At 44.8% G+C, this 57,671-nt stretch carries 44 protein-coding genes and 4 tRNA genes (1 of these 48 only partly in view); 17 read left to right on the top strand and 31 right to left on the bottom strand.

Features of this window, described 5'->3' with window-relative positions; genetic code table 11:
• The 10 genes from HMPREF9420_RS11895 to fabG form a co-directional block, all read right to left on the bottom strand.
• Window positions 1-810, bottom strand: partial view of a beta-ketoacyl-[acyl-carrier-protein] synthase family protein gene (locus HMPREF9420_RS11895; RefSeq protein ID WP_044079274.1) — the 5' end (the start) only. It extends 969 nt beyond the left edge of the window; only the first 810 of its 1,779 coding nucleotides appear in the window; it begins with the start codon at window positions 808-810; its stop codon lies off the left edge, out of view.
• 32 nt (window positions 811-842) lie between these two features.
• The gene (locus HMPREF9420_RS11890; protein WP_007135963.1) at window positions 843-1,103 is read right to left on the bottom strand and encodes a phosphopantetheine-binding protein; all 261 of its coding nucleotides are present in this window, start codon (window positions 1,101-1,103) and stop codon (window positions 843-845) included.
• A 53-nt stretch (window positions 1,104-1,156) separates the two neighbouring features.
• The gene (locus HMPREF9420_RS11885; protein WP_044079273.1) at window positions 1,157-2,866 is read right to left on the bottom strand and encodes a beta-ketoacyl synthase N-terminal-like domain-containing protein; all 1,710 of its coding nucleotides are present in this window, start codon (window positions 2,864-2,866) and stop codon (window positions 1,157-1,159) included.
• A 23-nt stretch (window positions 2,867-2,889) separates the two neighbouring features.
• Window positions 2,890-3,321, bottom strand: a complete 432-nt coding sequence (locus HMPREF9420_RS11880) for an acyl-CoA thioesterase (protein WP_007135961.1) — start codon at window positions 3,319-3,321, stop codon at window positions 2,890-2,892.
• A 37-nt stretch (window positions 3,322-3,358) separates the two neighbouring features.
• A complete protein-coding gene (locus HMPREF9420_RS11875) occupies window positions 3,359-3,823 on the bottom strand; it encodes a pseudouridylate synthase (RefSeq protein WP_044079272.1) in 465 nt (154 codons plus the stop codon).
• Window positions 3,824-3,840: 17 nt separating this feature from the next.
• On the bottom strand, window positions 3,841-4,680 hold the full coding sequence (locus HMPREF9420_RS11870) for an LpxL/LpxP family acyltransferase (RefSeq protein WP_044079271.1): 840 nt from the start codon (window positions 4,678-4,680) through the stop codon (window positions 3,841-3,843).
• A gap of 22 nt (window positions 4,681-4,702) precedes the next feature.
• Entirely contained in the window at window positions 4,703-4,945 is a 243-nt protein-coding gene (locus tag HMPREF9420_RS11865) for an acyl carrier protein (protein ID WP_044079269.1), read from the bottom strand.
• A 16-nt stretch (window positions 4,946-4,961) separates the two neighbouring features.
• Complete coding sequence (locus HMPREF9420_RS11860) at window positions 4,962-6,056, bottom strand: methyltransferase (RefSeq protein ID WP_007135957.1); 1,095 nt, start codon at window positions 6,054-6,056, stop codon at window positions 4,962-4,964.
• Between the two features lie 175 nt (window positions 6,057-6,231).
• Complete coding sequence (locus HMPREF9420_RS11855) at window positions 6,232-7,461, bottom strand: beta-ketoacyl-[acyl-carrier-protein] synthase family protein (RefSeq protein WP_007135956.1); 1,230 nt, start codon at window positions 7,459-7,461, stop codon at window positions 6,232-6,234.
• Window positions 7,462-7,517: 56 nt separating this feature from the next.
• Window positions 7,518-8,246, bottom strand: coding sequence for a 3-oxoacyl-ACP reductase FabG (fabG, locus tag HMPREF9420_RS11850; protein ID WP_007135955.1), 729 nt, complete (start codon window positions 8,244-8,246; stop codon window positions 7,518-7,520).
• Between the two features lie 314 nt (window positions 8,247-8,560).
• Between fabG and HMPREF9420_RS11845 the strand changes: the two genes are divergently transcribed.
• Window positions 8,561-9,979 carry a glycoside hydrolase family 28 protein gene (locus tag HMPREF9420_RS11845; protein ID WP_044079268.1) on the top strand — a complete coding sequence of 473 codons (1,419 nt, stop codon included), beginning with the start codon at window positions 8,561-8,563 and terminating at the stop codon, window positions 9,977-9,979.
• Window positions 9,980-10,015: 36 nt separating this feature from the next.
• Here the strand turns inward: HMPREF9420_RS11845 and tsaA are convergent, their stop codons facing one another.
• The 5 genes from tsaA to HMPREF9420_RS11820 form a co-directional block, all read right to left on the bottom strand.
• Complete coding sequence (tsaA, locus tag HMPREF9420_RS11840; protein WP_007135952.1) at window positions 10,016-10,699, bottom strand: tRNA (N6-threonylcarbamoyladenosine(37)-N6)-methyltransferase TrmO; 684 nt, start codon at window positions 10,697-10,699, stop codon at window positions 10,016-10,018.
• A 62-nt stretch (window positions 10,700-10,761) separates the two neighbouring features.
• A complete protein-coding gene (locus tag HMPREF9420_RS11835) occupies window positions 10,762-11,439 on the bottom strand; it encodes a phosphatase PAP2 family protein (protein WP_007135951.1) in 678 nt (225 codons plus the stop codon).
• Window positions 11,436-13,250: an LTA synthase family protein gene (locus HMPREF9420_RS11830; RefSeq protein WP_081457516.1), complete on the bottom strand. Its 1,815-nt coding sequence runs from the start codon at window positions 13,248-13,250 to the stop codon at window positions 11,436-11,438. The genes HMPREF9420_RS11835 and HMPREF9420_RS11830 overlap by 4 nt, the downstream gene beginning before the upstream one ends.
• Window positions 13,251-13,873: 623 nt before the next feature.
• Window positions 13,874-16,201, bottom strand: a complete 2,328-nt coding sequence (locus HMPREF9420_RS11825; RefSeq protein WP_007135949.1) for a tetratricopeptide repeat protein — start codon at window positions 16,199-16,201, stop codon at window positions 13,874-13,876.
• A gap of 9 nt (window positions 16,202-16,210) precedes the next feature.
• A complete protein-coding gene (locus HMPREF9420_RS11820; protein ID WP_007135948.1) occupies window positions 16,211-17,125 on the bottom strand; it encodes an ABC transporter substrate-binding protein in 915 nt (304 codons plus the stop codon).
• Window positions 17,126-17,239: 114 nt separating this feature from the next.
• On the opposite strand from HMPREF9420_RS11820, the gene radA reads away from it, so the two are divergent.
• The 4 genes from radA (at window position 17,240) to HMPREF9420_RS11800 (ending at window position 22,715) form a co-directional block, all read left to right on the top strand.
• The gene (gene radA / locus HMPREF9420_RS11815; RefSeq protein WP_007135947.1) at window positions 17,240-18,622 is read left to right on the top strand and encodes a DNA repair protein RadA; all 1,383 of its coding nucleotides are present in this window, start codon (window positions 17,240-17,242) and stop codon (window positions 18,620-18,622) included.
• A 17-nt stretch (window positions 18,623-18,639) separates the two neighbouring features.
• Window positions 18,640-19,293 (top strand): 7-cyano-7-deazaguanine synthase QueC, encoded by a 654-nt coding sequence (queC, locus tag HMPREF9420_RS11810; protein WP_007135946.1) that lies wholly within the window; start codon window positions 18,640-18,642, stop codon window positions 19,291-19,293.
• 331 nt (window positions 19,294-19,624) lie between these two features.
• On the top strand, window positions 19,625-20,875 hold the full coding sequence (locus HMPREF9420_RS11805; protein ID WP_007135945.1) for a phosphoglycerate kinase: 1,251 nt from the start codon (window positions 19,625-19,627) through the stop codon (window positions 20,873-20,875).
• Window positions 20,876-21,167: 292 nt separating this feature from the next.
• The gene (locus HMPREF9420_RS11800) at window positions 21,168-22,715 is read left to right on the top strand and encodes a Gfo/Idh/MocA family protein (RefSeq protein ID WP_007135944.1); all 1,548 of its coding nucleotides are present in this window, start codon (window positions 21,168-21,170) and stop codon (window positions 22,713-22,715) included.
• 391 nt (window positions 22,716-23,106) lie between these two features.
• On the opposite strand, the gene HMPREF9420_RS11795 is transcribed toward HMPREF9420_RS11800, so the two are convergent.
• From HMPREF9420_RS11795 to HMPREF9420_RS11780, 4 genes are all read right to left on the bottom strand, one after another.
• On the bottom strand, window positions 23,107-25,002 hold the full coding sequence (locus tag HMPREF9420_RS11795; protein ID WP_007135942.1) for a RecQ family ATP-dependent DNA helicase: 1,896 nt from the start codon (window positions 25,000-25,002) through the stop codon (window positions 23,107-23,109).
• Between the two features lie 9 nt (window positions 25,003-25,011).
• Window positions 25,012-26,763 (bottom strand): single-stranded-DNA-specific exonuclease RecJ, encoded by a 1,752-nt coding sequence (gene recJ, locus HMPREF9420_RS11790; RefSeq protein ID WP_007135941.1) that lies wholly within the window; start codon window positions 26,761-26,763, stop codon window positions 25,012-25,014.
• Between the two features lie 172 nt (window positions 26,764-26,935).
• Entirely contained in the window at window positions 26,936-28,141 is a 1,206-nt protein-coding gene (locus HMPREF9420_RS11785) for a C1 family peptidase (protein ID WP_007135940.1), read from the bottom strand.
• Between the two features lie 153 nt (window positions 28,142-28,294).
• On the bottom strand, window positions 28,295-29,695 hold the full coding sequence (locus HMPREF9420_RS11780; protein WP_007135939.1) for an aminopeptidase P family protein: 1,401 nt from the start codon (window positions 29,693-29,695) through the stop codon (window positions 28,295-28,297).
• 103 nt (window positions 29,696-29,798) lie between these two features.
• Between HMPREF9420_RS11780 and HMPREF9420_RS11775 the strand changes: the two genes are divergently transcribed.
• Entirely contained in the window at window positions 29,799-30,641 is an 843-nt protein-coding gene (locus HMPREF9420_RS11775; RefSeq protein WP_007135938.1) for a patatin-like phospholipase family protein, read from the top strand.
• 321 nt (window positions 30,642-30,962) lie between these two features.
• Here the strand turns inward: HMPREF9420_RS11775 and HMPREF9420_RS11770 are convergent, their stop codons facing one another.
• The 10 genes from HMPREF9420_RS11770 to nspC form a co-directional block, all read right to left on the bottom strand.
• Entirely contained in the window at window positions 30,963-31,340 is a 378-nt protein-coding gene (locus HMPREF9420_RS11770; RefSeq protein WP_044078962.1) for a YccF domain-containing protein, read from the bottom strand.
• 153 nt (window positions 31,341-31,493) lie between these two features.
• Window positions 31,494-32,105, bottom strand: a complete 612-nt coding sequence (locus tag HMPREF9420_RS11765) for a 4'-phosphopantetheinyl transferase family protein (RefSeq protein WP_007135936.1) — start codon at window positions 32,103-32,105, stop codon at window positions 31,494-31,496.
• Window positions 32,106-32,108: 3 nt separating this feature from the next.
• Window positions 32,109-33,431, bottom strand: coding sequence for a gliding motility-associated protein GldE (gldE, locus tag HMPREF9420_RS11760; protein WP_007135935.1), 1,323 nt, complete (start codon window positions 33,429-33,431; stop codon window positions 32,109-32,111).
• An 18-nt stretch (window positions 33,432-33,449) separates the two neighbouring features.
• Window positions 33,450-33,887, bottom strand: a complete 438-nt coding sequence (locus HMPREF9420_RS11755) for a single-stranded DNA-binding protein (protein WP_007135934.1) — start codon at window positions 33,885-33,887, stop codon at window positions 33,450-33,452.
• A gap of 51 nt (window positions 33,888-33,938) precedes the next feature.
• The gene (locus tag HMPREF9420_RS11750) at window positions 33,939-34,484 is read right to left on the bottom strand and encodes a hypothetical protein (RefSeq protein ID WP_007135933.1); all 546 of its coding nucleotides are present in this window, start codon (window positions 34,482-34,484) and stop codon (window positions 33,939-33,941) included.
• A 27-nt stretch (window positions 34,485-34,511) separates the two neighbouring features.
• Window positions 34,512-34,584, bottom strand: a tRNA-Gly gene (locus tag HMPREF9420_RS11745).
• 28 nt (window positions 34,585-34,612) lie between these two features.
• Window positions 34,613-34,696 (bottom strand) — tRNA-Leu (locus HMPREF9420_RS11740).
• A 26-nt stretch (window positions 34,697-34,722) separates the two neighbouring features.
• Window positions 34,723-34,804 (bottom strand) — tRNA-Leu (locus HMPREF9420_RS11735).
• Between the two features lie 46 nt (window positions 34,805-34,850).
• A tRNA-Gly gene (locus tag HMPREF9420_RS11730) sits at window positions 34,851-34,923 on the bottom strand.
• Window positions 34,924-35,032: 109 nt separating this feature from the next.
• Window positions 35,033-36,196: a carboxynorspermidine decarboxylase gene (gene nspC / locus HMPREF9420_RS11725; protein ID WP_044079266.1), complete on the bottom strand. Its 1,164-nt coding sequence runs from the start codon at window positions 36,194-36,196 to the stop codon at window positions 35,033-35,035.
• Between the two features lie 340 nt (window positions 36,197-36,536).
• Between nspC and HMPREF9420_RS11715 the strand changes: the two genes are divergently transcribed.
• The 3 genes from HMPREF9420_RS11715 (at window position 36,537) to HMPREF9420_RS11705 (ending at window position 41,236) form a co-directional block, all read left to right on the top strand.
• Window positions 36,537-37,475: a ribose-phosphate pyrophosphokinase gene (locus HMPREF9420_RS11715; protein WP_007135930.1), complete on the top strand. Its 939-nt coding sequence runs from the start codon at window positions 36,537-36,539 to the stop codon at window positions 37,473-37,475.
• Between the two features lie 314 nt (window positions 37,476-37,789).
• Window positions 37,790-39,964 carry a TonB-dependent receptor plug domain-containing protein gene (locus HMPREF9420_RS11710; RefSeq protein WP_007135929.1) on the top strand — a complete coding sequence of 725 codons (2,175 nt, stop codon included), beginning with the start codon at window positions 37,790-37,792 and terminating at the stop codon, window positions 39,962-39,964.
• A 36-nt stretch (window positions 39,965-40,000) separates the two neighbouring features.
• Window positions 40,001-41,236, top strand: a complete 1,236-nt coding sequence (locus HMPREF9420_RS11705; protein ID WP_044079265.1) for a hypothetical protein — start codon at window positions 40,001-40,003, stop codon at window positions 41,234-41,236.
• Window positions 41,237-41,535: 299 nt separating this feature from the next.
• Here the strand turns inward: HMPREF9420_RS11705 and HMPREF9420_RS11700 are convergent, their stop codons facing one another.
• Together HMPREF9420_RS11700 and HMPREF9420_RS11695 are read right to left on the bottom strand one after the other, a co-directional pair.
• Window positions 41,536-42,294, bottom strand: a complete 759-nt coding sequence (locus tag HMPREF9420_RS11700; RefSeq protein WP_007135927.1) for a toxin-antitoxin system YwqK family antitoxin — start codon at window positions 42,292-42,294, stop codon at window positions 41,536-41,538.
• A gap of 48 nt (window positions 42,295-42,342) precedes the next feature.
• Entirely contained in the window at window positions 42,343-43,719 is a 1,377-nt protein-coding gene (locus HMPREF9420_RS11695; protein WP_007135926.1) for a hypothetical protein, read from the bottom strand.
• Between the two features lie 339 nt (window positions 43,720-44,058).
• Between HMPREF9420_RS11695 and HMPREF9420_RS14805 the strand changes: the two genes are divergently transcribed.
• The 8 genes from HMPREF9420_RS14805 to HMPREF9420_RS11660 all read left to right on the top strand — a co-directional run bounded on the left by HMPREF9420_RS14805 (window position 44,059) and on the right by HMPREF9420_RS11660 (window position 57,308).
• On the top strand, window positions 44,059-45,390 hold the full coding sequence (locus HMPREF9420_RS14805; RefSeq protein ID WP_007135925.1) for a DUF7833 domain-containing protein: 1,332 nt from the start codon (window positions 44,059-44,061) through the stop codon (window positions 45,388-45,390).
• A 189-nt stretch (window positions 45,391-45,579) separates the two neighbouring features.
• Window positions 45,580-45,711 carry a hypothetical protein gene (locus HMPREF9420_RS14905; protein WP_261794256.1) on the top strand — a complete coding sequence of 44 codons (132 nt, stop codon included), beginning with the start codon at window positions 45,580-45,582 and terminating at the stop codon, window positions 45,709-45,711.
• A gap of 466 nt (window positions 45,712-46,177) precedes the next feature.
• The gene (locus HMPREF9420_RS11685) at window positions 46,178-49,306 is read left to right on the top strand and encodes a SusC/RagA family TonB-linked outer membrane protein (RefSeq protein WP_398394824.1); all 3,129 of its coding nucleotides are present in this window, start codon (window positions 46,178-46,180) and stop codon (window positions 49,304-49,306) included.
• Between the two features lie 20 nt (window positions 49,307-49,326).
• A complete protein-coding gene (locus tag HMPREF9420_RS11680; protein WP_007135923.1) occupies window positions 49,327-50,898 on the top strand; it encodes a RagB/SusD family nutrient uptake outer membrane protein in 1,572 nt (523 codons plus the stop codon).
• 138 nt (window positions 50,899-51,036) lie between these two features.
• Window positions 51,037-52,470, top strand: a complete 1,434-nt coding sequence (locus tag HMPREF9420_RS11675) for a DUF4832 domain-containing protein (RefSeq protein ID WP_044079264.1) — start codon at window positions 51,037-51,039, stop codon at window positions 52,468-52,470.
• Window positions 52,471-52,472: 2 nt separating this feature from the next.
• The gene (locus HMPREF9420_RS11670) at window positions 52,473-53,615 is read left to right on the top strand and encodes an acyltransferase family protein (protein WP_007135921.1); all 1,143 of its coding nucleotides are present in this window, start codon (window positions 52,473-52,475) and stop codon (window positions 53,613-53,615) included.
• Between the two features lie 12 nt (window positions 53,616-53,627).
• Window positions 53,628-55,382 carry a hypothetical protein gene (locus HMPREF9420_RS11665; protein WP_007135920.1) on the top strand — a complete coding sequence of 585 codons (1,755 nt, stop codon included), beginning with the start codon at window positions 53,628-53,630 and terminating at the stop codon, window positions 55,380-55,382.
• A 339-nt stretch (window positions 55,383-55,721) separates the two neighbouring features.
• Window positions 55,722-57,308: a glycoside hydrolase family 31 protein gene (locus HMPREF9420_RS11660; protein WP_052297302.1), complete on the top strand. Its 1,587-nt coding sequence runs from the start codon at window positions 55,722-55,724 to the stop codon at window positions 57,306-57,308.
• The last annotated feature ends 363 nt before the right edge of the window (window positions 57,309-57,671 follow it).

The raw sequence follows: 57,671 nt of genomic DNA, 5'->3' as shown, positions 1-57,671 counted from the left end.
TCCGTCATTTGACGAGGCCGTTTGATGGAAAGCATCGCAGGCATTCCCATACCCTGTTAGAAAAGCATGTGGAACCACGCCGCGATGTGCAGCCATCTCCTGAGATTCTAATACCACAAAGGCTGCTCCTTCGCCTAAATTCAGTCCCTCGCGGGTATCATCAAACGGACGACAACGATGGTGATCAAGAATCATCAACGAATTAAACCCATTGAGATGAAAGCGAGATAAGGCTTCCGTTCCGCCTGCAATAACGATATCAGCAGCCCCTGTTTCAAGGAGACGAGCACCAAACATGATTGCATTTGCAGCCGATGAGCACGCAGTTGACAAGGTCGTTACCTCAGCAAAGATACCAAAGTGAGCCGCCATTACATTGGTACAGCTTCCGCAGTCATGCTGTTTGAGGAACGCTAAGTTTGCGTTTTCGAGGTCATTAAAACATAGTTCTGTCAAATCCATGCCTCCAACGGTCGTTCCAGAGACAAGCGTTATGCGCAAAGGAGAGCCCTTTTCTTTCTTCTTTAAGATGTCAGCAATCTCTAATTTGGCATCTTTTAGTGCCTGTTGTATGGCAATGATGCCCATCAGTGCAGTGCGACTCATCGGTTGAGACAATGGAATGCCAAGAAGTTTCTTCATTTGTTCGTTTGACAAATCAACTTCTCCAACCGGCAATTCATGATGAGTTGACTGGAGAAACCTCATTTCTCCTATCCCACTTCGCCTCTCAAGCAATGATTGTAACACCTCTTGCTTGTTCAAACCAATTGCAGAAACAATGCCTTCTCCTGTGATTGCTATGTTCATCTCGTTCATTCTCCTTTCTTTAAAAAGGGAGTTTATTTCTTTCTATGTTTGCTTACATAGTCTGCTATCGATGCAACACTTGTAAAAATTGCCTTTCCTTCTGAAGGATTAGCTAACTTTATACCGTATTTTTTCTCCATAAGCACGATTAGTTCTAAGGCATCAATAGAATCCAAACCTAAGCCGTCACCAAAAAGAGCCTCATTTTCGTCGATATCTTCTGGTGTCATCTCTTCGAGATTCAAAGCCTTGATAATCTCTTCTTTCAGTTCTTTTATTAACTCTTCCATCATTACTATTATTTTATACGATACTATTTTTTAATCTTATTTCAGTCTTAAACATATTATTTATAAGCTATATATAGGTCTGCTTCAAAATGTTTGTCGTCTTCATAATCAAGCCATCCCGTTATCATGGACGTGGTTTGGTCGTCCATAAAAGCCGATTCTATGATATGCTGCATGAGCAATTCGTTCTTCTTCGGTAGGATATAAAAAGAAGTTTCGCCATGATATCCGTTGCGAATAGCGATTTCTCCGGTAACAATATTTGGCAGTGTATACACAAAAACAGAAGGACTGGGAAAATAGTTATCCTTATCTGCGATTGACGTTAGATATTTCTTATCAGACACTATCGATGAAGAACGATTAAAAAAGACTATTGCTCTCGCCTTATTTACATCTTCTTTGCAAGGTCCTTCCTCTCTTTCGGCCTGCAACAATAGTTCAGATGCCACAAAACCTAAACGGCAAAGACCGTCCATTTTGTAATATTTCGGATAGTTTCCTATCTGCTGTTTATAAATTGCCGTAAGCAGATTGTGCTGAGTTTCGCGCTCATCAACAGCAAAAACCTTATCATTAAGCCAAACGCCTTGAGGAGAAAGGCGAACATGATGCTTCATTTCTACATGCGAAGGAAGTTTGGTTGTTTCGTCAACACACACATTTGAGGCCTCATCTGACTCCACTGAGCGAGCAAAAAGCGTTGCATTGCAGCCACCAAAGCCCGATAACAGCTTAAGAAATGCCTTCTTTTGTGTTGTTTGATGCGTTGAAGAGAGCTTCACTTTACCAGAAACTCCAACTTCTTCAAAGCCTCGTGTGCCAAGAATAAGATGGTCGTCAACCGACTTCATGCAAAGAATCGTCTCTATAATACCGGCAGCTCCCAACGTATGTCCAATGTAACCTTTTAATGCATTCACCGGAATGTGCTGTAATCCAGTGCGTTGAATTGCAATAGCCTCCATTTGGTCATTAAACAAAGTGGCTGTGCCGTGGGCATTGATAAAGGCCAGTTCCTCCGTATCTACACCCTCCATTGTCGCTTGTAAAGCCTCAACCAGCCCCTCCGCGGTCTTAGATGGTGCGCTGATATGATAGGCATCGTTCTTTACATAGCCATGACCTATCTGCCATACGTGGCTATTGGTGTGCAAGCTTGCCTTAGTTTCACGCGCCAAGACTATTGTTGCATACGCCTCTCCTAAGTTAAGACCTTGTCGTTCGATATCAAAAGGCTGACAAGAAAAGGCAGACATCGCGTTTAATGACTGAAAACCCGAGATGATAAAGCGTCTTGGACGATCTGCTCCGCAAACAACGGCATAATCATATGTATTAGATGACAACAAGCGTGAGGCCAAAACGATGGCAGCCAAGCCCGATATACAGGCATTACACACTACAATTGGCGTTTGCTTTATGCCTAAACGTGTAGCAATTCGTTGCGCAACATTGCCGAGATAAAGCGTTTCATCAGCTGTTTTGCCCAACTTTTCAATCTCTCCTTTCGTAGAACTCAGTATGAAAACAGTGCGTGTGTTCTTCACATCAACCCCAGACGCGTTCACAGCGCTTTGTGTTGAGCGCAACAATAGTTCCTCAAAATCAGAAGACAACAAGGAAGCCACAAAGCCATGAGGGATATGTTCCGTCATAGGAGCATAGGTATGGAGAGCAGACTCCCCACGCTTTACAGCCAGATAAGTCTCTTCTGAGGTCTCACCTAAAGGCGAAATGATATTATCAGCCAATACATTTACCATGGTGTTTTGATTCATCTTTGCGCTCATCTCTTAGCCTCCACCTGCTTCCAACGCTCTTTCCACGCCTGATAGAAAGGGGGATTGTCCCACACTAACTGATAATCGAGATTCATAAATACCTGTACCGAGTGGCCTGTTGCAATCAAACTATCGTCTTTGGTATCGTGAATCTCATAATCAAAAACTATCTTTGCCGCTGCTGTTGGCCGATAAATGATGTCTATTCGCGGCGTCATTCCATATTTAATAGGCTTCTTATAATGAAAAGTTAGTTCGACTAAAGGAGCAAAATAGCCATGATCGAAAAAGCACATATACGCTAATCCGAATTTCTTTCCAAAGGCTTCACGTGCATCTTCGAAATAAAGAGGATAGGAACCATGCCATACTACGTTCATGGAATCAACCTCACTGAAACGGATTTCAACCTCTTTTGATGCTTTTAATTCTATCATCTTAATGCTAAATCTTATGCTTCTTTATTCAACTTCTTTACTCATTACGTTCCTTAATAGCTATCTTCATTTCTGATTTTGCCAGAAGTTTGTCGCCGCATACTATGGTTGCTTCTGCCAAAGTCATGCCAAACACCTCTTCTTTAACCTCCACTCGAGTGGTAATTACATCGCCGACAACGGGTAACTCAATGACTTCAAAGTTGCGAATCCCACCAATAAAGCCCAACTGGATAGCCTTCTTTAAGATAAACTTATTAACATATCCAATACGGGCAGCACAGGTTTGCGCAATGTTCTCCATTAAACCAGATGCCGAGAAATGGTTTTCATCTACGAAGATATTATCAGCTTGGACCTTTGTTTCGGTTATTGTAAGTGCTCTATCAAAATGAACAAGAGAACCAATCATAACAAAAGGCTCTTGCTGTGGTAACAGTTCATGAACATCAATGGAACGAAGTTCAAGCTCAGAAGGATGTTCTACATCGAATTTAATCATCATATTATAGGATTAATCTAAGACCAAAAGTCATAGAAATTAAACCATTGTAAGGGGTATTGACGCACAACTGTTTCAAGTTCTGCTACATAACTATTCAACAACTGTTGCATTTGTTCTCGTCGTGGAGCTTTTTTATCATAAGCAAGTGGTGCAACAAACACCTTATAATGCTTTGAAGCGACCTTCACAACATTAACAGCTAAAGCGTCTAAACCCTTTATTGTCGCAATAGAAAGCGGTCCAAGGGGAAAGCGTGCAGTAGCACCCATGAAACAAGATGCTACAGATTTTGCAGAGCCTACAATACGATCTGCAGGCATACTGACTATTTCATTATTATCAATCGCTTCGTTTATCAAAAAGAGATGAGTCATATCGTCTCTTACTGGGACCATACGTATATTGTGAAGTCCTAATACTTCTTGACGCCCTTCCATGATAAAGGCTTTCTCTCCCCCATATACTAAAGCATTGAAACGCTTGAGTTTTGAAGTTAAAGTATAGCCCGCAACCTCATAACAGCCTACATGAGAGCTAAAGATTAAAAAGCCTTTTTCCTGTTTTTCCAAACGAAGAAACTGCTCATATCCTTCAATCTCCACCTTAAAACGCTTTCCTGCAAAGACTGCAAAGCGGTCGATAACGATTTGACTGAATAGGCAATGATTAATATATGTACTCCATGCAGCACGCAATTTTCCATATCTTAGCCTATAACGAAAATAACGATAAGCATACGTTCGGCTGTGGTTGGTGTTCAACAACAGACATACGGGCATTACAATAAGTGAAGTGAGCACATAAAGTAATCGTACATCCATCCATTGCAAAGACCAAACTAAGGATCGATGCATCCAACTATTGCCATAAGTAGTATTAGCCAACCTTGCTTTCGATATAATCACAGAACTGCGATAAGGTCACAATACCTTGCATTTCCTCTGGCTTAATCTTAAAACCGAAGTTCTTTTCTACGATAACCACAATGTCGACAAAGTCGAGACTGTCTATACCGAGGTCATCTTTTAACTTTGCTTCTGGAGCAATATTTTCTTCTTCAATTTCCAAATCCTCAATAAGGAAAGCCTTAACTTTCTCTTCTATTTCTTTTCTTTCCATCATATTTTTTAATGATTTATTTTAATTTTACTTCTAATATCGTATGTCCCTGCCCAATACTATCATGAACAGCAACCACCTTTAAGCCCGAACGATTAATTTGTTTCACCATATCATCAGAGTGATACATCTTACTATTGCCATTAGCTATAGCCGTAAAATAAACACTTGTCATAGTTAAACAAAGGGAAGCTGGCTCATATTTCTGGCGATCCCAGAATGTTTCCATGATATAAAGTGTTGTATCTGTATTCATCACTTGAGCTGTACGAGAGAGTATACTGTAGATTTCTTCTTCAGAAAAGCAATCTAAGAATTGGCTCATCCATATAGCATCCCACTCTCCTTGAGGTAACTTTGAATGCTCATCAAGTATATTTGTGGGGCATCCAATGATGCGTTTTGCGCCCTCATTCCCGTCAATTTGCTTCGTCATTAGACCTATTTGACCGGGTAAATCGACTATCGTTACATTGACATTTGCGTCATATTCCACACAACGTAAAGCAAAACGGCCCGTATTTCCACCAACATCCATGAGATGCTTTGGCCGCTTACTGAAAACGATTTCCAAAGCTTTATCAAACGAATGGTCACTATAGAAGTGGTCAAACGCAAACCAACTCTCTTGAACTTGCTTATCAAGTTTTGACAAGCCCTCATAGATTGTAGGCCAATCACCAAGAGTTTTCAGTCCGGCTGGCTTTCCTTCTTTGAGTGCTTCATCGAGAAAGAACATCCCTCTATAGTTTACATCGTGGTTAAAATCAATGTTTACACGCGTAGCTGGGTCGTTAAGTAGAAACCATCCGGCTTTAGATATCGTATAACGATCAGTGTCTTTGTCTATCAATATAGTGCCAGCACTAAGTGAAGCCTCTAATAATATCTTCAAAGCATACTCAGATAGCGACGTCTTTGCTTTCAATTCATTCAACGTAAGCCCATCAGTGCTATCCCGCAAAGCCTCTAACACTCCCCACTTTACCATGAGACGTGACACCTGAAAGATAACAGGTCCCCACGCAATATACTCGGCAAGACGTTGTGCTTCCCGAGCAGACAGCTGCTCCTTTGTATATTTATCGCTTTCCGATTGAAACAAATTCATCTTATATATGTCTTTACTATCTTCCTTTAGCCTGTATAAGTTTACCCTTACTTGGCTTTCTTTATTCGGTTAATAACCTATTCTGTTCACTCTCTATATGCTATTATGCAACGCTTTTCATTAGCAACGCCAGCACCAGGAGCACCACCTATATTTATATAGGGCACTCTCTTTTCTACTCCTTAAACTTCTTCAAGACCAAAGCTGAATTCGTTCCACCAAATCCAAAGCTATTACTCAAAACCAAATTCAATTCAGTTTCAACAGTTGTTATCGCAAGATTCATCTTCTCTGAATATTCATCTGGATGCTCAAAGTTTATATTTGGAGCAACAAAATCATTCTGCATCATCAGTATACTGTATACAGCTTCCGAAGCACCTGCCATCCAACACTCATGCCCTGTCATGCTTTTAGTTGAAGAGATGAGTGCATGCTTGCCACCAAACATCCGATTTAATGCCATAGCTTCATACATATCACCTTGATGAGTGCTTGTAGCATGGGCGTTGATATAGTCGATATCCTCCGCTTTTACACCCGACATATCCAATGCACGCGTCATAGCAACAACACTACCCTCGTCTGATGGTTGACTGATTCCCCCGCCATTGCTTGAGAATCCATATCCAATAACCTCAGCAAGAATATTGGCCCCGCGCGCCTTTGCATGCTCATAATCTTCTAATACCAAAGAAGCTGCACCACCACTCGGTACTAAGCCGTCACGATCTCTATCAAATGGTCTGCTGGCTTTAGTCGGTTCATCCATCCGAACAGAGAAAGCGCCCAACGCATCGAATGAAGCCATCGAATAAAAGTTTGTTTCTTGCGCCCCACCGCACAACACTACGTCTTGCATTCCTTGCTTTATCAGCATATAACCTAAGCCTATAGAATGACTACCACTGGCGCAAGCAGCACTTATTGTGAAGTTAACACCTCGCAAATGGAAGATAGTACTGAGGTTCATATTAACCGTAGAATTCATCGATTGAAAGATAAGTCCATAACCAAGCATAGCAGAATCATGCTTCTCATCCATTATCTTTGAAGCCTCAATAACTGGTTTTGCAGAAGAATCGTTACCAAAGATACAGCCAATTTCATTCTCACGAAGATATTCATCGGAGATGTTTGCCTGCTCAAATGCCTGCAAACTCGACATATAAGCATATCTTGCTTCCTCTGGCATGCCTGCACGCGTATGACGATCAAGCATCTTTTTCGTGATAACAGGTTCCTCAACAATTCCTGTTAAGGCTGAACGATAGCCATATTCTAAGCGCTCTGGCTGCATGCCTATACCCGATTTACCTTCATATAATGACTGCTTTACGGTTTCTAAATCAGTGCCAAGACATGACCAAATGCCCATACCCGTGATGACAACTCTTCTATTCATTATCGTATATATTGTTTCTTTAACCTATAATATGGTTGCTTATAATTCAAAACTAACTAAGTATAAAGTCCTCCATTCACACTAATGACCTCGCCTGTGATATAGGCTGCCTCATCAGAAGCAAGGAAACCGACAACCGCTGCCACCTCTTCGGGCTTACCAAAACGCCCAACAGGCACAAGCTTTTTCAGTTCGTCTTCTGGCAATTCCTTTGTCATGTCGGTCTGGATGAAGCCAGGTGCAACCGCATTTACTGTTATTTTACGTGGCGCAACCTCTTGAGCAAGCGCCTTTGTCGCCCCAATCAACGCCGCTTTTGCCGCACTATAGTTCACCTGTCCAGGCATTCCTTTCAACCCTGAGAGTGAACTGATATTGATAATTCGGCCTCCATGCTTACGCGGCATCATGTGTTTAAGCAGTCGACGCGTAATATAAAAGAAACCATTCATATTGATATCAAGCACACTATGCCAGTCTTCATTCGACATCATGAACATAACATTGTCCCGACGAATACCTGCATTGTTCACTAATACAGAGATATATTCTTCTGGATGAGCTGCTTCCCACTGGTCAATCGCTGCTTCTATTGCTTTGGGATCAGCGACATCAAAGGGTAAAAGCTCTGCATGTCCTCCATGAGCTTCAATCTCTTGCTTCACTTCCTGTGCGCAAGCATCATTTGAGTGGTAATTAATAATAACAGAATAGCACTTTGCTAAACGTAAAGCTACAGCTCTTCCTATCCCTCGCGAGGCTCCTGTTATTAATGCATATTTCATATTTAACTGAAGTATTAGTTAGTTTAAATGCTTAAATTAAAGTTTGGTATCTTTATGATGATGCAAAGATAAAAAAACTTTTTGAAATGATAGACAATCAGAACAAAAAACAACAATCTCGGCGTTCTTTCCGTATTTACAGCCTCTTCAAATGTCTTTATTTTGTTTATCCTAAGGCTTTTTATAGAAAAAGGACTGAAGAAATGATATAATAAGGATGAAAATAGATTTTATTTTGCAACTTTTCTATGCAAAAGATGCTATATTCAAAAAATATATGTAAGTTTGTAAGGAAAACAAATAACTTAAAACAAATGAAAAAAATCCTACTCTTCTGCCTGTCGTTTCTGTTGACACTCACAGCAACTGCCGCTGAAAAAGACTATGGTAAATATTATCTGAACTTACCGAAAGCCATGCCTCAGCCCACAATGCCTACCATTCCCAACAATCAAGTGAGTCTTACTGACTTCGGAGCTGTACCAGATGGCATTACACTTAACACTGAAGCATTTCGCAAAGCCATTAGTAAACTGACAAAACTTGGAGGCGGACATCTGATTGTTCCCGCTGGAATATATCTCACAGGGCCTATCTCTTTGAAAGATAATATAGACATTCATCTTGAAAGAAACGCTCTTATTTTGTTCTCTCCCAACAAGAAAGACTTTCTAAAAGCTACCGACAACGAACCTCAACCCAAAGTAGTTTCGGGCATCACTGCCAGCAAACGCACCAACATCAGCATCACTGGTGAAGGCACTATCGATGGAAACGGCCAATGGTGGCGACCTGTTAAACGTGTAAAAATGAGCGATGTAGAATGGAATCAATATAAGGCTATGGGCGGAACTATCACTCCTAAAGGCGACTTATGGTATCCTTTCAACCTCAAAACGCAAGAAAACATAGCCCCAAATGCCTCTGAACAGGAGAAGATGCGTGCTCATCTCATCCGCATTACAGAATGTAACAATGTGCTCATTCAAGGGGTAACCATTCAAAATTCGCCTCGTTTCCACATCGTACCCCAGCGTTGTAACAACGTAATTGTTGATGGAATAACCGTGCGTTGCCCTTGGAATGCTCAAAATGGCGACGGCATTGACGTAGGCAATTGCAGCAATGTGCTCATCGTTAACAGTACCTTTGACGTTGGAGATGACGCAATTTGCATGAAGAGTGGTGCTGAAAAGGCCGACCAAACGAACCGTTCTTGCGTCAACATTAATATCCAAAACAACACCGTTTACCATGGACATGGCGGCTTTGTTATAGGCAGTGAGGTCATTGGAGGCATGAAAAATATCTATGTAAACAATAACTTTTTCAGTGGAACGGATACGGGATTACGATTCAAAAGCGCTGTTGGAAGGGGCGGAAAGACTGAAGATATCTTCATCAACAACTGCTACATGAACAACATTCTCAATGAAGCTATCACCTTTGAAACTACATATTGGGACAATCATGTGGGGGCAACTCAACCCCAGAAACCGGCAAAAGATGCAGAGTTTGTGCCCAATTTCCAAGACATTCACATAACAAACGTAACCTGCCGAGGTGCAAAAACTGCCATTGCGGCCCATGGAGCACCGGGTATGGTGCACGATATCAGCATCGAAAACTCTACATTCTACTACACCGATAAAGCCACAGACATAGACTCTTCCTGTAAAATTACATTGAAGAATATAAAGTTTGGCGCACCAACTATCGTGCCGCAACAATAAGTAAAAATGGAAATCAAGCCAAAATTACCCTGCCGTTTACTGCGCTAAAACGGTCAATCGCTTGCCATTTACATAGAAATGAACGTCTATTCCCGCAAAAGGCATTCCATAAATCTTATCGGGATTGTCTTGATATTGCGGGCGTGGATCTTCTTCCAACACTTGTCTGAGTTCGTCTATTCGCGCTGCATCCAAGCCCTTTGACAACAAAAAGTCGAGTGCTTCCTGGCTAATGATGACCTCTAAGCGTGTCCATTGATGCTCATCTACAAAGCCACTACGCGCATCGGCATGCGAATCAGCATAAGTAATATAGGGTTTGATGTCATAAATTGGCGTTCCATCCATGAGATCGGCACCCAAAACATGAATCACTGGGCCTCGTTTCGTCTCCCAATCTATCGTCTCTATTCTCACTGAAGAGAGTCCAAGTGCATTGGGACGAAACGGACTTCTACTGGCAAAAACGCCTACTTTCTCATTGCCACCTAAGCGTGGAGGGCGCACCATCAGACGGCTGGCAGCATGCCGATTGGCACTAAATCCCCAAATAAGCCATAGATAATCAAAGGCTTCAAGACCGCGAAGTGCGTGTGCATGACGATACTCGGGCATGAAAACAATCTCCCCTTTCAACGTTGCCACTAAGCCGCTTTGCTTTGGAATGCCAAACTTCGAGCGAAAAGGTGAGTGAAATACGGCGATAGGTTCAATGTTCATAGGCGATGCTTCCTTGTTTTTAATCTACTAAAATGCTATTCGTTTAACCGCAATTCATGGCTTTACACACGATAAAAGATTGAGACGATCATGATAATCAATATCGTTATCCCCCCTGTCCACATAGGGATATAGATGCCTTTCAACTTCTCTACATGCGGATTTCCACTGAATTTTCTAAACAACACATAGCTCACTGAGGCGCCAACCAAGGCAAACAAACCACCAATCAGGATGTCACCAAAGTAGTGAACGCCAAGATACATGCGGCTATAACATGTGAGTAAGGCCCAAAAACAAAAGAAAAAAGCCAATCGCCAACGTCTAAACAAGAAGGTAATAAAGAAGGCTAACCCCCAAGTATTACTGGCATGATTCGATGGAAAGCCATAAGCGCCGCCACGATATCCATCAACAATGTGCACAATCTTAGACACTGGATTGTCTAAATTGCTTGGTCTGAGACGACCAATCCACGGGCGAACTATCTGCGATGTGAAACAATCCGTAAACAGAATGATTAGTCCTATGGCAATAAGAATAGAGAAAACAGCCTTATACGAGTAGTTTTTCAGGAGCACATAAAGCAGAGAAACATACATCGGAAGCCACACCCATTTGTCGCTGATGAGCCACATCACACTGTCAAAATAGGCATTGTGATGACCATTGACCATCAAAAACACAAACGTGTCCATGGCTTTTAGCCAAAGAAGTATATCTGTAAGTTCACCCATCATCGCCGTGCTATGTCATTATATAACTCTTGTAGATAGGCCTTGCCTTGCTTTTCTATCGCCGCCCTGCCCTGCTTTCCATGATAATACACCACCTTCTTGCTCACATTATCATAGATAATCTGTTGCGATTCGGTAGCGAGGCCCCAGAGATCTGGGAAGGTAAAGAAGGCAAAATGGGGCGCACGAGCATCAAGCATGTCTTTACTGAACATGAAACGACTATGCTCAAACCCTAACTGTCCTAACAAAGTAGCCGCTAAATCCTGTTGCGAACCATAACTTTCCACAATGCGTGGCGACTTGATTACACCGCCAACCCAAATCATTGGGATTTGATAACGCGCGATGTTAAACTCACTTATGTCTGCAGGATAACAGCCTAAATGGTCTGGAATGAGGATAACCAGCGAACGATTCCAGCGTCCACTGCGCTTCAACTCATGGATAAAGTGACCCACACAAGCGTCAGTATAGGCGAAAGCATTCAGCACTTTGTCGTGTAAACGATGTGTAGGAACGTCGAAAGGTTCGTGAGAACTACTGGTTTGAATGATGCGCATCATGGGCCCACTTGGCTTTTGTTGCAATTCGTTTTCAACCTTTTCAAACAGCAAATGATCGGGTACTCCCCACTTACTTAGACGCTCTTTCAAAGGGAAATCAACGTCAGAGACATGGTCAGTAATTCCCATTCCCATCAAATATCCACGCAGATTGGTGAAGTCTATGTCGCCCCCGTAGTAATATTTCAACCCATATCCGTGCTTCGAAAGCGTGCCGGCAATGGACGGAAGATGATTGGTCTTGCGCGTTAACTTCATCAAACTCATCGTGGGTTGGGCCGGATAGCCACTCAATATGGAGAGTGTTCCGCGGTCAGTACGGAAACTATTGGCATAGAAATGATTGAAAAACACGCCCTCTTTGGCCAATTTATTCAACTCGGGCGTGGCTTTTGTCTTCATGAGTTCACGCGAAAAGCTCTCTAAAATGACGATATAGACGTCAGGACGCTTGACATTCAGCAGCGCCATTACACTGTCGCTCTTCGTATAAAGCATTGGGCGAACCACCTCAGCTGCCTCTTTTTCGCTCATGAAACGATATTGATGGGCAAAGTCTTCTTGCTTAGAATAGCTCTCCAACAAACTGAACACGGGGTTCACCGCCGCATGATTCAAGCGCATATCCTTACTGAAATAGGCCTCACCGACATTCATTGTCGAGGTCTTTATGCCTCCCCTGATGGGCAGAATCAATAGTCCAAGCAAGGCCAACTGCAACAAACTACTCCCTATTTTGCGCCTGTTTATCTTAGCTTTTGCACACCATTTATTATCCAACCAGCGCTGCAACAGATAGACTCCCACGGCAAGTAACACCGCAACCAACATCCCTGCAGCCACCCACCAAAGGCTAATGCTCGCCAAAGCACTTGTGGGTGAGGAGATGAAATAATATATAGGTGTGGTGTCAAGTGGAAAGCCCCAGTAGCTATAAAGCACGAGGTTGAGCATGAAAGTCACTGAAAACAATAACGAAATCAAGGCTGTATAGCCCCTATTCAGCCACAAAGTGAAACGTCCTTTCGCCCAAATCTCAATCAAAATCAATAGTCCAGTGAACGCCGAAAAATAACCCGCCACAGAGAAATCAAGCGGTAATCCATGCATCATCACCTGCAAAACATCCGACAAACGGCAATGTTTATATAACTCATGATGCACCAACATGAAACAAGGTTTCTGTAGAATGAACAAGAGTGTCCATAGAAAATAAGCAACAATAAATCTTATAGTGTTAATCAGCATTCTTTCTTTTACAATGACGTTCCACAGGTTTGTCGTGCAAAGATACATAAAAGAACAAACAAAACACGTTGTAAATAGTTTTTTTATATAGATTAACATTGACGCTTTTCCTTTTTACTGTAAAGCCGAACAGCCACAACCGAAACGCCGCTCGAATAAGGAAGAAAGCCTCACGTGATGTTTCTTGTTTCTCAATAGGTTGCAAATCGGCTTTTCATTTGCGCCAAATGAGCGCATGACTTGACGCAGATGACCCCGCATTTTGACGCACATCACGCGCTCAGCTGACGCAAATCAGAAACTCAGTTCCAAGCCTTTGTCATTCAACAAATTACAAAGACTTTTCCAATAGTTTTGAGTTGAGCTTGCAACGCCATAAGCGGTTGCACCGAACGCCTATCTAAGACTATCCTATACTGCCTTCCTTCTAAGTTGAAGTAGGCTGGCGAAGTATTCCCGTATCCCTTGTTATCCCTTACAATAACCAGACTATGATGATGGTCCGTGCGTCTTTTCATGCATGAATAGGATGCGTTGCGATTACTTTTTACAGCGAATCCTTATTGAAAAATCAAGCGGAAAGCACGATAAAAAGCGATAACAAGGGAAACGAAGTCTACGCATCATGAAGTTTCAACCAAGTCTTCCATGAGCATACGGTCAATATATGTGATGCCATTATCGGCCAAAAGTTCATAATCTTGCATAAAAGCTTGAGCAATATTCCCACGAGAACACCGCCCCAACCAACTCTTAAAGAGAATCACAGCCTCATTGTTCTTGTTCTGAAACCATTTGCTGTAGCCGGCATTGAGATAGTCTTCGTCTATCATTCCGTCTGTTCCGATGAGGTCATCATAGTAGCGTTCGGCCTGTTGGGGCTTGCATTTCAGCAGCAAAATCCAGGCAATTGTGCGCTTCACGGATAGGTTTTCGGTTTCCAAATCGAGTGGATAGAGCAGCTGAAGTGCCTCGTCATAGCGTTTCATGTGCATCAAAGCAAGCGACTGATACCACAGCAATTGCTTGTCACCTCCCCTGACATAGAGCAGCTGATAGGCACGAAGTGCTTCGTCATCATGGCCAGAACGCAATGCCGAAGCCGCGTAACAACGCAATGTTTTATCGTCAACAAGTGACATATCGAGCATGTTTTCGGGCAACAACGGCTGTTGGGTTGCTTTGTCAAAGCTTAGTTGGCTGACAGTTCCCTGCCCCTCTTCATGCCGCAAAATGGCTACCACCACCATCGAACGGCTGGCTTCATAGGCTTGAGCATCATCGTGTTCATGATTATACAACGCATAACACAGCCGATAATAACGCTGCAATCGCTCGCCGTCGGCATGCAAAAGATGTTGCACCTCGGCTTCAGAGGGCTGATAACGCCGTATCAAACGATGCAACAATTCCCATTCTTTCCGCTTCAAAGCAAAGTTCATCAACGCGACAATCTCCTTGTAAAATACACGCAAAGAGATTGCACTGTGCATGAAAAATTGGGTCGTTAGTGTTGTATCTTGCCCCGTCCAGAACGGATTTCTGAACTCACTTCGGTAAGTGTTTAACTCAAAGAAGCGATATAAATCCTGTAGATATTGCAGACGCTTAAAGCCTAATTGATTGGCATCTACACTCGAAGGGCGCACAAACATGTTGTCAGAACCATTCATCATCTCACGCACATTGGCGGGCAACTGGTCGTAAACCATCTTGAGTGCAAAGCCAAACGAGTATTTATCTGAACTGCAAAAAGGTCCTGCTCCAAGCATTGTGTCGACAAGTTTTGTGTCACCTAACTTATCCAAAGCCTCCTCCATATCGGGATTTTGCTTAGAGAATGGCAAGAACCAATTGCTTACTGACGAGAAGAAAGGAAAGCGTTTCATCTGCGAGAAGCCTCCAAAGTAGATGTCGGCCCCTTGTTTCTGCATCTCCATCATGCGCTGCATACTCTCTTCTGCGCGTTCCATTTCCTGCTCGGCCTTATCGGGATGCAAGATGTCTTCTAACGAATCGTCTTCTTTTTCCTCTACTCCGAAACGATTGAAACGCATCTGTTGCCCCTTCATCAGTGTCGGAATAATGTCTTTTTGCATCTTTTCGTTGTCACGACGAGCATTACTGCAATAGAAGATTTGACACTGCAAGGCATATAAATCGCTTCGCAAAGCAGTGGCATCAGCGTCTTCTATCGTTGTCTTTAACAAAGCAACACTGGCTGGAAAGAATTCAAACGGCTTAGAAGATGCCACTAACGTCCAGCCCACGAAGGCGCGTTGACGCAATTCTTCATCGTTATCGGTGGTGCGCCACACCTCTAACAGCAGTTTGAAACGCAACGGATCAAAGAGATTTATGCCGCTAAGTGTCACGGCAGATACCAATGTTTGGGCATCAAAAGAGTCTATCATTGGACTACAAAGCAACTTTAACATCGCCTCGTAAACCGCCTCATTCCAAAATGGAGAGACTACAATCGCATCGAAAACCGATGAGAGATAGCGCTGATGTTGACGCCGAAGTTCATGCGCTTTGGCCTTTGTTGTGGCCTGAGGTTCAAGAGAAAGCATCGCCAAGTCTTGCACATAGCGTGCAAACTGCTGTAAAACCTCCTCGCCACTGAGCTCAATTTGTCGTGCGCTAAGCTCGGCATAACCATGATAACCGCCTTTAGTGATGGCAAGATGTAGGCGCAAATCAAACACAAGTGCATAGAGTTGATGCAACATTGTGTCGTAGAGTTGAGGGCGCATCGGGTCTTGATAGCCCCTCAACATATAGTCTTTCATCAGTTGATAGCTTGACTTGATTTCATCAAGTCGGGCATCAAACTTCGTGATTCCCTTTGTTTGAAGCAAATGTTCAATCGATTTCACTGCATAAGGCAGGTATTGTTCATCGATGATTTGCGACAATAGCTGATATATTGCTTGTTGTTCGGCTTGCATATTAAAAAGTTATTGGAATGACTTTGCAGCCGAAATATCTTTTGATTTCGGTGCAGTGAGGTGTTGAAAACGTAGTTTTGGCAAAGCCTTAATCGTCTTATCGTCGGCTTTACAGTATTTCTTTATCAGGTCACTATAATGCTGAATGCCCATCTCATTAATCGAATCACACACCGCATTATAGGCTTTTGTGAACGCACGCAACTGCTTTTGGCGATGTTTTCCCGTCACTCCGGCATGTCGCAAGGCTATAACACCGAGCGAAAGTCTAAAGTCTCGGCTGTCGCGTAGCATCGGATTATCCATTATTCGGGCTTTCGTGGCCTGCGGTTCTGTTAGCCAAAGGGCATCAATCTCATTGTTAAGCAGCATATCTAAGCGTATAAACACGTTGTTAATCTGTACGCGATAGACGCGCGCTTGAGTCTTAACAGTGTCTAAAGTGAGATTCGTGAGGTAGTCGGTAGCCGAAAATCGCGTCATGGCAACCATCTTATCACCAAGTTGATTGAGTCGTTTCAGTCGGGCTTTTCGATTGGAAAAGAGTTGCCAATAGGCATTCGTTGCCGTGAGATAATCAAGTTGTAAGCCCCTCTTCTTTAAGCGTTCAGTGCGCACAAGGTCGCTAATCGCACCCTCAACACGCTTATTTTGCAGTGCCGTGTCACAATCCATTTGTGCATTAAAGAACTTCAAACGCAAGTCCAATTGAGCCGTATCATAACATTGATGGTCTTTCATGATGTACAAAGGAAGGCAATCTAATGTTGGCATTACCGCGATTTTCAGTGCCAAAGAGTCTTCACGGAAGAGACGATAACGCTCTGCCCGCGACAGACGTTGTTGCTCATCATAAGATTGACCGCAGGCCGTGACGAGCAAAAGGAAAGCGAAAAGCACGATTTTATAATTCAGAAATCTCATTGTTTCAATGCATTTTTTATCGAGTTCTAAGCCTTGCAAAAGTAACAAATAATTTTGTAACTATAGAATTTATTACTACTTTTGTAGTGTTTTCAATTAAAATCAGACGGAGAAATGGCTAAAGATAAAATCGCTTATGTATGTAGTAACTGCGGACAGGAATCCACTAAATGGATTGGAAAATGTCCAAATTGCGGTCAATGGAATACATTCAAGGAGATACGTATAGCCAATGACACGGGCACAATGGCTGCAAAGACGGCAGCACATGCCGTGAGACACGCACTCACGGGCAAGAACAAGCCCCTTCATTTGCGGGAGATTTCGGCGCAAGATGAGCCTCGTATCGACATGCATGATGCCGAATTGAACCGTGTTCTCGGTGGAGGTTTGGTGCCGGGGAGCATCGTTTTACTCGGTGGAGAGCCTGGAATTGGCAAGAGCACACTAACATTGCAGACGATACTTCACATGGATGATCGCCGTGTGCTCTATGTAAGCGGCGAGGAAAGTACGCATCAAATCAAGATGAGAGCCGAGAGAATTGGAGGCAATAGTGAGGTAATGATACTCTGTGAAACGTCACTCGAAGACATCTTTGACAATATAAAAGAGGTGAAACCCGAACTCGTTGTCATTGATTCTATACAGACTATCTCGACAAGTGACGTCGAAAGTTCACCCGGAAGCATTACACAGGTGCGCGAATGTGCGGCAGCCTTGCTCAGGTTTGCTAAGACAAGTGGCATCCCTGTCATTCTAATTGGTCATATAAATAAGGAGGGAACGCTCGCCGGTCCTAAGCTTTTGGAACACATTGTCGATACCGTCATCCAGTTTGAAGGCGACCAACACTACATGTATCGCATTCTTCGGTCGATTAAAAACCGCTTTGGCAGCACGTCAGAATTAGGTATTTATGAGATGCAACAAAACGGATTGCGCCAAGTTTCCAACCCTTCCGAACTGCTGTTAAGCCAAGATCATGAGGGACTTTCAGGTGTAGCCATCTCGTCAGTCATAGAAGGTGTGCGCCCGTTTTTAGTCGAAACCCAAGCTTTAGTGTCTTCGGCTGCCTATGGAACTCCGCAGCGTTCGGCCACAGGTTTTGACCAACGACGTCTCAATATGTTGCTCGCTGTATTGGAGAAACGCGTGGGATTTAAACTCATGCAGAAGGATGTTTTCATCAATATTGCAGGTGGTTTGCGCGTCACTGATTTGGCAATGGACCTTAGTGTGATTGCCGCCGTGTTGTCAAGTAACGTAGACACAGCCATCGAAGCAGGCTGGTGTATGGCTGGAGAGGTGGGACTGAGTGGCGAGGTGCGCCCTGTTAACCGCATTGAACAACGCATTGCAGAGGCTGAAAAGTTAGGTTTTGAACACATCATCATACCGGCGCACAACCTCAAAGGCTTCGATAAGCGCAAATATAAGATTGAACTTCACCCCGTAAGAAAGGTTGAAGAGGCACTAAGAACATTATTTGGATAATATAAACACACAGAGAAATGAAAGATTCAGTTATCATTGTCAGCGGTGGAATGGACAGCATCACCCTGCTATATGACAAAAAAGACGAGATTGCTCTTGGCATTAGCTTCGACTATGGCAGTAATCACAACGCCAAAGAGATACCATTTGCTGAGATGCATTGCAAGCGATTGGGAATCAAACACATTACAATCAATCTTGATTTCATGCATCAGTATTTCAAGAGTTCACTGCTTCAAGGGGCTGAAGCCATTCCCGAAGGCCACTATGCCGACGAGAACATGAAGTCGACGGTAGTGCCTTTCCGCAATGGTATCATGCTATCGATAGCGATTGGCATTGCAGAAAGCAACCAGCTTAAAAAGGTTTTGATTGCCAATCACGGTGGAGACCACACGATATATCCCGACTGTCGTCCCCAGTTTATTCAGGCAATAGACGCTGCCGCCAATGCAGGCACGTTTGTAAATGTGCGTGTTGAAGCGCCCTATACAAACATTACGAAGGGTGATATTGCACGCATTGGCAAACGACTCGGCCTTGACTATACCGAAACTTGGAGCTGCTATAAAGGCGGAGAAAAGCATTGTGGCAAATGCGGCACATGCATTGAGCGCAAGGAAGCCTTGCAAGAAGCAGGCATCCACGATGCAACGGAGTATGAGGAATAAGCCTCTTGCCAACCAGCTGATGCCAAGCCAGCCATGCCATGACCGCAAGTGGCCTTTCAATGTGCCGCAAATCGCCTCACCTTTTGACGCAAAAGGCGCTGTCATTTCATGCAAATGACGCGCTGTTTTGACGCAAATCACATTTAGAAGAAAGGCAAGCGATGAAAAAACCTGACTAAAACAAAGGAATTTGTAAAGTCTATATAGCAGTTGAGCGGCCTCAACTACGAAAAACTCTTAATTCTTAATGAATGATTTTTTGATATGGTTGGAAAAGTGTATCTTTGTAAAGTAATAGAGAAACAATATTAACTTAAAACATAAAACAAAAATGACAATCGAACAATTCAACTTTGCCGGCAAGAAGGCAATCGTTCGTGTGGACTTCAATGTCCCATTGGATGAGAACGGAAATGTAACAGATGACACCCGCATTCGTGGCGCTCTGCCTACATTAAAGAAGGTATTAGCCGATGGAGGTGCACTCATTATGATGAGTCATATGGGTAAACCTAAGGGCAAAGTAAAGCCAGAACTCTCACTTTCTCAGATTGTAAAGAATGTCTCTAAAGCCTTAAATATTGACGTAAAGTTTGCCAAAGACTGCGCTAATGCAGATGCAGAGGTGGCAGCATTAAAGCCAGGTGAGGCGCTGTTATTAGAGAATTTGCGCTTCTATCCAGAGGAAGAGGGCAAGCCAGTAGGCGTAGAAAAGGGTACTCCTGAATACGAAGAAGCTAAGAAAGACATGAAGGTTCGTCAGAAGGAATTTGCCAAAAAGCTCGCTTCTTACGCTGATTGTTACGTGATGGATGCCTTTGGTACCGCGCATCGTAAACACGCTTCGACGGCTGTTATCGCTGACTTCTTCGACAAAGATCACAAGATGTTAGGCTATCTTATGGAGAAAGAAGTAAAGGCAGTTGACGCAGTTCTCAACAACATTCAACGTCCATTTACAGCTATTATGGGTGGTTCGAAGGTATCAACAAAGATTGGTATCATCGAGAACTTACTCGGAAAGGTTGACAACCTCATTCTTTGTGGTGGCATGACCTATACATTTGCCAAGGCACAGGGTGGCAAAATTGGTAAGAGTATCTGTGAAGATGACAAACTTGATGTTGCATTAGACGTTATCAAGAAAGCCAAAGAAAACCATGTAAACTTGGTACTTGGCACTGATTCTGTTATTGCTGACGACTTCAAGAACGACGCTAACCAGAAGGTTTGCCCATCAAACGACATTCCAGATGGCTGGGAAGGCATGGACGCTGGTCCTGAAACACGCAAAGCTTTCGCTGCAGCAATCAAGGGATCTAAGACAATTCTGTGGAATGGTCCAGCCGGAGTGTTCGAGTTTGACAACTTCTCTGGCGGCTCACGCGCTATTGCTGAGGCCGTTGCTGAAGCCACAAAAGAGGGTGCTTTCTCTCTCATTGGCGGTGGAGACTCCGTTGCTTGCGTCAACAAGTTTGGCTTAGCAGACCAAGTTTCCTATATCTCTACCGGCGGTGGTGCCCTGCTTGAGGCTATCGAAGGCAAGGTTTTACCAGGTGTAGCAGCTATCCAAGGTGAGTAATACAACGCTGAATTTAACATTATTACTGAGCATTCGGGCAACCAAAAAGTTGTTTTGAATGCTTAATAACGAAGTGAAAAGAACATCTTCCGCAGCAATTCATTGTATGGAAAATTGTTCTTTTCATTTCCATTTCAATCACACGCAATGCATAACGAAGCTCAACCTATGGACGAAAGTCATCATGAGCGACCACCTTTAATAAGGAGTCATTGCGCAACACCCGACCTATGGTAATCAAAAGGAATTGAGAATACCAAATTGTTAACAATAAAGCATATATCAAAAAAACATGAAACTAAAAACATTATTAGCTACTGTCTGTCTACTTGGCAGTGCAATCTATCCCTCAACTGTGTCGGCCCAGTTCAAATGGCCCTACAAAATAATGAATGGAAAGGCTGTAACAGGAGTGCCAACACGTGAGGCTGGCCAACAAAGTGCACTCAACTTGGTCACACCTAAGCTGAAAGTAGTGCGCGTTGCCTTTGTAGGTTTGGGCATGAGAGGCCCTGGTGCCGTTGAAAGATGGACCCACATACCTGGCATTCAGATAATGGCTTTGTGCGATTATGAACAAAACCGCGCCGAAAGATGCCAGGATTTCCTTCGCAAAGCAAGTATGCCTGCTGCAACAATCTATTCAGGTGAGGACGGCTATAAAGCGCTTTGCAAACGTAAAGACATTGATCTTGTCTACATAGCTCCCGATTGGAAGCATCACTTTCTCGTTGCCCGTGAAGCCCTGTTGAATGGAAAACACGTGGCCATTGAAGTGCCAGCAGCGATGAATATGGCTGAAATCTGGGAACTTATCAACCTTTCTGAGAAGAAGAGATTACATTGCATGATGTTGGAAAACTGCTGTTATGACTTCTTCGAACTTAACGCTTTGAACATGGCACAGAAAGGAGTCTTCGGCGAAATCCTTTATGCTCAGGGTGCATACCGCCACGATTTGACTCCCTTCTGGAATGCATATTGGAAACAAGGTCCACAAGATAAGCTCGGCTGGAGACTTGATTATAACATGAAACACCGTGGAGACGTCTATGCAACTCACGGCTTAGGCCCTATCGCTCAAGTCTTGGATATCCACAGAGGCGACCGAATGAAGACGCTTATCGCCATGGATACTAAATCGGTTAACGGCAAAATGCACGTTGAACAGATGTCTGGTGAGAAGTGCAATGACTTCAAAAATGGTGACCAAACGACTACACTCATCAGCACAGAGAACGGAAAAGTTATTGAGATTATCCACAATGTGATGACTCCTCAGCCTTATAACAGAATGTATCAACTAACAGGTACCAAAGGCTTTGCTAACAAATATCCTATCGAAGGCTTTGCTTTGTCCTCAAAAGAACTATCAAAAGCCGGTGTAACTCCATCTGCAGATGACCTCTCGGGACACTCATATCTTCCTCAAAAAGATGCTGATGCACTGGTTCAGAAGTATGAAAGTCCGATTGTAGCCAAGTATGAAAAGGAGGCAAAAGAAGTTGGTGGACACGGCGGAATGGACTTCATCATGGATTCACGCTTGGTATATTGTCTGCAAAATGGCTTGCCTTTAGACATTGACGTCTATGACTTGGCTGAGTGGTGTTGCTTAGCTGAGCTTGGTTCTATATCCATGAATAATGGTAATATCCCTGTAGAGGTGCCCGATTTCACCCGTGGTGAGTGGAACAAGATACATGGTTTCCACCATGCTTACGCCAGTGCTGCCGACGAAAAGAAGGCTGCCGACGAGGCTGCTGCCTTCACTTTGAAGCTCAAGGAGCAAGGCAAGAAATACTGGGAAAAGGTAGATAAGGCTGCCAAAAAGAAGTAAAAAGAGGCACAGGTGACTGTGCAAACGCATAATTTCATCGCAAGCAGTGTGCCAATGGTTCATCCATCATTTGGCACACTGCTTTTTGTTTTCCCCAGTTTCAAAGTTGTTTGCAGGATAATTTTTAGTGTAGCGTGGCATGGATAAACGATTTTCTTATCCCCTATCCCACCAATCCACCTTTTGATATGGCTGAAATCATCGCGTGAAATCGCTCATATCGCCGTGTAAAATCACCCAAATGGAGGCTCAAAATGACAAGAATCACAACCTCCTATACAACAATGTTGATTGAGAAGTTTATGGTATTGATTATCAGCGCAATAACGATTGCAAGGCACAAGGGCGTGGGGCGTTCAGAAAAAGGAAATCAAAGCTGCCGCCAGCGCCTCTATTCCACCCAAAGATAGCTACCTTCCAACTGAATCAACTCCTCGTGAACAAGGTATTCCAAGGCTTCATCCAAATGGCGTTCTGGCAGCTGCAAGGTATCGAGGTCAGTGAGATGATGACGCTGATGGTCTGAAAGAAAATCAAGAATGGCCTGCCTGCAAGTCTCAATCTTTTGCTCACTCGCCGACTTTTGGCCCCTATCAAGACACACATCACATCGTCCGCAATCCTCCGAGTCAGTCTCTCCAAAGTATCGAAGCAATTGTCTGCTGCGACAAATCTTGTCATTTTCGGCATAGGCAATAACGGCTTGGATACGTTTTTCAAACTCCTTTTTGCGGTCTTCATACACAGCTTTCCCTATCACCAATTGCTCGCCGTCTACCCTACTGCGTAGAAAATTGATGTAAGGCATCTTGCGCTGTGGAATAAAATGCAGGATATGACGCGCATTAAGGTTCTTTAAGATGAGATAAAGCTGCTGTGGAGTGAGCCCTGTTCTTTGTGCAATGAGCTGCTCATCAATATAGACATAGTCGTTGAAAAGCCCTCCATAAAGGCGCATTAAGGCATCAATGACGAGGTCTTCTCTCTGACTAAGGTTGTCCAACAGATAGAGTTGATTGCGCGATAACAGGAACATGAGTCGCGCACTATTATTGGGATCATTCTCATAAAGAATGTAACCCAGTCGCTCAATGATGCGAAGCGAAGCATCGGTCAGCGTCAGTGAGAGATGATAGGCACTGCAAAACTCCGCAATGTTGAATGAAAACGTGTGCCCACCCCCGCTTCCTACACCAATCTGATAATAGTAAGCGAGCGAATCATAGACCTTACGAATCTCGTCTTTTTCAGGGAAATTATCTCCAATACGCTTATGAAGTTTGCGCGCATCGGCCGAGTTATAGAGCAAAACAGCATAGGCTTTCTTGCCATCTCGCCCCGCACGACCTGCCTCTTGGAAATAAGCTTCGAGCGAATCTGGGCTATCCATGTGGATAACCACCCTCACATCGGGCTTATCAATGCCCATACCGAAGGCATTGGTAGCTACCATTACGCGAGTGTTATCACGCTGCCAGTCTTGCTGTCGGATGTCTTTCGTGAAATGTTCTAAGCCAGCATGATAGAAGGTTGCTTTGATATCATTGTCTTTGAGCAGTTGAGCAATCTCCTTTGTACGCTTTCTACTGCGCACATATACAATGGCACTGCCCTGCACCGCCTGCAAGATGTGGATGAGTTCCGCCTCTTTGTCTGATGCAATTCTAACAACATAACAGAGGTTTTCGCGTTGAAAACTCATGCGAAAGACATTCTTCGCCCTGAAGTTTAAACGTTCCTGGATGTCGTCAACAACGTCAGTTGTCGCCGTAGCGGTAAGCGCAAGGATGGGCACTTCGGGCTTAATCTTGCGCAGTTCTGCAATGTGTAGATAGGAAGGTCGAAAGTCGTAACCCCACTGACTGATGCAATGTGCCTCATCAACCGTGATGAAGCTGACGTGCATGTGGCGGAATTTAGACAGGAAAAGTTCGGAAAAGAGCCGTTCAGGAGACACATAAAGCAACTTCAATCCACCGAAAACAGCGTTCTCAAGCGTCTTGATGATCTCCTGACGCGTCATGCCTGAGTAGATGGCGGCAGCCTTTATGCCCCGTTGAAGCAGATGATCCACCTGGTCTTTCATCAGGGCTATGAGGGGAGTTACAACGATACAAACTCCCTCTTTGGCTAAGGCTGGCACCTGAAACGTGATAGATTTACCTCCGCCCGTAGGCATAAGTCCCAAGGTGTCGCGTCCTTCGCCTATGCTATGGATAATGTCTTTCTGAATGCCTCGAAAGTCATTATACCCCCAGTACTGCTGCAACAGCTGCCGATATTCCATGTGTTGTCACTACTCCTCAGTCGGAAGAGCCGCTTGTGGGTGTTCTTCTTCAGGACGAATATCTTCAATCTGCAACTGCACTTGATTGCGTTTAAACACATTTGCCTCAATAGTGTAGGCAATATCAAAGGCGCGTTTGCTCTTGATATAACGCACAGAACCACTTTGTCCAAAGGCAATGCCATTGACAACCGTGCTTGATTTAGAGTCAACGAGTTCGAGTTTGATGTGTTCTTGCTCGCGTCCCACGACCTTACTCGTACCATAATCATAGACGCCTTGCGTGAAAAAGAGCGGTTTAGTGCATTCAGGTCCGAAGGGAGCAAAGCGTTTTAAGTCGTTGAATAGCTTCTTTGTGATGTCTTTAAAGTCAAGTTTTGCATCGAGATTAATGGTTGCTTCCGTCAGTTCGGGGGCGATATGGTCTTCTACATACTGCTGAAACTTCTTGCGGAACAACGGAATATCATCCCAACGTAGCGTCAAACCAGCCGCATAAGTATGTCCACCGAAGTTCATCAACAAGTCTCGGCAGTGCTTGATAGCCGCGTAAACATCGAATCCCGTAACGCTGCGTGCCGAGCCAGTAGCCAGATCTCCGTCGCGTGTTAGCACCACTGTAGGGCGGAAATAGATTTCCGTTAGTCGCGAAGCAACAATCCCTATGACGCCTTTTTTCCAGTTTTCATCATATAAAACGATGCTGGAGTGATGTTTTTGGCTTTCAAGTTTTGAGACAATCACATTGGCTTCTTCGGTCATCTGCTTATCAATGTCCTTGCGTTGCTCGTTGTATTCATCGATGTGCTTAGCCTTTTTGAGCGCTATATTATAGTCTTTTTCAACCAAAAGGTCAACACTTTCCTTTCCATTCTCCATGCGTCCAGAGGCATTTATGCGTGGACCAATCCTGAAAATGATGTCACTCATCGACAACTCTCGGCCGTTTAGACCGCATATATCGATAATAGCTTTCAAGCCGATACTTGGGTTTTGGTTGAGTTGTTTAAGCCCGTGGAAGGCCAAAATGCGGTTTTCATCGGTGACAGGAACAAGGTCTGCAGCAATCGAAACGGCACAAAAGTCGAGCAAAGGAATAAGCCGTGAGAACGGAATTCCGTTGTTCTTAGCCCATCCTTGCATAAACTTGAAGCCTACTCCACAGCCACAAAGCGACTTGAAAGGATAGCTGTCATCAGGCCGTTTAGGGTTAAGGATGGCAACAGCCGGCGGCATTTCCTCATCCGGGACATGGTGGTCACAGATGATAAAGTCTATACCGAGCGACTTTGCTAAGGCAATTTCCTGAATTGCTTTAATGCCACAATCTAATATAATGATGAGTTTTACACCCGTTTCCTTTGCATAAGCTATTCCCTTTTCACTCACCCCATAGCCCTCATCATAGCGATCGGGGATGTAATAATCAATGTTTGAATAGAACTGTTGCAGAAACTTATACACCAAAGCCACGGCAGTACATCCATCGACATCATAGTCTCCATAGACCAAAATACGTTCCTTTCGGCCCATAGCATCATTGAGTCGATCCACCGCGACATCCATATCTTTCATCAAGAACGGATTAATCAGGTCGGCTAATTGCGGTCGGAAGAATCGTTTTGCAGCCGATTCTGTCGTTATTCCGCGCCTTATCAGCAGCTGTGCAAGTATGGGATGAATGCCCAACTTGCCCGAAAGCTCATCTGATGCCTGCTTTTCTTGTGGTGTTGGTGGTTCGTAATTCCATTTAAAATGCATTTATATCGTTTTTATTTTCTTCTGAATGAGGGTATACCAAGAGGCATACCAGCGGATTTTTCATGTTTCATTACACCAATCCGTGCCCAAAGATACGAAATAAAAACAATAAAAAAGCACAACCGGAAGTTTTTTTTCCAATTGTGCTTTCTAATTCTTTATGATTCAAAGCTTAGATACCGAGCTTCTTACGAATGTCTTTTGGCACTGCATTTTTATTGACAATAAAATCCATTGTGTTATTAGCGATGTAGTTCTTTGTCATATACCAGATGCCTTTATAATCTCCTGTTTCGCCCCAAGAGTTCTTCACCATGTAGTATTCTTTGCCATTTTGGTCCTTAGCAATACCATAAATCAGCATACCATGGTCGTCAGTTAGCTCCCAGTTATCAAAGCGCTCTTGACGCAGTTTCTGTGTAGGTGTAACCTCAGGAACCTTGCATCCTAATGAGTCGAGCACGTTTTTCTTTTCTGTTTTCGTGAGTTTCAGCCAGTGTGCCATATCACTTCCGCTCAGGCTTTGTGCCTTTTTAGCGTCAATAGAGTATGCCAAGCCATCACGAGTAAAGCCTGGTTCCGAAACATCTCCACCCCAAGCAACGGTGTAACCATTCATTACGGCATTGTCAATGATGCGCATCATGTCGTCAAGAGGTAGGTTCCATGACAATGGGTTGCGCCAATTGTCTTGCACCTCAACAGCAAAAGCGGTCCAGAATGGGTGGTGTGTGTAGCTTGTGAAGCTTTCATAATCGTCTGGATTGATTTCCAAGCTCTGTGCAAATGACATCGGTGTGTAGCTCTTTCCCTGATAAGTGAACTTCTCTGGGCATTTACCGAGGTAGGCATCGATGATTCCATGCAACGCAACCTTCCACTGAGAAGAGAGTTTATCAGTCTTAGATTTAGCTACAGACAACACATAAGGAGTCATCACATCAAAGAATTCGTTGAAGTTATTGAGTGAATCTCCATAGAGCGTACCAGGCAATGGCATAGCGTCTTCAGGGCAAATGCCATAGTGTTTCAAACAATAGATGGGGTCGTATGCACTACCTCCCTGTGCAAACTGGCAGTCGCCATGCATGCGAACCACTTGTACTGCACGGTCGAAATAAGTCTTATTGGCTACAAAAGCCTCACATAAGTCATACGTTTTTCCCGTTTTTTTCAGAATCTCGGCCTCCAAAAAGCTCAGTGTTGAATAGTCCCAACATGTGCCACTACGGCTTTGGTTCTTAATGCTTGTAATCTTGTTTTCCTTGATAACAGTGAAAACAGGTTTGTTCGCATTACTCTTTTCTGCTTTCTTCTCTTCTGCATTAACGTTCAATGCCACCACGGCAAGGAGCGCCATCACTAATAATTTTCTCATTTAATCCAGTTGAAATGTTGTTATTATGAATTTTCTCTCACGTTGTTTTTTAATTTTTCTCATGCTGTTTTGAATCACTTCATCCGCCGATTTGATTCATTTCTCGCGCCGTTTTGAATCACTTCATGCGCTGTTTTGAATCGCTTCACGCGCTTAATTGTCGGCCATAAACTCCTCAACATCCTTGGGATGATAAGGAATGCGGTCTTTTCCAATAAAGCGGCAGCCGTCTTTCGTGATCAACACGTCGTCTTCTATACGGATGCCTCCAAAGTCTTTATAAGCTTCGAGCTTATCAAAGTTGAGGAATTCTGCACAATGTTTCTTTGCCTTCCAATCGTCGATGAGGGCTGGAATGAAGTAGATTCCCGGCTCGTCTGTAACGACAAAGCCTTCTTCCAAACGTCTACCCATGCGCAGATTATTGGTTCCAAACTGCTCAAGATTAGGCCTTGTTTCTTCATCAAAGCCTACATTGACTTGGTCAAAGCTTTCCATATCGTGCACATCCATACCCATCATGTGGCCCAATCCGTGGGGCATGAACAGCGCATGTGCACCAGCACGCACGGCCTCTTCGGTGTCGCCTTTGGTCAAGCCGAGTTCTTTCAGGCGGTCAAACATCAGGCGGCATACGTTGAAATGCACGTCGGCATACTTCACACCAGGCTTAGCCACGTCTAAAGTATGGTCATGGCAGGCCTCAACAATGCTGTAGATATCCAACTGACGCTGTGTAAACTTGCCGTCAACAGGCATTGTTCGTGTGTTGTCGCTACAATAGTTGTTGATGGTTTCTGCGCCTGCATCGCACAAAACGAGGCGTCCGGCTTCGAGTTCTTTCATTGATGGTGCCCCATGAAGTATCTCTCCATGCTGCGTATAAATGGTTGGAAAACTAACCATTGCGCCATAAGAGTGGGCAATACCATCCACTTGTCCGCTTACAAACTTCTCGGTTACCCCAGGTTTTGTTAGTCGCATGGCCGTGGTATGCATCTTATATCCTATGACAGCTGCACGTTCTAACTCCTCAATTTCTTGCGGTTCTTTCACCGAACGCATCTTAACCACTGCCTTGATTAGCGTCATACTGGCAGCCTCTTTCTGCTGAATCGGATGCACACCCAATAGGTCAAAGATTTGAATCTTTATGTCATGACGATATGGAGGCAGGAAATGTATCTTGCGATGTTTGCTTAATGCCTCGTTGCATACGGTCTTCAATGCCCGCATCGGCAAGGTTTCTGAAGCACCACAACGCTGTCTCATCTCTTCCATGCTATCCACAGAACCATACCAAACGATGTCTTCGATGTCGATATCATTGCCTATCAAGAGGTCTTTATCATTGTCGATGTCGATTACTCCAACAAGTCCATCGCGCTGAAGTCCATAATAATAAAGGAAAGAAGAGTCCTGACGGAAAGGAAAATACCCATTGTTTGGGAAGTTAGCCGGTGACTCATTGTTTCCAAATAGAATGATGATGCCTTCCTTAACAAGCTTTTTCAGCTCGTCGCGGCGTCTTTTATATGTGGCTGTATCAAACATATCTTTTATTATTTAATTTGCCTACAAAGTTACACAATTTTGAGATTAAAATGCTATCTTTGCAAGAAAATTAAGCGAAATAGTGAAAATTTATCAGTAAATCATGAAGATTAACGGCAAAACAGGACTTGTTCTCGAGGGCGGCGGCATGCGAGGAGTGTTCACAAGTGGTGTGCTCGACGCATTCATGAAACACAATCTATACTTCAAATACATTGTGGCGGTTTCGGCAGGAGCTTGTAACGGCATGAGTTATGTGAGCCGTCAACCCCGCCGTGCGCGTGTTTCGAACATTGATTATCTGGCCCGTTACCGTTACATTGGACTGCGTCACCTCGTCACTCAGGGTTGCATCTTCGACCAAGAGTTGCTCTACGACAAGTTTCCCAATGAGCTTTTACCATTTGATTTCGATGAATATTTCAAACATTCTCAAAGTTTTGAAATGGTCACAACAAATTGTTTGACCGGTCAAGCGATGTATCTCAGCGAGGCACACGACCGCCAACGTTCGCTCGATATTGTCAAGGCATCGAGCAGTTTGCCTTTCGTGAGTAAGATTGTCAACGTTGATGGGCTTCCCATGCTCGATGGAGGCATCGTCGATAGCATCCCTATTCACCGAGCAATTGAAACCGGACACGAGCACAATGTGGTTATCCTGACGCGCAACAAGGGCTGGCGCGACACTGGAAAAGACCGCAAAGTTCCGGCTTTTATCTATAAAAACTATCCACGATTGCGCGTGGCTTTGAGCCATCGTCTTAAGGTTTATAATGCTCAAATGGATCTCATCGACCGCTTGGAAGCCGAAGGTCGCATCACGTGTATTCGCCCGTTGCGCCCTATGGAGGTGGGAAGAATCGAAAATGATGTGATGAAACTTGAGCGCCTCTATGAGGAAGGATTCGCACTCGGAGAGCAGTTTATACAGGAAAATTTATAGCGTCAGCAGGCCTTTTCCTTTATCTTTATTCGCATCTTTCGCTATTTCATGATGCACCAAGCGTTTTCCCATACTGCGACAGGCGGTTTTTCATGATGCACTAAGCGTTTTTTCATGAGTCTGCCGGCTTGTTTTTAAGTCATTCTTGGCATTTTTTCATGATGCACCAGGCGTTTCGCCATACTTTTTTCACGCCGAATGAACCTACGAATCAGGCGCAAACTTCACCGCGAAAGCTAAGCTTTCACGCACTGACGGAGGCCATTTCATCTCCCCTTTTGATAGCTTTTAGCGCATGAAATGACCGCCTTAGCATGAGGCTTAGGCGTTGTCTACGATTTCTTTACCAAACGGAGCCAAAGCCAAGCCCATCAAGCGGAAATGCATCTTGCCCCAAGGAATCCCCACGATTGTGATGCACAGCAACAGGCCGAAGCCGAGATGAGTCAGTGCAATCCAAAAACCACCGACGAAAAACCACAGCATATTCATAATCATGCTAAGACAACCGCTGTCCTGAGGCTTGCTGACCACGTGTGAACCAAAGGGCCACAGGGCAAGAATACCAAGTTTCAGGGTGGCAAAACCAAACGGAATGCCGATGATTGTGACCATCATCAGCAACGAAGACACAAAATATTCGACGGCAATTCCAAATCCGCCAAAGACCAACCAAATGATATTTCCAAGAAGTTTCATGTTGTAATGTTTCGTGTTATGTCGGACAAAGATATTAAAAAAAGGCTGAACGACAAAACAAAACAGAAGGGGTTTGTGCCTCATTCCTGCACACAGGGAATGAAAAACAGGCTTTTTCTTCGCATATAAACACGCCTTTTGGGTTATCCTAACCTATTTTTCATTCCCCACCACATAGGTCAACACATAGTCATCGGTTACGTTTATTTCCACCTGATGACGTGTGTTTACCTTCAAATTCTCAATGAAACAATGCGTCATCGCACTGTTATCGAGCGTTACCCTCATATCAAAATACTGAAGATTTTGAGCGGAATAGTATTTATAAAGCGTTTCTTTGGCACACCAATTCACCAATTGTGCCGTGACCTCTGCCTGCATTTCGTCGTCGCGCATAAAGCGATGGGCTATGCGACTGACGCGATTGCTGCGATATTCTATGTCAACGGCCACCTCAGAATGAGGCGAAACCATGATGGCAGCGTAGCCTTTGGTGTGACTGATGCTGATGTTCCATCCTTGAACAAAGGGCTTTCCATCGGCATTATGCGTGATGATTGGACAATCGTTGACCATGTTCCACAGCAGCGAATAGACCGCAAGTTTCTCTAAACGCCGTGCCAGGCTCTTGTATGCAGCAATCTCTTGCTGAAAGATGGTGTGCATTTCGGCCTGCGAAGTAAGAAAAACATCAACGTCTTCTTCTATCTTCCACACGCCCAATCGCACGTCTTTGTCCAGACTTTTCACGAAAAGCAATGGCATGGTTTAGTTTTTTTGGTGAATCGTAACCTTCACTTTTGCGATTCTACGCTCTTCAATCGCGAGGATTTCGAACGTGAAATTCTCATATTCTATCTTCTCATGAGCGCTTGGGAAGTCGCCTTTCAACTCTAAAAGTAAGCCAGCAAGCGAGTCAGCATCGCCCTCAACCTCATCAAATTCGTCGTCATCAAGATTCAGAATCCTACAGAAATCAGCCAGCAAAACCTTGCCTTTGAAGATATATGTATTATAGTTTAGTTTCGTATAGAACTTCTCTTCTTCGTCAAATTCGTCGTTGATTTCGCCGACAATCTCCTCCAAAATATCCTCTAAAGTGACCAAACCGCTCGTGCCACCATATTCATCTACGACGATGGCGATATGCACTTTATTCTCTTGGAACTCGCGAAGCAGGTCGTCAATCTTTTTCGTTTCGGGCACGAAATAAGGCGGCCGGATGAGACTTTGCCAGCGGAAGGCGTCGGTTTTTGACAAATGAGGCAGCAAGTCTTTAATGTAAAGTACGCCTCGAATATTGTCGCTGTTGTCCTGATAGACAGGGATGCGGCTGTAATTATTCTCAACAATACACTTCAAGACATCCGAAAAGCTGCTTCGAATGTCAAGATTCACAATGTCTTGTCTTGAGGTCATGACCTCTTTGGCCGTCTCGTCGCCAAAGCGAATGATGCCTTGCAGCATGCTTTGTTCGTCTTTTATATCGTCTTTGTCGGTGAGTTCAAGCGCCTGTTCAAGGTCATCCACACTGAGTTGGCGGTTCTTTTGCTGCATAATCTTTTCGGCATAGACGCCACTTTTGATGAGAATCGTCTCTAAAGGCCAAAAGAGTTTGCGAATGAAGAGCACGCCTCCAACGGCAAAACGGCAGAATTTCAGTGCGTTCTGTCGGCTGTAAACCTTGGGCATTATCTCGCCAAAGAGCAGCAACAGAAACGTTAACAGCACTGTCAACACAATGAATTCAAGCCACTGCGCCTTAGGTCCGAAGTGCACAATTGAGTTGAAAATCAGATTACAAAGCATGATAATCGTCACATTGACGAAGTTGTTTGTAATCAGAATAGCAGCAAGTGTGCGCTCACTATCCTCGCAAAGGATGTCGATGTTGCGGTCTTTCACATTGTGTTCGGGTGAAAGTTCTGAAATATCGGATGGCGAAAGACTGAAGAAAGCGATTTCAGAACCACTGGCAAATCCCGAGGCTAACAATAAAACTACTGTCAGCAGCATACAGAAAACGACTCCAATCGAAGGTGATTGGAACGTCACATCTGCAAAAGATTCAATAAAAGTGGTAATATCCAAAAGTTGTTTTTTTAACTACTAAAATGGTAAACCTCCGTCATCGGGCGTGTTTTCAGCCTCCCGTTGGTTGGTTTGTTGCGTTTGATCGGCTGCAGTTGATTGTCCTGCAGACGTTTCATTAGCGACCGGTCTGGGGGTAAGCAGCTCCATATTCTCGGCAAGAATCTCCGTAACAAAGCGTCGCTGACCTTTCTGATCGTCATAACTGCGGTAACGGATTCGGCCTTCTATATAGAGTTTATCCCCTTTATGCACATACTTTTCAACGATTTTTGCCAAGCCACGCCACGCCATAACAGTGTGCCAATCGGTGTGATCGGGCACCTTAGTACCATTTTGTAGCGTGTAGCCTCGCTCTGTTGTGGCCAATGAAAACGTAGCCACCGCCTGGTCTTGGTCGTAATAACGCACGTCGGGTTCTTTTCCAACGTTTCCAATGAGCATCACTTTATTCATCGTTGTCTATGAGTTTAAGGGTTGAAATGACGGAAATCATGCGGCAAAAGCCTACTTCCACATGCCAAGATACTTGAAATGAAAGTTCTTTCCTTTGGCAGAAGGGAATTGCGAACGACTGTCTACACGGCTGCGCAGATAGTCAACAATGCGAGCATAACAATCTTGTCCTGAGTTAGCTTTGCACTGAGCAACGAAGTGAGTGTCGCGATATTCGTGCTTGCCTGTGGTAGGAACCATGACAACACGCTTGAAATCGAGTGTACCTTCATACCATCCCGGCTGCATTTCAGTGAGTCGTGTCATGGCCGATGCAGCCAATTCATGCTTATCAATGACAGGAGCAACGGGGCGAACAGCCTTCTTCTCTTTGAAATCAGCCATCGTAGCAGCCATTGTTTTAATAATGATGAAGTAGACACGTTGACGCACTTTATAACGTTTCGGATAGCAAACATCACTGGCAACATAGTCGCGTATGTCTGCCTCTAAATCCGGATTCATTCCTATTTCGGGTATAGAGCTTAAAAAATCAAGCGCCTCTTCCACATTTGGAACAAGCGTTTCGCGATCAAAATATCTTAAATATAAATTCATTGATGTGTATGTTTCCCTTAGAAAAAGAGCGGAAAACGGGACTCGAACCCGCGACCCCGACCTTGGCAAGGTCGTGCTCTACCAACTGAGCTATTTCCGCAGAGAAATAAAAAAGCCTTATTTACGTGTGAAGAGGAGGAGACTCGAACTCCCACGTCACAATTGACACTACCCCCTCAAAGTAGCGCGTCTACCAATTCCGCCACCTCTCCGACATGTAAATGCATTCTGAATAATGTGCCCAGAACAGGACTCGAACCTGCACGTCGTGAAACACACGCACCTGAAACGTGCGCGTCTACCAATTCCGCCACCTGGGCAGGCATCGAAGAAACATTCTTCTTAATGTTTTATTCAGAATGTATGAGCGGAAAACGGGACTCGAACCCGCGACCCCGACCTTGGCAAGGTCGTGCTCTACCAACTGAGCTATTTCCGCAATTATCCTTTGCAGGAGCATTTCTCTAAATGCGGTGCAAAGGTAAGACTTTTTTTTTAATCAGCAAACTTTTACTGCGTTTTTTTGAAGAAAATATCACAAATAGACCTCAATCCATTCGCTCATGATAATCTTCATAACCATATTCGCGCAAGATTTCAAGCGTTCCATCAAGACGAGCGATACCAATGGCGGGATGAGAGATGCCATTAAACATATTGGTTTTCACCGTTGTATAATGCAGCATGTCTTCAAATATCACATTTTCTCCCACTTGCGGTGCATGATCAAACTCCCAATAACCCATAAAATCACCACTAAGACATGAGTTTCCACCAAGCCTATATATATAAGGTGAATGGTGATTGTCTTGAGCTATGTGTTTTGCGCCACGCACAACTGGAAAATAAGGCATCTCCAAACAATCGGGCATGTGGCATGTAAAGCTAACATTCAGGATGACAGTCTTTATCCCTCGGTCTTCAACCACATCCACAACCTGACTCACCAAGGGGCCCGTCTGCCAGGCAAATGCACTTCCTGGTTCCAAGATTACCTTCAACCAAGGATATCGTTGACGGAATTTTTGCAGCACATCTACCAGCAACATCGTGTCATAATCATTGCGTGTCATGAGATGACCACCACCAAAATTAATCCACTTCAATTGTGAAAACCACCGCGAAAACTTTGCTTCTATATGCTGAAGAGTGCGTTCAAAGGTCTCCGCCCCACTCTCACAATGGCAATGACAATGGAAACCTTCAATGTCAGCAGGCAGCGTTTCGGGCAACTTATCAGCCGTAATACCAAACCGAGTGCCTGGAGCACAAGGATTATAAAGGTCGGTTCCCACCTCTGAATACTCCGGATTGATGCGCAATCCAAGACTAATGGTGGCATTTTCTTTGCGCACCCGCTCATGATAACGCGCATACTGAGTCAGCGAATTGAACTGAAGATGACTCGACAAGCGGGCAATTTCGTCAATCTCATAGTCGGTATATGCCGGAGAAAAGGTGTGCGCCTTACTGCCAAACTCCTCAAAAGCCAACCGAGCTTCTGACAAAGAACTCGCTGTTGTGGCACGAATATACTCCCGAAAAATGGGAAAGGTCTTCCAAAGCGCATAGGCCTTGAACGCCAAAATCACTTCAACATCAGCCTCACGCGCCACATCTTTAATAAGGTTTAGATTGCGACGCAACCGTGCTTCCTCAAGAATATATATCGGTTTACTAATCCCTGAAAATGTATCGAGGTTTAATTTCATCATTCCTAAAAATAAAAGTTCGTGATGCAAAGGTAACTTTTTACGCGGATATAATTGCTTGTTTGATAGAATTTTCATACATTTGCATCATCAAAGAAGAAACGCAATGAAGCCCACTTGGTTGGAAAGCCCCACAACAAACATAAAAAGAGCGCGACGCTTGCCGATGCTCCACAAGGGCGTAAAGGCTCTTTGCTTCTTCCAAACAACTTATTTGAACCCTACAACACAAGGGGATAATCGTTTGAAATGGGCTATATCCAACCCCGAAAACGATTCTCCCACACACCGATTCTTAACGAAACAGCAAATAAACTTATTAATATAAACACTAATAGAAATGAGTGAAAATAACTCTTTTTTGGTTTTCTCGGGTACAAACACACGCTACCTTGCAGAAAAGATTTGTGCCAGCTTAGGTTGTCCACTTGGAAACTTGGTGGTAACAAAGTTCTCTGATGGTGAGTTTGCAGTGTCTTATGAGGAGTCAATCCGTGGCCGTGACGTATTCTTGGTACAGAGTACCTTCCCCAATTCAGACAACCTCATGGAACTGTTGCTGATGATTGATGCAGCCAAACGCGCTTCTGCCCGTCACATCATCGCTGTAATCCCCTACTTTGGTTGGGCACGTCAAGACAGAAAAGACAAGCCTCGTGTCAGCATCGGCGCAAAACTTGTGGCCGACTTACTGAGTGTTGCCGGCATCGACCGCGTCATCACGATGGATCTACACGCTGACCAGATTCAGGGATTCTTTGATGTTCCCGTAGATCACCTCTATGCATCAGGCGTCCTTTTGCCCTATTTGCAAAGCCTACATCTAAAAGATCTCGTCATCGCTTCACCTGACGTAGGTGGCTCAAAGCGTGCCAACACCTATGCAAAATACTTAGGTTGCCCACTCGTTCTATGCAACAAGACCCGCGCCCGCGCCAATGTCGTGGCCACAATGCAGATTATCGGTGACGTGAAAGACAAGAATGTTGTCATCGTCGACGATATGGTTGACACAGCAGGCACCATTACTAAGGCTGCCGACATCATGAAAGAAGCCGGTGCAAAGACTGTACGCGCCTGTGCGTCCCACTGCGTCATGAGCGGTCCGGCCTCAGAACGTGTGCAGAATTCAGCCCTCGAAGAGATTATCTTCACCGACTCCATCCCCTACTCTCACCGCAGTGCAAAGGTAAAGCAACTCTCTGTTGCCGACATGTTTGCCGAAACCATTCGCCGTGTGGTAGACAACGAGAGCATCTCATCACAATATTTGGTATAAGATTAAAATTCCGATATGACATCAAGCGGAGAAATGCACCATGCATCTCTCCGCTTTTTTAATTCTATCCCTCCGTAAACCACAACTCACCTAATCTTTTTCAACGCTATTTTGCCCCTCTTTTCCTCACGCAATCTCTACCAATTCACGCAATGAATCAGTAGAGATGACCTCCTTTTTCATAACAATTTACCGAGAAATAGGTATTGGTTTACATTGCATTTTTATTTACTTTTGCATTGTCCACATCATGTACAACTAATGTTAGAGACATATACTACAAATCATTAAAAACCATATCAACGAAAAGTTTAATGGACAATACAAGAAAAAAACAACCCTTCAACCATGTACATTCACCGCTTTCGCGCTCCAAAAGAAGAAGTTGTTTGATTGCCTTAGGCCTGTTTCTTGGGGTTAACACCTTTGCACAACAGCCTGTAACGTTAGACACGACGGTAGTAATCAAGGAGGTTACGGTGACCGCTCGTAGTGAAATTAGGAAACTAAAAGAGTCGGCTATGCCCATATCTGTCATTGGTCAGCGCCAGTTACAAGGCACAGCATCCAACATCAATGACGCCCTTGCACGCACCGTTGGCGTCACTATCCGCAACACCGGAGGCTTAGGGAGCGCCTCGCGCATTTCTCTTCGCGGCTTGGAAGGAAAGCGAATGGGAATGTTTGTCGATGAAACCCCAATGTCACAACTCAATAACTTTGTAACACTCAACGACATTCCTACCAACATGATAGAACGCATTGAGGTGTATAAAGGCATTGTTCCTTATAAGTTTGGTGGTGCGGCATTAGGTGGAGCCGTAAATGTGGTGACGAAAGAATACCCCCCTGTGTACTTCGATTTCTCCTATGAACTGGGTTCTTTCAATACCCATCAGGTGTCAACAGTGTTTAAGCGTACGGATAAAAAAAGCGGATTACAATTTGGAATAGGTGGCGCTTTCTCGTTTTCAAAGAACAACTACAAGATGTTGCTATCCAATGTAGGCAACCGAATGGTTGAAAGAGACCATGACACCTTTAAGAAAATCATGACAGGAATGTCACTCAAGGCCACGAAATGGTGGTTTGACGAAATGAAATGGGAGCTTATCTTTCTCAAAACACGTCAAGAGATACAAGGAATCGACCTTGATGTGCGCGAAGCTTATAACCATTCTATTATTGGAGTGACTGCACTCACGCTGAAACGAAAGAACTTTTTCTTAGACGGACTTGACTTTGACTTCAACATCGGATATGCAATTGGCAGGTATGGCCTATGTGATAAGGCCATGAACCGCTATGATTGGGATGGCAACAAGCTACCTCCGGTCTCTCCTTATGGTGGAGAACAAAACAACTATCCCTCGGATGGAAACAACCATTCAAAAGAATTGACGTCTAAACTCAATTTAGAATACACGATAGACAAGCACCATGGTGTAAATCTAAACGTTTATTTCGACCGAAATTCACTACGTCCCAAAGACCCGTTAATGGACAAAGCATTGGGCTTTCAATCTAACTTCCCAAGCCGCATGAACACATTAACCTTAGCCTTATCCTATGATTTAACGCTCTTCGAAGGCCGTTTTCAAAATGCGTTTACGCTGAAAAACTATAAGTTTTCTTCTCATTCGCGCTCCATAAACGTTTATTCTGTCAGCGCACCTGAACCAGTAAGCGTGTCGAAATCTTATTTTGGATTCAATGATGCCATGCGATATAAGTTGACAAATGACTGGATGGTGAAGGCTTCTTTCAATTCAGAAGTGCGCATTCCAACCAATGAAGAGCTCATAGGTAATGGCTATTCTATCCTCGCTTCGCCTGCCTTGAAACCCGAACGCACGTCGGGAGTGAATGTGGGCATGATGTATCGGCATATCAAACAGAATGGAGGATTGGTAGAAATTGAATTTAATGGCTTTTACAATCAACTCAAAGACATGATTCGATTCACCCCCGACTTGATTCCAACAATGGCACGTTATCGCAATTTTGGAAGCGTTCGCACACGTGGTATAGAGTTAGATGTGAAAGCAGATGTATGTTCTTCGGTCTATCTTTATGCCAATGGAACGTATCAAGACCTACGCGATGTGCGCAAAATGATTCCAGGCACGGCAGTAGAAAACCCCACTTATATGAAGCGAATACCCAATATACCTTATCTAATGGGTAACTTTGGAGCTGAATATCATAAAGAAAACCTCTTCGGAGGCAAGAATCAAAACACTCGTTTGTTCTTCGATGCCTCTTATGTGCATCAATTCTACTATGATTTTGAAGTGAGTCGCTATCAGGATAAGAAGATTCCGTCTTCATTTACAATGGATGCCGCCATAGAACACAGTCTAAACGATGACCAATGGGTATTTACGTTCAAGATAAAAAACCTGGCTAATCGCCACATTGTGTCCGAGTTTAATCGTCCACTACCCGGAAGATACTTTGCATTCAAGGTGAGATACCTGCTAAAATAGAAACTTTATATTATATTACTAATAATCATTTTAATGATGAAAATTTTCAAATTATCTCTTTCAGCCCTCCTTTTGGCGTCACTCTTTATTTCATGTGACAAGGGCAATGACAATCCTCCTGCACCCAAAGGCGGTGAGGGCAGTTTCAAAGGTGTAGTTTTTGCTGCCGGCATTACTAATCCCGAAGGCAATGGTGGCAATGTCTATATGCAAGCGTTACCCGGTTTTCTGCCAGGCACTTACGGCAATACAAACGCTATTCCCGTTGGATTTGGCTCAACACCTATCGTAACTGAGTCAAACAACATCTATGCTTTTCCCGACTACATGGGCAATACGAAAGCTGAAATCAAATGCTATAATCTCAACGAAAAAGGTGAATGGCTGAAGAAAGGAGCACTTCAGATTCCAGCAAATGCCGCAGCTTGCAACATTGTTGAATTGAATAAGGAAAAGGCCTATGTGAGTTTACAAGGTATAGGCATTGTGATGGTGTTCAATCCAACGACAATGAAGAAGATTGCAGACATTGATCTCAACAGCTATGCCCAACAAGGAGCGCGAGTTTCGCCTGCCGCCATGATTATACGCGACGGAAAACTCTTTGTAGGACTTAGCCAAATGAATGCCCAATTCATGCCTACGGTCAACAAATTAGAGTTTGCCATGATTGATACCAAGACAGATAAGGTAGAGAAACATATCGTAAATGAAAGCTTAGGCATGTGTTTTGCCACACGCCCCATTGATGCTGGCTCTATCTTTATGGACGAAAACAAAGACATATACTTCAATTGTATGGGATCATTTGGCATGCTTCCTCAATTACATGGTGGCATTGCACGTATCAAGAATGGCTCAACCGACATTGATCCAAACTATTCTATACGCCTTGATCAAACAGAAGTGAGTGGCCTTTCTACGAAACATGCCGACTATATCTGTACAGTGATGTATGCAGGAGACGGAAAAGTCTATACCTATATCAGCTCGTTTGGCTTAGATCCTCATGCCTTGGACAATCCATACCTTACACTTTCCAACCTTCCTGTAGTCATAGACTTGAAACAAAGAACACTAAGTGTCATCAAAAACACGGAGATTTCTAACCCACAAGGTATCGCTGTAGCCAAATATAAAGACCTGATTGTGTTTGGAAGTGCCAATAAGAAGGCAACAGGTTTCTACACTTACAACCCCAAAACAAAAGAAGTGGCTGGCCCTGTGATTCAAACTCAAGGCAATCCAAGCTTCTTCCACAGCTTTGAATAATAGCTTTTAGCTTTTGGAAAGCCTAAGAAGAGCGTTCCTCTTCACCAAAAGCATGGGCAAAAATTGATGTGCTCACGATGAAAGTTGACACATCCCACTTTGAGAATTATAAGAAACAACTCACTACGCGTTGAGGTTTTGAAAACCCGAGGTTGCCAAACAACAGTATAGGCTACCTCGGGTTAATATTTTGAATGAGGGAAACAACTCGCCACTCATTTTGCTTTCTTGGTATCATTCACACTAAAGCGCAACCCCACTAAAATCATTTTTGGGTAAGAGCTCAATACCCCTTGCCCTTAACCCAACTTGATTGAGCCATCAGCGCCTACCTGCAACTTATCTTTTTTCGTTGGTTTCGGCGTCGGTTCTGCCTTTGCCGGAGTAGCCTTTTTAGGCGCTGCAGACCGCTTGAGAGCTGCCTTTACCGGCTTGTTTGTGCGTGGTGTGCGTCTCGGGGCCACGTTTCCATAATGCGTGGGAGCCGAAGAGGCAATACCATAAGGGGCAGATTCCACCACCTCTTTATAGCGATAGCCATCAGGACTATCGGGATCAGACACCTTTCTCAGTGAGGTGTAATAGACTTTATTGCCCACATAGCTCGTGTCGGTCATCATTAAACCGGCTTTATAGCGGCGTTTGTGGAGGATAGCCCCATTGACTTCATAGACAATCTCCGAGCCTTCTTTCTGCCCATCGCGATAGAAGGAGCGCACATACAATTTAGGTTGCGCGTTCTTACTTTCAGAATCATAATATTGTAGAAACAAACCATCCAATATTCCGTTGCGATAGGTCTCGACAAGAGTAACATGTCCGAAGCTATCATACTCGTAAGCACGGCCATCTTTCTCGCCATTCACATAGTCGGCCTCACTGGTTTTCAGGCCGTTTTGCCCGTAGGTGACCCAATGTCCCACCTGCTTTTTGGTCTTTTTATCAATAAATCCTGACACGCGTAGCTTGCCATCGGCATCGTGTTCCATGTATTTCTCTTGCGCTTGAAGGGTGGTAAACCCAAGCAAAAGCACTAATACTGACAATATTTTCTTCATTGTTGCTTTATATTTTTATTGTTGTAACCGCGTTGAGGGCAACATTTTTTATTCTGGTTTGAATGAATATCGGTCTATAACATCCTTACCTCGTTCCACCTGCCCAGTCTTAATATCAAACCCATAGAGTGTTTTATGATAACCATTTGAAGCATCAGTCCTGCACATCACCCATATTTTGTTTCCACTGCGCACTGCACATTCGTTGCATTTCACATTTGCTGGCACTGCCTTTGTCCACAAAACACCGTCGCGAGTGCTACGCAACTGATAGATAGTATTGGAATTTGCCGTGACATTTGGATTGAAAGAAAGCAAGATATACTGGTTGTCGGCAAAAGGAAGTGCACCATTGAAGCCCTCAATCTTATCCGTAGAAGGACCAAAACTGAGTGCACGATATCCCATGTTTTCAGGGAATATCCGACTCCTATAAAGGTAATCGTCTAATTCTTGCGGGTCACCATTGTGGAAAACAAAGCTTAGATGCCACAGCTGTAGCAACCCATCTTCGTTTGAATTGGCGTTAGACTTATACAACTTCAAGAAATATGTTGTCGAATCTCGCATCTCTCCATTCAACTCACTCGGTGGAAGCATGCACGCATAAGAAAAGGCTGCGTCGTCATAAAGCCTGTTGGTGGCAGGGAAATAATAATAAGGTACGGCCTTAGTGTCGTTCACCAAGAAGCCCTCTCCATTGTCTTTATCGATAAAATCAATTTTAGAGAACCCCGATTCCATTACCTTTTTGCCCTCAAACATAGACTTTGTGATGTTCTTTATCTCTAAGTTTGCGGGGTCGATACTATATACATAGTGGCCACCCACAATGAGATAAAACTTCTTTGCCTGATAGAAATATTGCAAATCTGTTTTATTTTCCCTGTAACCTTGCTTGTCAGCATTTTCATTTGAAACCAGAAACTTCTCGTTAACGATTTCACCTGTCTTCACATCGCGCAAACCAATGTAATAGCCATTGACGTATTTTGGATTGTCCTCATACTTATAGGAGAGATAATTTCGATGCGAAAAATAGACAATATAGGCTTTATTCTTATGACTCAACAACGCATATTGTTCATAGTTTTCATCCACAGTGATTGAATCAGCCTTGCTTCCAAGGTAGTCATAACTATTTGAAGAAGAGAAGAGTAGCTGTTTGATAATCACAAACAAGAACAGAAAAGAAAGGACAACAGCTATCGCTATAAACTTTTTTCTCTCTGCACCAAATGGGTTATAATTATCTGCTTGCCCCGAGTCGAAGTTGTAATGATGATTCACATTGATGTTGATATCGTCGTTGTCAAGGAAGAATTCGGTGCCACAATTCCTGCAACGAAACTTCTCTTCGCCTATTTCATCATACTTTTCACTGCCACACTGCGGGCACTTTATAGGTTTTATCTTCTTTGTCATGCGTTGAGTGAATAACTTTTATCAAATATTAAAAAGCGGCACTAAGGTAAGACTTTCTTTGAAAACATCCAAATTTCCGACCTAAAAAATCATTTCTCATGCCTCGCACGCTTGCAAAAATTGTCTTAAAATCAAGGCCTATGTGATACAATCGTATGATACACGCCGCCTGACCACCATTTTTCCTCCTCAAAAACTTGCAAACGCAGGGTGAGATTTTGTATCTTTGCAGAAGCTATCCCCCCACGCAAGACCGCCTGAAATCATTCGGCACACTCCGTGGCAACATAGCGATTGCAAATAAATTATTCAGGATAATCAATCTTTAACCCGTTCATCATGGTAAAGCATACAAACCAACAAGGGACTGCGGCATCCCCAATGCTCCGCAACTGCAAGCGAACAAACGTATTTGTGCGCTTAGATCTTGAAATGCTTAATAACTTTGACATGACTGTTGTCAAAGAAAAATATGGTCTTGAAGGCTGGGGTATCGTGATTTATATCATGAAATTTCTTGTCGAACGCCGTACCGATTGCCGCGCACCGATATATGCTGTGAGCGACATTGCACGCGCCTGCCACCGCCACAAGAGTTTCATCTTGCAGCTCATTGGCGACTTTCCTTCGCTCTTCACTATCGAACCCGGAAACCAGGTGTTTTCAAGTCCGTATTTAACTCAATTTTTCCGCGAAAATTCTACAAAAAAAGAGAAAATAAAAACAAATTTAGATAAATTAACAAATGAGACATCTGATAATCAGCAACTTAACCCTTCTAAGAACAAGAACAAAGAACAAGAACAAATAAAAGACGAAGAAAAAGAAGTAGAAAAGTTCGACGTCGCCGCCGATGTTTTTGAAAAGAATAAGTCGTTGGAAGCTGATGCCAAGAAGACTTGTTCAGCCATGGCTCAACCATCAACGGCAAAGACAACACAAAGGCGCTGTTGCAGCGAGAAAAAGTCGGCTGTCAAAGGGGCAAAAATGGCCGCTTCAAGAATAGAAAAAGCTACAGATGACCATGCAAAACAGGCTGAATTGCAGCCTAAATCAAGTGCTTCTGTCGCGAGAAATGCAAGAAACCACGCCGATGCCGACGCTGATTCAAAGGCTTCGCCAGCCATTTCGATTGCCCCATCGCCAATAGTCCATGGCTCAACAGCGGCTACGCTATCGTCAAATGCTTTCGTGAACACCTTGCGCAAAAAGATTCGGCAGGCTTCGGCTGCCGCTGCCAAACGGGAACAAGCAGCCATCCAAGTACCCACTCCGCCTGCCACCAAGACTCAGCAACCCACTGCCGAGCCTTCAGCTACAGCCACTTCGGCCCCACTAAGCATCAATCGTGAGTTGCTCACCCTACTCTATCACGACGAGGACTACATGGCCAGCCTCGAACACATGGCCAATCTTGCCGTGCACAAGAATCCCACCTTGCGCCGCAACCTCCTCTACTGGTTCTGGCACTATTGTCAGATGCACGGGAAAGCCATGCGTAGTGCGGCCGATGCCAAAGACTATTTGGCCAACCTCATGCGTCCCGGCAGCAACACACGCGCCCGCTTCATGGCCTATCAAAACCACTTTTACGAGCAAAACCATCAGGCGGAACAAGGCTGCGACCATGCGCCCACACGACAAGTGGGTCGCAATGTGGGTAGCGTATGAGGCGAAGTGCGTGACAATATTATGAGATGTGATGCAAGGAGGCAATGTAAGGTAAACAGCCATAACCATTTTATAGTATAGGTTTGGCGAGGAACGAGCCTATCCAGGGGAGGTGATTCACAGACGAAGTTCAACGCCGTAGGTGTTGTACCTTTTACAATTAGCGTGGCCTTTCATGAATCCTATTAAATGAAGAAGTTCAGAAGAGGTACAACGCCTACAGCGTTGACACCCCCACGCACTCTCACAACCCAGGGTAGCCTACGCTATCGCTCGGCAACCCTGGGCTATCAAAGGTACAACGCCTACAGCGTTGCTTGATACTTGGTTCGTTCTCTTGCATAGTTACAGAGCGAGAACACGTACAATGCCTACAGCGTTGCCCTCTATACACACATGCTCGCAACCGCAAAGCGCCCACAATTCGGAGAGAAGAGTCTAAGATTTCGGGAGAAAAAATGGGGCGTTTTTTGGTGTGGTTGAATATTTTTATTAAATTTGCGTCTGCTATTTTCATCGATACCTAAACAAGCAACTATGATTGACCATGGCCTAAAACTAACGCAAAGCAGAGTAGAAGCCACATAAAGGTGCGACGGAATTGTAACTAAAAATCAACTAAGACATATCTATATTAACTTAAAACAATATGCTACAAAACTCTAAACATGGTAAGAGACGTATGCCTATAATGCATCTCTCTTTATCCACCTTGTTGTTGATGGCACCCTTAAGTCTCATGGCCTCCCCCTTGGAGGGTCATCGAGTGGCTGACATCAACGAAGCAATGATGGCACAGCAGCAGTCATCGAAAGTAATTCAACGCACAATTACAGGCACTGTGACCGATGCCAACGGCGAACCCATCGTGGGAGCGACCGTAGTTGAGCACGGCAAAAAGTCGGGAACAATCACCAATGGCGACGGAAAGTTCACGCTCACTGTTACCCCCGGCAACACCCTTACTATCTCTTATGTAGGTTTTGCGACCCAAACCGTGAAGGCACGTGATGCGATGCGTGTCACCATGACAGAGGATGCGCAGGGACTTGACGAGGTGGTTGTGGTTGGTTATGGCACAATGAAGAAGCGCGATCTTACGGGAGCAGTCTCCAGTGTCAAGGGAACCGACCTTGCAGTAGCCGGTGTTGCCTCGGCAGCCCATATGCTTGCAGGAAAGGCAGCAGGTTTGTATGTGCGCCAAAACTCGGCACAACCTGGTGGCGGTCTTGACATTCTCATCCGTGGTGCAGGTTCGGTGAACGCCAGCAACGACCCACTCTATATTGTCGATGGCTTTCCTATTGCGAAACTCGACCAGCAAAAGGGCAACAACGACCGTATGGATCCTGGAACGCAGGGCGTGCTCAACTTCCTCAATCCGAATGATGTGGAGAGCATAGAAGTGTTGAAAGACGCTTCGGCTACAGCCATTTATGGTTCACGAGCAGCCAATGGTGTGGTTATTGTTACCACCAAACGCGGACGCGAAGGCAAGGCGATTGTGAACTATTCATACAACTATAGTTACCAGCGTTACAGCGATAAATATGACATGTTGTCGCTACATGACTGGATGATTGAGAAGAACAAAGCAAGTTGGGAATATTGGATTTGGGAAAACAATGTTGGTCCTTGGGGTTCAAGAACACTCGAAGAGGCGCTTGCCGCACCAAAGAGTGGCTTGGCATATACACGTCCTTACACCGACGCTCAAATCGAAGCTGCTGGCAAGGGCACCGACTGGGTGGGCCTGATTACGCGCAACGGCCGCATTCAAGAGCACAACCTTAGCATTCAGGGCGGTTCAAAAGACACACAATATATGATTTCTTTGAACTACTATGACAATGAAGGTATCATCAAAAACTCTGGAATGACGCGCTATACCGTGAAGAGTAACATTGATCAACGCTTCTTAAATATCTTCAAAACCGGTGTAAACCTGACGCTCACACGCATTGATAACGACAACACTCAATTGGGATCAAAGCAATATGAGAAGTCGGGCATCATCCGTTCGGCTGTACAGATGGGACCAAATATCTTGGCTTACGACCCCGTGAGAAAGATTTATCCTGTCAATCCCCTATTAGGAACGCAGCCTAACCCCTACTCTCTGCTCAACAATGTAGACCAAGGACGCACTGACCGATTGCTCGGTAACATCTATGTTGAAGCCCGCCCACTCGATGGTTTGATGCTAAAACTCAACGCAGGCCTTGATAGAGCCAACATCAGTCGTAAGACTTATGAGCCTAAAACAACTTTGTCGGGAAAGAATCTTCAAGGTAACGCCAACATCTATACCACCGACAATAACCAGTATTTGCTTGAGGCGACTGCCACATATAGCAAGACTTTCAAGGAGATGCACAAGCTAAATCTGCTTGCCGGAACATCTTTTGAACAGTTTAATGTAGAGTCTTCAAACGCAGGGAACAACAACTTCCTGACCGACGGCTTTATCTACAACAACCTGAATGCCGGTGTTGGTACGAAGTCGGTAGGCTCAGGGTGTTCTAAAAACAAGATGGAGTCCTACTTCTTCCGTGTAAACTATATCCTCAAAGACCGCTACTATCTCACTGGAACCTTCCGTGCTGACGGCGCTTCTGTGTTTGCCAAGAACCACAAATGGGGCTACTTCCCTTCTGCTGCACTTGGCTGGACCTTCTCAGAAGAGCCATTCATGAAGCCGCTTGCCTCGTGGTTGACCATGGGTAAGATGCGCCTCAGCTGGGGACAGACGGGTAACTCGGACATTGGTTCTAATGCCTTTGCAAGCTATTATGCTCAACCCGCCTACAACCGCGGTGATAACACGCAACTCATTGGTGTTTTCCAAGGCAAACTTGAGAATCCAAACTTGAAGTGGGAAACCACAACTGAATGGAACTTTGGACTCGATTTTGGTTTCCTGAACAATCGAATCTTGGCAAGTGTAGAGTTCTATCATCGTGTGATTTCAGATTTGCTCAACTACAAACCACTGAACTATTACCACGACATTTCAAGCGTAATGGCGAACATTGGCAAGACACAGAGCACGGGTTTAGAAATCACTATCAACACCACGAACGTCAAAACACGTGATTTCAAATGGACAACCAACCTCACTTTCACTACATATAAGGACCGCTGGAAAGAGCGTACACCCGATTGGAAGCCTGCTGTCTATGAGAAAGTTGACGACCCTATACGCCCCATCTATTCGCGTCGTGCCGACCACATCTTGCAGATTGGCGAGACAGTACCGGCAGCTCAGCCCGATCTTCGCCCGGGAGAGTTGGTCATCAAAGACCTCAACGGCTATAAACGTGATGCAAATGGTCAGCCCGAAGTAGACGCTAACGGACGCTTTATCCTTACAGGTGGCCCCGATGGAAAGATTGATGACGCCGACGTTGAACTCATTGGGTCTCAAGATCCGGGTTGGATGGCCGGCATGGTCAACACCTTTAACTATAAGGATTTTGACCTAAGTTTCCAACTTAACGGTATGTTTGACCGACGAATGGAGGACCCCACGGAGATGACTTATGGCCTTGGTGGAGGCGAATTAGCGCAATATGGCTACAATGCACTAACGATTATCAAGAAACGTTGGACCTGGGATAACCCTTCAACGAAGTATCCTTGCTCCTTCAATGGCTGGAACACCACCTACACCCACGGCGACTGGTATTATCAGAATGCATGGTTTGTGCGCCTTTCTAATATCACACTCGGCTGGAACATGCCTAAAGCGTGGGTTGCAAAGACGAAATACATCTCACGTGTACACCTTTCTTTGAGTGCAAGTAACCTCTTCTGCCTCACTCCCTACAAGGGTTTAGACCCAGAAACAGACTATTATACGGCGGCTTATCCTAACGCACGCACCTATAGTATAGGAGTAAATATCACATTCTAAAACCCTAAACGCATTCAACAATGAAAAAGAATAACTATATATTTGCACTGTTACTGGCTTGTGCGACAATGACTTTCAACAGTTGTTCAGACTTAGAGCCGGTCGACTACGCTGAAATCAACCCCTCAAACTTCCCTAAAACCGAGAGCGATATAGAGTCGTTAGTCTACTCTTGCTATTATCCTCTGCGCGGAAGCTGGTGGGATGGCATGTTCTCTACCTCAGAACGCGGCATACAATTCCTCAATGATGCCACCACTGGGATATTAACGGGAACGTTTGGAGAACAAAAGAAGTGCTCAGAACTAAACTATTTCCCTGAGACTACAGGCATTACGTGGTTCTATTACACACGAAACAAGCAATATTCTGGGGGATATTCGCAGAAGATTAGCCGCTGTACGCTTGTGCTTGACGACATTGCAAACAGCAATCTCGATGAAGCCACAAAACAAAAGTATGAAGCTGAGGTGCGCTGTGCACGTGCTTTCCTCTCTTATATGCTTTATGACATGTATGGTCCGTTGGTCGTTGCGCCATTGGAAGTATTGAAAAACCCCTTGGCCGAAAAGCCGCTGCCCCGACTTTCGCGCGCAGAGATGGTGAAATTCATTGAAGACGACTTGCTCTTTGCTGGCGAACACCTTCCTCTTCCGGGCAATACCGAGTATGGACGCTTTAGCCGTGGCTTGGCAAAGATGCTCTTGATTCGCCTCTATTTGCATGAAACGGGCAACTATAAATATCCTGAAGGCCTCACACATGGCGACAAATCAAACTATGACAAGGTTATCAAGTTGGCACGAGAACTAAAGGAATCGCAGTATGGCTATGCCCTACAAAGCGATTACAACGCCATGTTTGCACGCGGAGGTCAAGGTGCTGGCAACAAGGAAATCATCTTTGCACTGCCTTGTACCTATGAAGGACCAACCCAAAACCAGTGGCACATGATGGTGCTTCCCACCAACTATGCCGACCATGGCATGGGCTCTGGCTGGGGAACCGTTACAAGTACGTGGTATTTCTACAACTCTTTTGAACCTGGTGACACTCGCCGTCAAGGACTGGTCACCTCATATAAGAGTTCGGATGGCACGATTATCGACCGCAATACGCCTCAATCGCCATTGGCAGCTGGCCCAATTCCTTTGAAGATTGGCTATGACACAGGCGTGAAAGGCTCGGGAGGATACACCGATATCGATATCGTGTTGTTCCGTTTTGCCGATGTTTATCTCTCATTGGCTGAAGGGTTGTGCATGCATCAAGGGGCTTCGACAGCCGATTTGCATGAGGCTATCGACAATGTGAATGTTGTTCGCAACCGTGCAGGCTTGCCCAACCTCAGCTATGCCGACTATCCAACCGCCGAAGACGTGCTCAATGCCATCTTGAAAGAGCGTTGGCACGAGTTCTGGTGTGAGAATGGACAATATCGTTCGGATTTGATTCGCTATCATCGCCTTGTGCCTTTGGTGAAAACCATTAACCAATCGCCTTATGCAGAGGAATATAAAGAGATTTATCCGCTGCCACTTGAGGTGATTACCGATGGCAAAGGCTTGGTGAAACAGAATCCCGGCTATTAATCAAAACGGCGAATCTTGGCGTTTATGCCTTTGCAACAGGCGATGAAAAGCTATCTCATGCGCTTAGTAACAAAGCGTAAACGTCAAGACAAACGCAAAACATATACACATAAAATGAATCATAGTAAACACGAAAAAATGAATAAATTCTTAAACATATCGGTGCTGTTGCTGTCGCTTTCGATGATGGCTTGTGGCAGTAGTGACGACGATAAGCCTACACCTACCCCCACTCCTGACAAGGAAAAGGTTGAGTTGGAAACAGTGAAATACACGCCTTCAAAGGAAAACTTCTTCAATCCTGAACGTGGTATGTATGTTATGGTGGAGAGCAACATGGCTACTCCCCTCTCTGAATCACGGCTTAAAACGGCTAAAAGCGAGCAGGAGTCGCTCGTTCAGATTGTTTATTATCTGAAAGACCGACGCAATCAAGCCCTCACAACAGCCGATTTGGCAAAGATAGATAACGATTTAGCCACCGTGCGTAAGGTTGGAATGAAGGCGATTTTGCGTTTCGCCTACACCTCATCTAAGGATGAAGCCGATGCACCTATGGTGACAATCAAGCAACATTTAGACCAACTGAAACCGCTGTTGGCCAAAGACAAGGACGTCATTGCCTGCGTACAGGCTGGTTTTATCGGTGCTTGGGGCGAATGGTATTATTCTTCCAATGGCCTGAACAACAATGCCTCACGCAACGAAGTGTTGGCAAAATGGTTGGAGGTGCTGCCTACCGACCGCTTTGTTCAAGTGCGTACACCGGCTTATAAGCGTAACTTCACGGCCATTCAGACGCCGCTTGATGCCTCATTTGCCTATAAAAATAGTCCACAGGCACGCATTGCGCACCACAACGACGCCTTCATGGCCGATGAAACCAACATGGGTACCTATGAGGATGTAGCGAAAGACAAAGCCTATTTGGCACAAGAAGGCCTCTATACTCCTATTGGCGGTGAGACGGCTCGCCCCTCGTCAACCACTCCTCCAAGTCGCGGCAAGGCAGCTTTAGACGAGTTGAAGACGCTGCATTGGTCGTTCTTGCACGATGGTTACGACCGCGTGGTGTTGAAACAATGGGAGAAAGACGGCGTGATGGATGAGATTCGCATGAACTTAGGCTATCGCTTGGTGCTCATGCGCGGTAAATATTCAACCCAACTCACACCGGGAAGCGACCTCAACGCTATCCTTTCTATCTATAATATCGGTTTTGCAGCAATGTATAATCCACGTAAAGTGCAGCTCATCCTGCGTTCAAAGGATGCTACTTACATTGCAACGCTGCCTGATGACCCACGAACCTGGAAGCCACGCCACCTGACCAATCTCATGGCCAAGGTGCAACTGCCGGCGGATATCCCTGCAGGCGACTACCAGTTGTTGCTCTTCTTGCCCGACGCCGAGCCTTCTATCGCTGCAAGAGCCGACTATGCGGTGCGCTTAGCCAATAAAGAGATGTGGGAAGCAACCACAGGTTACAACAATCTGGGTGTTACTATCAAGGTTGAAAAGACGGGCACAGCACCACAAAGTACGGCAGCTGTGAAATTCATTAAGCACTAACGATGGAGTCAAACACTACACTTCAAAAGCCAAACAGACTGCTTTCGCTCGACATTTTGCGTGGAGCAGACTTGGCAATGCTCGTGTTGGTGCAGCCCATTTTGCTCAAAGCACTCGAGACAATGCAGCCTGCCGAAGGAACAGTTGGCCACTTCATCATGGGTCAACTGTTGCATCTGCCGTGGGAAGGCTTCTGCTTTTGGGACATCATCATGCCCTTGTTCATGTTCATGTCGGGCATAACGATTCCGTTTGCCATGGCACGTTACAAGCGTGGAGAGCGCATTGATGGCAGCTTTTACCGCCGAATCTTGAAACGCTTTGTGGTGCTTTGGATCTTAGGCATGGTTTGTCAAGGCAACCTTTTGGCGTTTGACTTGCAACAACTACACCTCTATTCCAACACCCTTCAAAGCATTGCTGTGGGCTATGTTGCCGTGGCTTTCCTCTATGTTTTCTGCTCTTTGCGCACGCAAATCATTGCAGTGAGCCTCTCGTTCTTGGCCTATATCGCCATCTTTGCCATTTGGGGAAACTTCGATTTCACCATCGACAGCAACATTTGCGAGGCCATCGACCGCGCAGTGTTAGGGCGTTTCCGCGATGGAGTGATTTGGCAGGGCAACCAATGGCATTGGGATCCCACCTATCATTATACGTGGATTATGAGTTCTCTGAACTTCATCGTGACGGTTTATCTGGGTACTTTGGCAGGCTATCTGCTGAAAAGTGAGCGCACAGCGATGCAAAAGTTCTACTGGCTCATTGCTGGTGGTGTGGCCATGATTGCCGTATCGCTTTGCATGCACCCTTGGATTCCCATCATCAAACACATCTGGTCAAGCTCCATGACCCTCTTTTCAGGAGGCATTTGCTTTATCCTGATGGGCTTGTTCTATTACATTATCGACGTGAAAGGATGCAGAAAAGGCTGGATGTGGCTGCGATACTATGGCATGAACTCACTGGCTGCGTATTACATTGGCGACCACATTGACTTCAATTCTATCACCGACTCTATCTTCTTTGGCTTCCACCAATGGCTCGGCGACTATCATCGTGTGTTGCTGGTTACCCTGCAAGGGGTGTGGGTATTGCTCATTTTGAAGCTGATGTTCAAATTAAACTATTTCATAAAAGCATAAAACCGATTGATTATGTTCAAAAAAATAAGCTATCTTGTCCTTGCAACAGCAATGCTGTGTGTAATGGGTTGCAGCGACAATGACGATAAATTTGTTTCTAAAGACAAAACAGGACCAAAGCCAGAAATGGACCTTATGGTGGTGCCTGATAATTATAAATATGGTGACAAGATTGATATCACGGGCCTCTTAACCGATGAACGCAACCTGGAACACTATGAACTGTTGTTGTTAAACAGCAAGGGTGACACCCTGACTACAAAGTATCAGATGTTGCTCGGCAAGCAGTTTAGCATGGATGACAACATCCAAATACCACTGCCTAAGAATGCTTCGACCGACGATTTGCTGTTGGTGGCGAAGTTAGACAACACACGCAATGGCGAGGCGGTAGAGACTTTCACGATTCCTTCCGTATCAACGCCTACGTTTGAAACGCTGAATCTCATTCTCGGCAACGGCAATGTTATCGAACTAACCAAGCAAGGCGATGTCTTCACTACGCCCAACGAGCAGCTGTTTCCTGCCAAGGTGAAAGGCATTATCTCGACAACGACGAGCAAAAACGGCATTTATTGGGGAACGCAGAATGGCGAAATTGCGTCAATGGCCAATGATTCTATCACGATAGGTGGCGACGTTGAGTCTTCGTTTACGGTGTCTTTCAATCCTAAAACGTTTGAACTCTCCTTTGGTGAGCGCCATGTTTGGAAACCGCTTCCCACGACAGATTGCTACTATATCTTAGGAACTATCTCAGGACACTGGCAAGATGGCGAGATAACAACAGAGAAAACAAAGATGCGCATGCACGGATATGAAAGCAAAAACGACACATACTACACCTGGACTGCCCCTGAAGGCGACAATCCTGAAGTGGGAATGTGGGGCCAAACGGCTGCAGGCAACTTCCGTTTGAAACAAGGTGGCCACAATGGTTACATCCTTTGGGACGGACATAAGCTTGTTCAGTCGGCTACTGACGATGCATCGAAGAGCTTCCACCTCACTGCCGGCGGTGCGTTTACCATTAAAGCAAATCTCACTTCGGGCACTTGCACGAGCGTAGAAATTACGGGTAGTGGCAAATCCTTAGTCTTTGCAAACGATAAAGTGACGGTAAATGGCATGGTAGCAACGCCTTCTATCGGCTTCTGTGGACAGCAATTACATCTCAAAGCAGGTGAATCTTACATCTACGAAGGTACGATGACACTGCAAAAGGGACAGAAAATCACGTCAGACTTTGACTTGTCTGGCTACACCTGCAACCCTGATTTGTTTAACGGAGGCGGTAACTCTACGTGGACATTAAAGGGCAACAGCGGTGCATATTATGTTCGCATGGACATCTTTAGCGGTGCCTTCTATGCCTGCCCCGTAGGCGGTTATCCCGATGTTTTGTATATGGATGGCTGGAGTTGGGCACCTACAAAGAACTCAACGGCTGTGGTATGGTCTGACGAAAACGTGCTGCCGGTGGTACACACAACGGGCAATCGCTACGAAGGTACCTTCTATAACTTTGGTTGGGGAGGTGATGTGGCCTTCTATGTTGTGCATCCTTCTACCGGACATAAATATCGTTTGCCCAATAGTTTCTTCCCCGCTCCCGTACGCACGGGCACCGATGGTTTCCTCATTCCTACGTCAGCAGGAAAATATAAGGTTGTCATCGACTTGAAAGACGGCATAAACGTGGCTGCAGATGGCGTGGTTTCACCGAAAGGAAACAGTCATTTCACCATGGATTTCGTGGCAGAATAGGCGGTAAAACGACACAAAACAGACGCGTCCCAGGGGTTGGATGGCTTGCCAAAAGCAAAAAACGCCTTTCCAACCCCGCGGAAAGTCTGCCAGCAACGAAAACAACTTATCCCATCACGCGGATGACTTGCCGACAACAAAAAGTGCATTTCCCACATCTTGGAAAACCTGTTTGTCGCAAAAGCTGACTTTCCGAGCCTTCAGATGAACTGCCATTTTCAAAATAAAGGCATTCAACGGCTCGGACAAGGAGGCTTGACTGCCACTGCAAGAACATCCGAATCGTCATGCCGACGGAAACTTATAATGCTCAAAGAAAAAACATTTTATTTCATATTCATGCACCTACGTTATTCTTTTTTACTGCTCATGGGACTACTCTGCTCGTCATTGCAGGCCCAACAGCGCACCGATATTCCCATGCTGCCCAATGAAGCGTGGTGGGGAGGAGCAACAGCGCTTGGCTCGGCGATGCCCTTTTCATCGCTTGCCCCCTTTGATCTTTCCAACCAAAATGCCAACAACCAGGTGTCGGGGATGCTCATTTCTGACCAAGGACGCTTCATTTGGAGCGATAATCCCTTTATCTTCTCGGTCAACAACAACAGCATTCACCTTGATTCACGCTATGAAAAAGTGGGCGTTAAGCAGCAAGGAAAGACCTTGCGCGATGCCTATCTTGGTGTGATGAGAAAGCATTTTCCTCCCAATGGCAAACTGCCCGACGGGCTCTTCTTTTCAAATCCGCAATACAACACGTGGATAGAACTGATGTATAACCAAAACCAGACCGACATCTTAAACTATGCTCGCCACATCGTCGACAACGGATTTCCTCCCGGTATCTTGATGATTGACGACAACTGGCAGCGCTATTATGGCAACTTCGACTTCAAAGAGGAACGCTTCTCCAATCCACGCGCCATGGTCGACAGCCTACATGACATGGGCTTTAAGGTGATGTTGTGGATTAGTCCGTTTGTATCTGCCGACAGTCCTGAATATCGCGCGCTGGCAAAAGAGGGACTGTTGCTGCGCGATGCCACCGGAAACCCAGCCATCATTCAGTGGTGGAATGGGCAGAGTGCATGCTTTGACCTCACCAATCCGGCAGCCCTTGACTATTTGGAAAAGACACTTCGCAAGATGATGCACGACTATGGAATCGATGGTTTCAAATTCGATGGAGGCGATAACACGTTTTATGACCGCGCCGATCTGCGTCCGTTTGTTCATGGCGCGCGTTCGGTTGACCAGACAAAAGGCTGGGCTGAGTTGGGATGTCGCTTTGATTTCAACGAATATCGTGCCTGTTGGCAAATGGGAAACCAACCACTTGTGCAGCGTTTAGGCGATAAAGAATATTCGTGGAAAGCCGTTCAACAACTCATTCCCGATATGATTTCGGCAGGTTTGCTGGGCTATGGCTTTGCGTGTCCAGACATGATAGGCGGCGGTTCGTTTGCCTCCTTCCTCAACATCGATGCCGATAAGTTCGACCAAGAACTCATTGTGCGCTCTACCCAGGTGCATACCCTCATGCCGATGATGCAATTTTCGGTGGCTCCATGGCGCATTCTAAGTGCAGAAAACTTAGAGATTGTGCGCAACATGGCCCGTCTTCATGTCATGAAATCGCCGTATATCACACTTTGTGCACTTGAATCTGCGCGCACAGGTGAGCCAATTGTGCGCAACTTGGAATATGAATTTCCTCACCACGGCTATGCCAACGTGAAAGACCAATTCATGCTTGGCCACGAACTCATGGTGGCTCCGATGACAACATCAGGCACCTCACGCACGATTATCCTTCCTCCCGGCCGCTGGCGTGACGACCAAGGCCGCGTCTGGCGTGGCAATCGTGTCATCAAACAGCAAGTTCCCCTCTCCCGTTTGCCTTATTTCGAGCGAATCGGCAAATAGCTTTTCTTCACCCGTTGCGCTCCCTCAATACGCCAGGGGGTGACAAAAGAGGGCGAAAACATCCCATTTTTGCATCGCAAAATAATCCTCCACTCCCCTTCAGTATCCCAGCGTTGGCTAACAACGAGCCAGCGCTGGGATTCTTGTTTGTAAGTGGTTAGCCTGCAATCTAAACCATTTCACACTGCAATTTAGACCATTTTACGTTACAATCTAAACCAAAACACAACACATCAAATCATCATTTAATTTCCATTCGAATAGAATGCTCAATATCAAATGGTTCTTAAAGAACAGCCTTATCTAACTGTATGAAAAATAAAATATAAGTAAATAATTGTTAATTTTAATAGAATTAATATA

The organism is Segatella salivae DSM 15606, assembly GCF_000185845.1.
Lineage (GTDB): Bacteria > Bacteroidota > Bacteroidia > Bacteroidales > Bacteroidaceae > Prevotella > Prevotella salivae.
Note: the sequence above shows the minus strand (reverse complement) of the source record. Positions and strands in the feature narration are given on the sequence as shown.

Coding starts and splice junctions, on each gene's coding strand:
- HMPREF9420_RS11890 (WP_007135963.1), bottom strand. CDS start 1,103: ATGATGGAAGAGTTAATAAAAGAACTGAAAGAAGAGATTATCAAGGCT.
- HMPREF9420_RS11885 (WP_044079273.1), bottom strand. CDS start 2,866: ATGGTAAATGTATTGGCTGATAATATCATTTCGCCTTTAGGTGAGACC.
- HMPREF9420_RS11880 (WP_007135961.1), bottom strand. CDS start 3,321: ATGATAGAATTAAAAGCATCAAAAGAGGTTGAAATCCGTTTCAGTGAG.
- HMPREF9420_RS11875 (WP_044079272.1), bottom strand. CDS start 3,823: ATGATTAAATTCGATGTAGAACATCCTTCTGAGCTTGAACTTCGTTCC.
- HMPREF9420_RS11870 (WP_044079271.1), bottom strand. CDS start 4,680: ATGCATCGATCCTTAGTTTGGTCTTTGCAATGGATGGATGTACGATTA.
- HMPREF9420_RS11865 (WP_044079269.1), bottom strand. CDS start 4,945: ATGGAAAGAAAAGAAATAGAAGAGAAAGTTAAGGCTTTCCTTATTGAG.
- HMPREF9420_RS11860 (WP_007135957.1), bottom strand. CDS start 6,056: ATGAATTTGTTTCAATCGGAAAGCGATAAATATACAAAGGAGCAGCTG.
- HMPREF9420_RS11855 (WP_007135956.1), bottom strand. CDS start 7,461: ATGAATAGAAGAGTTGTCATCACGGGTATGGGCATTTGGTCATGTCTT.
- fabG (WP_007135955.1), bottom strand. CDS start 8,246: ATGAAATATGCATTAATAACAGGAGCCTCGCGAGGGATAGGAAGAGCT.
- HMPREF9420_RS11845 (WP_044079268.1), top strand. CDS start 8,561: ATGAAAAAAATCCTACTCTTCTGCCTGTCGTTTCTGTTGACACTCACA.
- tsaA (WP_007135952.1), bottom strand. CDS start 10,699: ATGAACATTGAACCTATCGCCGTATTTCACTCACCTTTTCGCTCGAAG.
- HMPREF9420_RS11835 (WP_007135951.1), bottom strand. CDS start 11,439: ATGATGGGTGAACTTACAGATATACTTCTTTGGCTAAAAGCCATGGAC.
- HMPREF9420_RS11830 (WP_081457516.1), bottom strand. CDS start 13,250: ATGCTGATTAACACTATAAGATTTATTGTTGCTTATTTTCTATGGACA.
- HMPREF9420_RS11825 (WP_007135949.1), bottom strand. CDS start 16,201: ATGCAAGCCGAACAACAAGCAATATATCAGCTATTGTCGCAAATCATC.
- HMPREF9420_RS11820 (WP_007135948.1), bottom strand. CDS start 17,125: ATGAGATTTCTGAATTATAAAATCGTGCTTTTCGCTTTCCTTTTGCTC.
- radA (WP_007135947.1), top strand. CDS start 17,240: ATGGCTAAAGATAAAATCGCTTATGTATGTAGTAACTGCGGACAGGAA.
- queC (WP_007135946.1), top strand. CDS start 18,640: ATGAAAGATTCAGTTATCATTGTCAGCGGTGGAATGGACAGCATCACC.
- HMPREF9420_RS11805 (WP_007135945.1), top strand. CDS start 19,625: ATGACAATCGAACAATTCAACTTTGCCGGCAAGAAGGCAATCGTTCGT.
- HMPREF9420_RS11800 (WP_007135944.1), top strand. CDS start 21,168: ATGAAACTAAAAACATTATTAGCTACTGTCTGTCTACTTGGCAGTGCA.
- HMPREF9420_RS11795 (WP_007135942.1), bottom strand. CDS start 25,002: ATGGAATATCGGCAGCTGTTGCAGCAGTACTGGGGGTATAATGACTTT.
- recJ (WP_007135941.1), bottom strand. CDS start 26,763: ATGCATTTTAAATGGAATTACGAACCACCAACACCACAAGAAAAGCAG.
- HMPREF9420_RS11785 (WP_007135940.1), bottom strand. CDS start 28,141: ATGAGAAAATTATTAGTGATGGCGCTCCTTGCCGTGGTGGCATTGAAC.
- HMPREF9420_RS11780 (WP_007135939.1), bottom strand. CDS start 29,695: ATGTTTGATACAGCCACATATAAAAGACGCCGCGACGAGCTGAAAAAG.
- HMPREF9420_RS11775 (WP_007135938.1), top strand. CDS start 29,799: ATGAAGATTAACGGCAAAACAGGACTTGTTCTCGAGGGCGGCGGCATG.
- HMPREF9420_RS11770 (WP_044078962.1), bottom strand. CDS start 31,340: ATGAAACTTCTTGGAAATATCATTTGGTTGGTCTTTGGCGGATTTGGA.
- HMPREF9420_RS11765 (WP_007135936.1), bottom strand. CDS start 32,105: ATGCCATTGCTTTTCGTGAAAAGTCTGGACAAAGACGTGCGATTGGGC.
- HMPREF9420_RS11755 (WP_007135934.1), bottom strand. CDS start 33,887: ATGAATAAAGTGATGCTCATTGGAAACGTTGGAAAAGAACCCGACGTG.
- HMPREF9420_RS11750 (WP_007135933.1), bottom strand. CDS start 34,484: ATGAATTTATATTTAAGATATTTTGATCGCGAAACGCTTGTTCCAAAT.
- nspC (WP_044079266.1), bottom strand. CDS start 36,196: ATGAAATTAAACCTCGATACATTTTCAGGGATTAGTAAACCGATATAT.
- HMPREF9420_RS11715 (WP_007135930.1), top strand. CDS start 36,537: ATGAGTGAAAATAACTCTTTTTTGGTTTTCTCGGGTACAAACACACGC.
- HMPREF9420_RS11710 (WP_007135929.1), top strand. CDS start 37,790: ATGGACAATACAAGAAAAAAACAACCCTTCAACCATGTACATTCACCG.
- HMPREF9420_RS11705 (WP_044079265.1), top strand. CDS start 40,001: ATGAAAATTTTCAAATTATCTCTTTCAGCCCTCCTTTTGGCGTCACTC.
- HMPREF9420_RS11700 (WP_007135927.1), bottom strand. CDS start 42,294: ATGAAGAAAATATTGTCAGTATTAGTGCTTTTGCTTGGGTTTACCACC.
- HMPREF9420_RS11695 (WP_007135926.1), bottom strand. CDS start 43,719: ATGACAAAGAAGATAAAACCTATAAAGTGCCCGCAGTGTGGCAGTGAA.
- HMPREF9420_RS14805 (WP_007135925.1), top strand. CDS start 44,059: ATGGTAAAGCATACAAACCAACAAGGGACTGCGGCATCCCCAATGCTC.
- HMPREF9420_RS14905 (WP_261794256.1), top strand. CDS start 45,580: ATGAAGAAGTTCAGAAGAGGTACAACGCCTACAGCGTTGACACCCCCA.
- HMPREF9420_RS11685 (WP_398394824.1), top strand. CDS start 46,178: ATGATGGCACAGCAGCAGTCATCGAAAGTAATTCAACGCACAATTACA.
- HMPREF9420_RS11680 (WP_007135923.1), top strand. CDS start 49,327: ATGAAAAAGAATAACTATATATTTGCACTGTTACTGGCTTGTGCGACA.
- HMPREF9420_RS11675 (WP_044079264.1), top strand. CDS start 51,037: ATGAATAAATTCTTAAACATATCGGTGCTGTTGCTGTCGCTTTCGATG.
- HMPREF9420_RS11670 (WP_007135921.1), top strand. CDS start 52,473: ATGGAGTCAAACACTACACTTCAAAAGCCAAACAGACTGCTTTCGCTC.
- HMPREF9420_RS11665 (WP_007135920.1), top strand. CDS start 53,628: ATGTTCAAAAAAATAAGCTATCTTGTCCTTGCAACAGCAATGCTGTGT.
- HMPREF9420_RS11660 (WP_052297302.1), top strand. CDS start 55,722: ATGCACCTACGTTATTCTTTTTTACTGCTCATGGGACTACTCTGCTCG.